General features: G+C 62.1%; 36 protein-coding genes. 13 read left to right on the top strand and 23 right to left on the bottom strand.

Annotated elements, in window-relative coordinates; genetic code table 11:
* Positions 1–1,639, bottom strand: a 1,639-nt coding sequence (locus VJR29_03665) for a BadF/BadG/BcrA/BcrD ATPase family protein (protein HKY62494.1), incomplete at its 3' end; no start/stop codon positions are given.
* Positions 1,640–1,897: 258 nt separating this feature from the next.
* Between VJR29_03665 and VJR29_03660 the strand changes: the two genes are divergently transcribed.
* The gene (locus tag VJR29_03660; protein HKY62493.1) at positions 1,898–2,866 is read left to right on the top strand and encodes an alpha/beta hydrolase; all 969 of its coding nucleotides are present in this window, start codon (positions 1,898–1,900) and stop codon (positions 2,864–2,866) included.
* 110 nt (positions 2,867–2,976) lie between these two features.
* Here the strand turns inward: VJR29_03660 and VJR29_03655 are convergent, their stop codons facing one another.
* Positions 2,977–4,926, bottom strand: a complete 1,950-nt coding sequence (locus VJR29_03655) for a thioredoxin-like domain-containing protein (GenBank protein HKY62492.1) — start codon at positions 4,924–4,926, stop codon at positions 2,977–2,979.
* A gap of 252 nt (positions 4,927–5,178) precedes the next feature.
* On the opposite strand from VJR29_03655, the gene VJR29_03650 reads away from it, so the two are divergent.
* Positions 5,179–6,423 carry a hypothetical protein gene (locus VJR29_03650; protein ID HKY62491.1) on the top strand — a complete coding sequence of 415 codons (1,245 nt, stop codon included), beginning with the start codon at positions 5,179–5,181 and terminating at the stop codon, positions 6,421–6,423.
* Here the strand turns inward: VJR29_03650 and VJR29_03645 are convergent.
* From VJR29_03645 to VJR29_03610, 8 genes are all read right to left on the bottom strand, one after another.
* Positions 6,420–6,923: an AMMECR1 domain-containing protein gene (locus tag VJR29_03645; protein ID HKY62490.1), complete on the bottom strand. Its 504-nt coding sequence runs from the start codon at positions 6,921–6,923 to the stop codon at positions 6,420–6,422. The two genes, VJR29_03650 and VJR29_03645, sit on opposite strands and share 4 nt — an antisense overlap.
* 167 nt (positions 6,924–7,090) lie before the next feature.
* Complete coding sequence (locus tag VJR29_03640) at positions 7,091–8,227, bottom strand: SpoIID/LytB domain-containing protein (GenBank protein ID HKY62489.1); 1,137 nt, start codon at positions 8,225–8,227, stop codon at positions 7,091–7,093.
* A 23-nt stretch (positions 8,228–8,250) separates the two neighbouring features.
* Positions 8,251–9,135: a penicillin-binding transpeptidase domain-containing protein gene (locus VJR29_03635; GenBank protein ID HKY62488.1), complete on the bottom strand. Its 885-nt coding sequence runs from the start codon at positions 9,133–9,135 to the stop codon at positions 8,251–8,253.
* Positions 9,132–10,178, bottom strand: a complete 1,047-nt coding sequence (locus VJR29_03630; protein HKY62487.1) for a hypothetical protein — start codon at positions 10,176–10,178, stop codon at positions 9,132–9,134. The genes VJR29_03635 and VJR29_03630 overlap by 4 nt, the downstream gene beginning before the upstream one ends.
* Positions 10,165–10,722, bottom strand: a complete 558-nt coding sequence (locus VJR29_03625; protein HKY62486.1) for a VanW family protein — start codon at positions 10,720–10,722, stop codon at positions 10,165–10,167. The genes VJR29_03630 and VJR29_03625 overlap by 14 nt, the downstream gene beginning before the upstream one ends.
* A gap of 196 nt (positions 10,723–10,918) precedes the next feature.
* Positions 10,919–15,604 (bottom strand): alpha-2-macroglobulin family protein, encoded by a 4,686-nt coding sequence (locus VJR29_03620; GenBank protein ID HKY62485.1) that lies wholly within the window; start codon positions 15,602–15,604, stop codon positions 10,919–10,921.
* Positions 15,605–15,714: 110 nt separating this feature from the next.
* Positions 15,715–16,155, bottom strand: coding sequence for a ferritin-like domain-containing protein (locus tag VJR29_03615; protein HKY62484.1), 441 nt, complete (start codon positions 16,153–16,155; stop codon positions 15,715–15,717).
* A 154-nt stretch (positions 16,156–16,309) separates the two neighbouring features.
* Entirely contained in the window at positions 16,310–18,064 is a 1,755-nt protein-coding gene (locus VJR29_03610; GenBank protein HKY62483.1) for a DUF4215 domain-containing protein, read from the bottom strand.
* A 328-nt stretch (positions 18,065–18,392) separates the two neighbouring features.
* Here VJR29_03610 and VJR29_03605 point away from each other — a divergent pair, with 328 nt between their 5' ends.
* Positions 18,393–19,238 carry a TIGR02147 family protein gene (locus VJR29_03605; GenBank protein ID HKY62482.1) on the top strand — a complete coding sequence of 282 codons (846 nt, stop codon included), beginning with the start codon at positions 18,393–18,395 and terminating at the stop codon, positions 19,236–19,238.
* Entirely contained in the window at positions 19,231–19,998 is a 768-nt protein-coding gene (locus VJR29_03600) for a hypothetical protein (GenBank protein ID HKY62481.1), read from the top strand. The genes VJR29_03605 and VJR29_03600 overlap by 8 nt, the downstream gene beginning before the upstream one ends.
* 226 nt (positions 19,999–20,224) lie before the next feature.
* On the opposite strand, the gene efp is transcribed toward VJR29_03600, so the two are convergent.
* Both efp and VJR29_03590 read right to left on the bottom strand, forming a co-directional pair.
* Complete coding sequence (efp, locus tag VJR29_03595) at positions 20,225–20,782, bottom strand: elongation factor P (GenBank protein HKY62480.1); 558 nt, start codon at positions 20,780–20,782, stop codon at positions 20,225–20,227.
* Between the two features lie 151 nt (positions 20,783–20,933).
* The gene (locus VJR29_03590) at positions 20,934–24,695 is read right to left on the bottom strand and encodes a choice-of-anchor D domain-containing protein (protein HKY62479.1); all 3,762 of its coding nucleotides are present in this window, start codon (positions 24,693–24,695) and stop codon (positions 20,934–20,936) included.
* A gap of 278 nt (positions 24,696–24,973) precedes the next feature.
* Between VJR29_03590 and VJR29_03585 the strand changes: the two genes are divergently transcribed.
* Positions 24,974–25,372, top strand: coding sequence for an arsenate reductase ArsC (locus tag VJR29_03585; protein HKY62478.1), 399 nt, complete (start codon positions 24,974–24,976; stop codon positions 25,370–25,372).
* Positions 25,373–25,503: 131 nt separating this feature from the next.
* On the opposite strand, the gene VJR29_03580 is transcribed toward VJR29_03585, so the two are convergent.
* The 6 genes from VJR29_03580 to VJR29_03555 form a co-directional block, all read right to left on the bottom strand.
* On the bottom strand, positions 25,504–27,399 hold the full coding sequence (locus VJR29_03580) for a hypothetical protein (protein ID HKY62477.1): 1,896 nt from the start codon (positions 27,397–27,399) through the stop codon (positions 25,504–25,506).
* The gene (locus VJR29_03575) at positions 27,396–27,752 is read right to left on the bottom strand and encodes a DUF1622 domain-containing protein (GenBank protein HKY62476.1); all 357 of its coding nucleotides are present in this window, start codon (positions 27,750–27,752) and stop codon (positions 27,396–27,398) included. Before VJR29_03575 ends, VJR29_03580 begins: the two co-directional genes overlap by 4 nt.
* Before the next feature lie 110 nt (positions 27,753–27,862).
* The gene (gene ccrA / locus VJR29_03570; GenBank protein HKY62475.1) at positions 27,863–29,131 is read right to left on the bottom strand and encodes a crotonyl-CoA carboxylase/reductase; all 1,269 of its coding nucleotides are present in this window, start codon (positions 29,129–29,131) and stop codon (positions 27,863–27,865) included.
* A gap of 20 nt (positions 29,132–29,151) precedes the next feature.
* Entirely contained in the window at positions 29,152–31,113 is a 1,962-nt protein-coding gene (locus VJR29_03565) for a protein meaA (protein ID HKY62474.1), read from the bottom strand.
* Positions 31,114–31,147: 34 nt separating this feature from the next.
* Positions 31,148–32,086, bottom strand: a complete 939-nt coding sequence (locus VJR29_03560; protein ID HKY62473.1) for a hypothetical protein — start codon at positions 32,084–32,086, stop codon at positions 31,148–31,150.
* Positions 32,083–32,739, bottom strand: a complete 657-nt coding sequence (locus VJR29_03555) for a hypothetical protein (GenBank protein HKY62472.1) — start codon at positions 32,737–32,739, stop codon at positions 32,083–32,085. Before VJR29_03555 ends, VJR29_03560 begins: the two co-directional genes overlap by 4 nt.
* A gap of 160 nt (positions 32,740–32,899) precedes the next feature.
* On the opposite strand from VJR29_03555, the gene VJR29_03550 reads away from it, so the two are divergent.
* Complete coding sequence (locus VJR29_03550; GenBank protein HKY62471.1) at positions 32,900–33,415, top strand: hypothetical protein; 516 nt, start codon at positions 32,900–32,902, stop codon at positions 33,413–33,415.
* Here the strand turns inward: VJR29_03550 and cfa are convergent.
* Both cfa and VJR29_03540 read right to left on the bottom strand, forming a co-directional pair.
* On the bottom strand, positions 33,412–34,563 hold the full coding sequence (gene cfa, locus VJR29_03545) for a cyclopropane fatty acyl phospholipid synthase (protein HKY62470.1): 1,152 nt from the start codon (positions 34,561–34,563) through the stop codon (positions 33,412–33,414). The genes VJR29_03550 and cfa overlap by 4 nt on opposite strands.
* Before the next feature lie 62 nt (positions 34,564–34,625).
* Positions 34,626–36,557: a hypothetical protein gene (locus VJR29_03540; GenBank protein ID HKY62469.1), complete on the bottom strand. Its 1,932-nt coding sequence runs from the start codon at positions 36,555–36,557 to the stop codon at positions 34,626–34,628.
* Between the two features lie 143 nt (positions 36,558–36,700).
* Between VJR29_03540 and VJR29_03535 the strand changes: the two genes are divergently transcribed.
* Entirely contained in the window at positions 36,701–39,367 is a 2,667-nt protein-coding gene (locus VJR29_03535; protein HKY62468.1) for a phosphoribosyltransferase family protein, read from the top strand.
* 147 nt (positions 39,368–39,514) lie between these two features.
* On the opposite strand, the gene VJR29_03530 is transcribed toward VJR29_03535, so the two are convergent.
* Complete coding sequence (locus VJR29_03530) at positions 39,515–40,675, bottom strand: MaoC family dehydratase (GenBank protein ID HKY62467.1); 1,161 nt, start codon at positions 40,673–40,675, stop codon at positions 39,515–39,517.
* A 184-nt stretch (positions 40,676–40,859) separates the two neighbouring features.
* On the opposite strand from VJR29_03530, the gene VJR29_03525 reads away from it, so the two are divergent.
* The 3 genes from VJR29_03525 (at position 40,860) to VJR29_03515 (ending at position 43,755) form a co-directional block, all read left to right on the top strand.
* The gene (locus VJR29_03525) at positions 40,860–41,513 is read left to right on the top strand and encodes a response regulator transcription factor (GenBank protein HKY62466.1); all 654 of its coding nucleotides are present in this window, start codon (positions 40,860–40,862) and stop codon (positions 41,511–41,513) included.
* Between the two features lie 273 nt (positions 41,514–41,786).
* Positions 41,787–42,440 (top strand): hypothetical protein, encoded by a 654-nt coding sequence (locus tag VJR29_03520; protein ID HKY62465.1) that lies wholly within the window; start codon positions 41,787–41,789, stop codon positions 42,438–42,440.
* A gap of 1 nt (position 42,441) precedes the next feature.
* Entirely contained in the window at positions 42,442–43,755 is a 1,314-nt protein-coding gene (locus tag VJR29_03515) for a phenylacetate--CoA ligase (GenBank protein ID HKY62464.1), read from the top strand.
* 203 nt (positions 43,756–43,958) lie between these two features.
* On the opposite strand, the gene VJR29_03510 is transcribed toward VJR29_03515, so the two are convergent.
* Positions 43,959–45,608 (bottom strand): acyl-CoA dehydrogenase family protein, encoded by a 1,650-nt coding sequence (locus VJR29_03510; protein ID HKY62463.1) that lies wholly within the window; start codon positions 45,606–45,608, stop codon positions 43,959–43,961.
* 96 nt (positions 45,609–45,704) lie between these two features.
* Here VJR29_03510 and VJR29_03505 point away from each other — a divergent pair, with 96 nt between their 5' ends.
* The 3 genes from VJR29_03505 (at position 45,705) to VJR29_03495 (ending at position 49,361) form a co-directional block, all read left to right on the top strand.
* Complete coding sequence (locus tag VJR29_03505; protein ID HKY62462.1) at positions 45,705–46,601, top strand: hypothetical protein; 897 nt, start codon at positions 45,705–45,707, stop codon at positions 46,599–46,601.
* Between the two features lie 80 nt (positions 46,602–46,681).
* Positions 46,682–48,874, top strand: coding sequence for a choice-of-anchor D domain-containing protein (locus VJR29_03500; GenBank protein HKY62461.1), 2,193 nt, complete (start codon positions 46,682–46,684; stop codon positions 48,872–48,874).
* Between the two features lie 13 nt (positions 48,875–48,887).
* Positions 48,888–49,361: a hypothetical protein gene (locus tag VJR29_03495; GenBank protein HKY62460.1), complete on the top strand. Its 474-nt coding sequence runs from the start codon at positions 48,888–48,890 to the stop codon at positions 49,359–49,361.
* Here the strand turns inward: VJR29_03495 and VJR29_03490 are convergent.
* A partial coding sequence (locus tag VJR29_03490) for a hypothetical protein (GenBank protein HKY62459.1) occupies positions 49,358–52,376 on the bottom strand: 3,019 nt, incomplete at its 5' end. The two genes, VJR29_03495 and VJR29_03490, sit on opposite strands and share 4 nt — an antisense overlap.

Raw genomic sequence — 52,376 nt, 5'->3', positions numbered from 1 at the left:
GCAAAACTTGAGCGAGGCCCGCGAGCAACTCTTCCTTGGCGTAGCCTTCCTTCTGGAAGTTGACCCGGTCGCTGTCGAGGAAGACCGCGCAGCCGTAGCTGAACTTCGGCGCCAAGCTGGCGTTGAAGGCGGTCTCGGCGTAGTCCTGGACCTTGATGCCGAACTGGTCGGCCATGGCCTGGAGCAGCATGCCGTTGCCGGCGCTGCATTGGTTGGAGAGGCGGAAGTTCTTGATGTCGCCGTTCTGCATGAACAGGACCTTGATGTCCTGGCCGCCGATGTCGCAAATCACGTCGACGTCGCCGAAGAAGTGAACGGCGCTCATCATGTGAGCCACGGTCTCGACGATGTTGACGTCGGCTTTGACCGTCTCTTGCAAGACGTCGGCGGCGTAGCCGGTGGCGCCGAAGCCCAGGACTTCGAGAGTGGCGCCCTGCTCGGCGACGGCGTCCTGCATCTGCTTCAGAATTTCTTTGGTGTCTTGGATCGGGTTGCCCTTGGAGAGCTGGTAGGCCTTCAGCAAAATCTCGCCCTGTTCGTCGACCAAGACCGCCTTCGAGGAAGTCGAGCCGCCGTCAAGGCCGATGAAACCTTTGACCACTTGGCCTTTCTCGAAGCTGGTCGGTGTGAACTTCGGAATTTTGTATTCGCTCTTGAAGGCCTCGAGCTCCTCGATCGAAGTGACCAAAGGCCGGCCGGCCTTCTCGCCCAGTTGGGCCTTGCGGCCGGAAGTGATGAAGACCTTCAATTCGTCGAGGCCCTTGTAGCGGCCGATGTGAGCCTCTTCGTAGGTGCCGTAGAGCACCGCGCCGTAGGCCGCGTAGTACTGCGAGTTCTGCGGGACGAAGATGAGCTGATCGATCGGCACGTCCTTCGGATAAGGATAATTGCGCTCGTTCCAGGTCTCGGGAATGCGCAGGCGCCAGCACTCTTGAAGGAAAGGCAAGTAAGTGTTGGGTCCGCCGAGCAGAAGAACCTTGTGGCGCAGCGTATTGCCGCGAGTCAGGACCGAGAGGTTCTGCATGACGATGGCGTCGGCCAGCGAGCAGAGGATCTCGTTGGAAGGGATGCCCGACTTGACCAGGTTGACGATGTCGGTCTCGGCGAAGACGCCGCACTTGGCGGCGACGTGGTGAAGCTTGGAGCCGTCGAAGCCGAGATTGCCGAGCAGCTTGGGCTCGACGCCGACCTTGATGACGCATTTGTCGATGGTGGCGCCGGTGCCGGAGGCGCACTTGTCGTTCATCGAGGTGATGGCCTGCTTTTGGCCGGTCTCCTCGTTCTCCTTATAGATGATGATCTTGGCGTCCTGGCCGCCGAGCTCGACGACCGAACCGACATCCGGATGCAATTTTTCCACCGCCAAGGTGACGGCATTGACCTCTTGGACGAACTTGCCGCCCAGCGACTCGCAGAGCGGGCCGGCGCCGGAGCCGGTCAAAAAGAGCCGAATGTCTTCCTTGGCGACGTCTTGAAACTCGTGGCCGATGCGGACCAGGAACTCCATGACCTTCTCGGCCTGGCGGGTTTCGTGCCGCTGATAGTCGCTCCAGAGGATTTGCAAACTTTGAGGGTCGACGACGCAGGCCTTGACCGTGGTGCTGCCGACGTCCATTCCGATGATGAGTTCACGAGGCATTCAGGACTCCTTCTAAGGACCCTTAAACTAGACTCACGTGTCATTTTTGTCGGCGTTTTATTGGGATTGAGCCGACGATCGTTTTTTTCTTGCCTTAAACCCGGAGAAAACAGGTCCCGACACTAGACTAAAGTGTCATTTTGATAAGGACGGAATTTGATCTATATGGAGGGGGAAGTCAAAGAGAATTTGCCCAGAGCCGAAATCAAAAACCCAAAGGAGCTTCCCCCCTTTGAAAAAGGGGGGTTAGGAATCGTTATGAAATTTGCTCGTCTCATCTTTGTCGCCGCTGTTCTGCTTTCTTCCTGCTTTTTTGCAGGGGCCCAGGGCCAAAGCCTGGCCTGGCCGGCGAAAACCCTATACCGATCCCAAGAGGTCGAAGGCCGCAAAATCTTCTATCGAGAGGCCGGCGATCCCCAGAATCCGACGATCTTGCTCTTGCACGGCTTCCCCTCCTCCTCCCACACCTACCGCGAGCTGATTCCGCTCCTGTCGGGAAAATACCATGTGATCGCCCCGGACTATTTGGGCTCGGGTTACAGCGAGCACCCCGATCCCGATCGGATCACTTATACCTTCGATCTGCTGGCCCTTCACGTCGATGGCCTGCTGAGCAAGCTCGGAATCGAGAGCTATGTGGTTTACATGCAGGATTTCGGCGCCCCGGTCGGCTATCGGCTGATGATGAAGCGTCCGAAAAAAGTGCGGGGCCTGATCGTGCAGAACGCCAACGCCTATATGGATGGCCTGACCGAGGCCCGCCAAAACTTCTTCAAGAAAGCCAACCAAGACCGCTCGCCCGAGTCGGTGGCGGCTCTGCACACCTTCGTCGGCCGCGAGTCCGTCATTCATAAGCAGTACCTGCGCGACGTCGCAGGCCGCGAGGAGATCATGAGCCCCGACGCCTGGACCTTCGACCTCGCCTTCCTCGACAGCGAGAAAGATCGAAAGATCCAGGTCCAGCTCTTCCAAGACTATTACAACAACTTATTGGCCTATCCCCGATGGCAGGAGTTTTTGCGCAAGCAGCAGCCGCCGGCCCTCATCGTCTGGGGCAAGAACGATCCGGCCTTCATCGCCGCCGGCGCCGAAGCCTATCGGCGCGACCTGCCGAAGGCCCAGATTCATCTGCTCGACGCCGGCCACTTCGCGGTCGAGGAGAAGGCGGTGGAGATCGCTCAGCTCATCCTACGATTCATGCAATCTCTGGAATCTTCCCCCCTTTGAAAAAGGGGGGACAGAGGGGGGATTTAAAGCGTTGGTCTACGCGACAAGGCTTGATGTCTTGCCCAATCCGTCAAATCCCCCCTGCCCCCCTTTTTCAAAGGGGGGAAGATTCAGGGATCTAGCTTCCATAGGATGAGATTCGCTCCGCCGTCCTTGACCTGAACCCTCGCCTCGGCTCCACCCAGGTAGCAGAGCGCCTCGGCGCCCTCGCGGCAATAATAGAGCAGACCCTGGAGCAGGTACTTTCCGCCGGCCTCCAAGGCCGGCAGAGTGACCCGCTTGGCCGCCAATTCCTCCTTGCCGAAGCTCGCGAGGGCCCGAGGCTCGCCGTCGACCGCGAAAAGCTGGAGCCGGCTCGGCGCTTGAGCGTTCAGCTTCCAGCCCTGGGGCAGCTCCAGCTTCCATTCGATCTTGCCGCCCGGCGCCAGCGTCAGGTCCTGACTGATCTTGCGGTTGGGCAAATTTTCGGCCGGCCGTGAAGTCGCCGAGGCCGCGGCCGGCACTTCCTTGGACTTGAGCTCCAAAGTCGAGACCTGGCCGCTCAAGGGATCGAGCGCTCGAATCCGGTGATTGTTGGTGTCGGCGACGTAGAGCTTTTCACCGATCCGAAGGATGGCGTTGGGCTCGTTGAAGCGGGCGGCGGCGAAGGGGCCGTCGGCCTCGCCGCGCCGGCCGTCGCCGGCCAAGGTGGAAAGCCGGGCGGCCTTCATGTCGTAGAGCCGAATCGAGTGGTTGTAAGTGTCGGCGATGTAGACCCGGCCCTCCTCGGCCCAGAGCCCGATCGGGTGCTGCAGCCGCGCCGTCTTCGCGTCGCCGTCCTTGAAGCCGAAGTCGAAAAGGCCGGTGCCGATCAAGGTCTTCACGGCTTGATCGAAGAGCAGGCGCAGCGAGCTGGTCTCGGAGTCGACGAAATAGAGCCGGCGCTCGACCGCGCTGAGCCCGCTCGGCTGGGACAGCGAGTTCTCGGGATAGGGGCCGTCGTCGATCGATTCCCGGCCGTTGCCGGCGAGGACGCTCAAGGCGCCGCGGGCGAGATCCAAGCTCCAAAGTTGGTGAGTGCCGGCCATGGCGATCGCGAGGCTGCCGGCATCGGGAAAGAAGGCCAAGTCCCAGGGGCTGGAGAGCGGCGTCGTCAGGGCCGGGGCGTTTTGGAGCTCGCGGAGGAAGCCTTGGACGCCGGTGCCGGCGATTGTTTTCACCTCGCGCTGGGCCAGATCGACGACCCTAATCAAGTGATTCTCGGTGTCGGCCACATAGAGCTTCCCGGGGCCGTAGAGCAAGCCTTGAGGCCGATGGAAGCGGGCGGTCGCGAAGTCGCCGTCCTGTTTGCCGGCCTCGCCCTTCTTGCCGACCGTCTCGACGACGGTGCCATCGAGCTTGATCGCCACCAGCCGGTGATGGTTGGAGTCGCTGATCCAGAGCAAGCCGCGTTCGACGTCGAAGGCCAGCTTGCCCGGGAAGCTCAGCTCCGAGGGAGCCATCTTGGCTTTCTCCGGCGAAAGCGGCAAGGGATCTTGACGAAGCTTGCCGGCGAATTCCTGGCGGAGGCGCTCGACGTCGGCTCGGACCTCGTCATAATTTCCTTCGCCCGAATAAGTCCGGTCGACCTCGCCGTCGGGCTTGATCAAGATCCAAGTCGGCCAGGCATTGACGCCGAAGGCGTTCCAAACCTTGAAATCGGCGTCGTTGACGACCGGATGGCTCAGCTCATAGCGCAGCACCGCCGCCCGGATATTGTCGGAGTCCTTCTCGTTGTCGAATTTGGCGGAGTGGACGCCGATCACCGCCAAGTCTTTGCCAAACTCCTTCTCCAAACGATGAAGGTCGGGCATGACGTGGATGCAGTTGATGCAGGCATAAGTCCAAAAATCGACGAGCAGGATCCGGCCGGCCAGATCTTCCGCCTTCAGTGGCCGCGCGGTGTTGAGCCAATCGCTCGGCGAGGCCAGGACCCGATGGCTCTCCGCGATAGGGAAGCTGGCCTTCGCCGCCGGCGCCTTGGGAGCGGGCCGGCAGGCAATGGCCAGTAAAAGAAGACCAAAGGTCAGGATTCGCTTCATCGAGCTCGCCTCCGGAGAGTGGAACACCCCAAGTACCGCCTTCATATATATAAATAGTAAAATTCAGACATATATATACGAGAAAACCTTCCATCCCGCCTAATCGCTTCAGCCAAAAAACGATAGTCCAATCGGGCCTTTCCACGCCTAAACGGCAAAAAACGCTATCCCGGCCCTTCCATTGCAGTACAATTTAGCTGGCCGCCCTCATCAGCGGCCCTGCCTCTTCTCAGGAGGCTAAAGGAGGAATCGATGACGGACCCCAAGCATGTCTCGCGCAACCGCGAGTATTACACCGATCAATACGGCAACGCCCGCCCGGTCAGCCGGGAATCCTCCCTCAACACCTCCTACGAGGACAGCGTCGACATCGGCGACGAATTCGGCTCCGATATTTCCACCAATCCCAACGTGCCCGACGAGTACCAAGAGTTTTTCGCCGATCTGCCGCCGGAGCAAGCCCCCAATGACGGCCAGCTGATGAATGGTGTCAACGAGCAAGTCGATGGCAGCATCCCTCCGGGCGCCGGACCCATCCAGTGGGGACCTTCGCAAATCAAGGAGGAGATCCAGGACCTGCTCAAGGACAACAAGGATCTCCTCGAAGCCGCCGAAGCCTATGGCCCCTTCAACGATCAGCTCGAGGAGCTGGTGCGCCAAATCGGCCGCGACGGCGCGGATCCCGAGGCCCTGACGGATCAAATGCTGGAGCTGAAGGACAACATCACCGCCGCGCTCGACGAGATCGGATCCAGCAACAACGAAAGATACGACGCCGCCATTCGCGACGTCGAATCGATGATCGACCGGGTCGAGGATTCCGATCTGACCGACGAGCAGCGGACCGAATGGACCGAAAGGCTGGAAGAGAAGGTCGACTCGCTCAAAGACGCCAAGCGGAAGAACGAATTTTTCGGCGAAGAGGCGACCGACGAGATGCAGGAGCTCCAAGAGGACCTCGCCCGCGCCATGGGGACCAGCACCCTGATCGACGAGTTCGAGAGCCTGCCTTCCAAAATCCCCAACAAGGGCGGCGCGCCTCAATACACCATGAAGGTGGTCCGGGCGGTCCGCGACGCCATGAACAGCGGCAACTGGTCGGAGGTCAACGCCCTGATGGACGAGATGGACCAAGTCACCCAAGCCGGCGGCATGGCCGGCGCCATTGGCTCCCAGATTGCCAACGACATCATCCAGCAGTTCGTCGGAGCGATCTATTTCGGCGTGGCCGGCGAGGACGAAAACAAGCTCGATCAATTTCTCTCGCTCATTCCGTCCGATATACGCCAACGAATGGCCAACATCGTCACCGCTAACGAGGATGAGCTCAATCATCAGGGCGGTTGCGGCACCGACGCCGAGCGCCGGGAGCATTATTTCTACGGCACCCCCCAAGTCACCGCCGACCGGCTCCTCGACAACGACATCGAGCGGGCCGGCGAGCGCATCGGCCGCAGCAGCAGCGCGCCGGAGCCGACCAGCTCCGGCGGCGATTAATCCACCGCCAGCACCTCCACCGGCAAGCGAAACACTTGGTAAGGCTCGCCCTTTCGGACCCCGGCCTTGGCCTTGGCGAAGGCGAGCAAATAGCGCAGGGTCCGGGCCTCGCCGGGCAAAACCACCGCCTCTCTCGCCCCCGATTTCAACAAGATCGCGTCATGAACCGGCGAGAGCGCGTCGAAGCGCGGGACCGGCTGGGGGGTCCCGGCGGTGGTCAAATAGATTTCCATTCCCGGCAATTCCGATTTTTCGACTCGGCGATGACGCGGATCCTGGGTCATCGCGGCCTTGAGATTGGCCGCGATCTCCTCGCGGAGGCTGGATTTGCGCGGCTTGAGGCTGCCCATGCAGCCCCGGATCTCCTCGTCTTTCTTCAAGGTGACGAAGACGCCCAAGGGCTGATCGAAGAGCGGCTCGGCGTTTGCCGGCCAGGCCGCGCTCTCGCCCCAGGCCCGCCGCATCGCCACCTCGACGATCGCCGCCAACTGCTCTTTCAAAACCGGATCGGAGCGAATCCGCCGAAAGCGGCGCAGGCCCTCCTCCTCAGCGGAGGGAGCGGGGCTAAAGCCCCTTGCTACGGCATCTCTTGTAGCAAGGGGCTTTAGCCCCGCCGCAGCCGCCACAACGAAAATAACGCCACTCAATAGAATCAAAACCCTTCGCTTCATTGACTTTGCTTCTCAATCCTCGTTCCCGGGAAATAGCTTTGCAAGATGGCCGGATACTTCATGCCGGCCTCGGCCCTTCCCTTGGCGCCCCACTGGCAGAGGCCGACGCCGTGACCCAAGCCGCGCCCCTGGAAACGGGCGACCTTGTCTTTCACTTCGACTTCGAACCAATTGCTCTTCAGCTCGTTCCAGCCCAAGGTCTTGCCGATCCAGGAAAGAAAATCCATCGCCGAAATCTCTCGGCGCTGGCCGCCGGCCGTCAGCTCCAGGCTGAAGACCCGACCCTGAGGCTCGCGACCGAAGGGCAGGATCGAGCTCACCTCGCCGCGAAAGGACGGCGAGCCGCCGGCCTCGAGCAGGACCGCGATTTGCTCGAGCGGGATTTCGGCCTGCCAATGGAAGTGCGGCGAGGCCGCGCAGTAATCAGCATCGGAAACGCCCTGTAAATAAGCCAGTGGTCGACCGCCGAAGACCCGCTGATTGGGGCTGGTGTGCCCGCCGCAAGTCGAATGGAAAAGCGCCGTTGCCGGTCGGCCCTGATAGGCCAGGATCTTGCCTCGGGTGCTCCGCACCGCTTCCGCCCGCTTCGAGGAGGGCAGCGGAACCCCGGCGTAGACTTGGCAATGGGTCAGATCGCAGAGATCGAAGCCTTCGGCGCCGTGGCGGCCCCGCTCGGCGACGGCATAGGTCCGAGCCAGGACCGCTTGAGCTTTCTGGGCTTCGAGCGGAAATTCCTCCGGCAGCTCGGCGGCGAGCACCGCGTCGACGTAGTCCTCCAATTCCGGCCGCTCCAGCAGGAAAAGCCGGCCGGAACGCACCCGAACCTCGAGCTCGCCGCCGAAGCGGCGAGGGCCTTTTTCAGCGACGTCGAGCATCTTGACTTCGAGCCCGGCCGGCCCGGGCCGCAAGCTTAGGCGCTCGAATTCGCCCTTGCCTTCCAAGGATAGGCCCGAGCCCGCCACCGAGATCTTGGCCGGGCTCAAGGCTCCGAGCTCGAAGTCTCGGCCTTGCTTGGAGCCGCGCAGCCGCAGTCCCTCTCCCCTCACCTCGATGGACTCGATCCGGTATTTGGAAAGCACTTGGACTTTCAGGGTCGAAGCCGCGGCCGGAAGCGGGCCAAAAAGGATCGTCAAAAGGAGCCAAACCGAGCAGCCTCTCACCGCAGCACCTCGAAGCTATCGGCCAAGCGGTAGATCCTTTCGGCCAAATCGGCGGCCTCGGCGAAGCCGTGAGCCTCTTGCAGAAAAACCAGCAAGAGCCAGCGCGGCTGCTCCACCGGATAGGCCCCGAGAAACCAGCCATTGGTGGCGTAGGATTTCGCCAAGGCATCGCCGGTCCCGGTCTTGCCGAGGATCTCGAGCCGGACCTCGGAGACTTGGCGGGCGGTTCCCTGGCTGACCGCCCGGCGCAGGCCCTGGCGCAATGCGCTCAAGCTCGGCCGGCCGAGGCGCTGGCTGAAGCCCAGCCAAAAATTCCAGGCTTCTTCCGGCGTCACCGTGAAGCTGGGCTCATCGCCGATGGCCAGGAGAGCCGGGTCGAGCCCGCCGGGCCGCTCGGGCAAGGCCGCCGCCGAAGCGAAGCCGGCTTGGATCAGGGCCGCGCGCAGCGCCGGATAGCCCAGGCTCAGGCCCAATCGCTCGAAGTAAAGATTGCAGGAAATGCCCAAGGCCCGGGCCAGATCGAGGTCGCCGTGGCCGCGGTGAGTCCAGCAGTGGCGCTTCTTCCCGCCGATCCTGTCCTGGCCGCCGCAGAAATACTTCGGGTTGAGGCTTTGCTCGGCCGCGCTTTCAGCGACGACCAGCTTGAGCCAGGAGCCGGGAAGAAAGGGGCGTTGAAGGAGTTCGGGGTTGCCGAAGACCCAGCGTTCGCCGCCTTGGCGGTCCAGCCAAAGGACCAGGCCTTCGCGGCGCCGGAGCGTTCGAGTGATTTGCCGCCCCATCTCTTGGCGGAACAGCGGTAGATTGGCCGCGACGTCTTGGCCCGGGCTCTCGAGCGGCCAAAGCCCGATCAGGAAAAGCAGGAGAAGGCCGCGCCGGATCACGGAGCGTCTTCGCGCGGCGCCGGCAAGGTCGCCCGCGGGGTCAGGAAGGCCAGGATCAGGAAGAGGACGATGGTGAGGACGCCGAGAATCTCCAAGCGAGCCACCCGGCTCAAGTCCGAGAGCTTGGCGAAAAGCGGCAGGCCGAAAACGCCGGCCCCCAGGTTGAGGTAGGCCAGGATCCCCATCGCATAGGTGTCGACGAAGAGCAGGCCGAAAAGAAAGGAAGCCGTCACCAGCCCCAGCAGATAGGCCGAGAAAGGCCGGACGTGGATGAAGACGCCCAAGGCCAAGGGGAAGATGACGCCCAAGAGCACCAAGATCAGGGCCGGATGCAGCCAGCGCTCGCGGGCCGCCACCCAGAGCAGGGCCGGCAGGAAGATGCCGGCAAAGAGGCCGATGTAGGTGTAGGGATGAGTGACGACGACGCCGAGGGTCGCGTAGTTGCTCTGCAGCAAATAATATTGGATCGCGGCCCGGCCGGCGGCAAGCAAAGCAACGAAGAAGATCGCCCGGCGCCACAGCTCGCCGGCCACCTCATCGCGGGCCTCGAGCCAGCGGTTCCCTGGAATGGCCGAGTTGAGCAGGCCGAAACTGTAAACCAAACCACCCCACACTCCGCCCAGCCTCAAAGCCACGACCAGGCCCAGGGCCAGGAAAGCGGCGGCCAAGACCGCGCTGATCCCGGTGGGATAACGGCAGAGCAAAAGGGCGAAGACGATCCAAGACACGGCGGCGCCGACCGGGTAGGACAGCGCGGCCTGCCAGGAAAGCTGGAAATAATAATGGGCCAGGGCATAGGCCAAGAGGCCGTGGACGGCGGCGAAGACCAGGGCGACCACCAGCCGCGTTCCGGCCGAGGCGCTTTCCGACAGCAGCGAAAAGCCGAAGCCCACCGCCAAACCCACGCCGGCCAAGAGGAAGGTCAGCAGCCAAGCCGAATGCAAGGTCGTGATCGTCTTGGTGAAGTAAAGGGCTCCGGCCAAGTTGACGAGGTAGGCGAAGGCCAAGGCCCCGAGGGAAATTTTGCGGTTAGAGAGGCTCATGCGGTTTCTCCTTCCCCCAGATCTCGACCCGAAGTTGATCATGGCCGATCCGGGAGACGATCTTCACCGGATAGGGATGGGGGTTGCGTAACTTTAAATCGGCATAACCGTAGACCACGGTGGCGTCGTCACCTGAAGGCACCGAGGACACCGGGCCGGTGTGAGGCATCCGCTCGAGGATCTCGAGGCCGGCGGTACGGGCGGCGTTGAACAGGGTCGAAGCCACTTGGCAGACGCCGCCGCCGCTGGTGGGGATGGCCCGGCCTTCCGAATAGCCGCGCTCGCTCATAAAACCTCGCTCAGGCGTGTAAGGACCGGCGGCGGCATTGAGCGAAAAAGTTTCGCCGCTCTTCAGGACGGTTTCGGAAAACGACAGGCTGGCCTTCTCGATGTTGCGGCGCTGGGCAAAGCTCCGCGGGCTCAGATCGGTGACGAAGGCCGCCATCCGGACCTGATAGGGCCGGGCGGCGTAGAGCGCCCCGACCACGGCGAGAGTCATCGCGGAAAGACCAAGCAAAATTGTTAGCTGTCGCGAGTTTTTCATTTTTCTATTCCCTCCCCTTTGTAAGGGGGCCAAGGAGGCAAACCGGCGACCTAAGTCGCCGGGCAAACTCCGCGGCAGTAATAGACCTTTCCAAACTTGTTGTTAGGGAGGGGTAGAGAGTCCGCGTTATGCAAAACACATTGCATGACACAAGCTCTCTACCTCCCCCTGCCCCCTCCTTACAAAGGAGGGGGAATTACTCCACTTCCAAAACGTTCTCCGCGCCCGCGCCCCTCACCTCCGGCCGATACATCTCCGAAGCCTCGGTGGGCATGACGTGGAAGGTTCCGGCCAGCTCCGGCCGCAGGGCGTAGTTGTAAACATGGACGCCCTTGCCGAGATAGTTGGCGAAGAAGGCGATCTTCTCGTCGCGCTTCTCCGAATCGGCATAATACTGGACATTGGGATCGAACTGAATGCCCTCCACCACCTCGAAGCCCGAGGGGAAAGGGTCCTCGATCACCACATAGGCCAACTCCTCATTGGACTCGACGGTCAGGCGGACGCCGACGATTTGCCCCTTTTTAATTTTGCCCTTCAAGGCCTCGGCCTTGAAGCTCCGCTTGCCGGCGCTGTCCTCGGTGACGTCGCCCAAGGTGACGTATTCGCGCTTCACCTGGATTCCCTTGGCGACCGGCGCCAGGTTTTCCTGCTGGCTGAAAGTCGTGAGGTCGGTCTGGTAATAGAGCGGAGTCGGCAGCAAGTTGCCGATCTCGAGGTCGTTGTTGCCGGTCTTGAGCTTGGGCTGTTGGACATTGCGGACGAAGTGAGCCGCGGCCACCGCGATCTTTTCCAAAAGCTCGCCGTTCAAGGTCAAGGTGCCGTTGACGCCCGACTTCACCCCGGGCAAGCCCTTGGCGTAATCGGCCAGCGCGTAGAGCACGGTCGCGGTGGCTCGGGTGTGGCGCCAGAGGCCGCCGCGGCGCTGACTCAGCAGCCAACGGGCCATTCCGTCCTTGATCGTGGGATCGATGGCCGGTGCGGTGAGCAGGGCTTGGAGGGCCCAGGCGGTGGTTTCGACGTCGTCGTAATAGCGAACGGCGTTGGCCGGCGCCGGAACATGGCACATCCCGCCCTGACAGCTGACCGCCCGCTCCAGATCCTTCCGCCAGTAATCGGCCCGATCGGCCTTGCCCTGAGCTTGGAGGGCCAAGATCAGGAAAGACTCCGACATCCGGTCGTTGAAGCCGGTCGAGCGAGGCTGAGGCGGCGTGTTCTCGACCCCGGCCAGCGAGGCGACATAGTGGATGAAGTATTGGGTCGCCTCGGCGCCCAGCATATAGCTGTTGGCCGGCGTGGTGCCGGACTTGAGCAGGTTCTTCAGCGCCTCCTTGCCGTTCTCGATCACCGAGTCCTCGACGGTGGCGCCGAGCTGCTTGGCCCGGATCAACCCATACATGGCGTAGGCCGTCATGTAGGGATCGGTGCTGTCCTGCTTCCACCAGCCCCAGCCGCCGTCGGAGTGCTGGAAGCTGACGATGCGCTTGAGGCCCTTGGCGATGACCTTGGGCAGCTTCTTGTCGATCATCGGATCGCTGAGCCCCAGGGTTTCATAAAGCTTCGAGACCGTGATCGCCGGCAGGAGCCGGCTCATGGTCTGTTCGACGCAGCCATAGGGATAATCGACCAGATAAGAGAGGGAGCCGAGCAGCTGGGCGACGAAGCTGGTGTCGAGGGTCACCTTCAGCTTGGCCCGCTGGGGATCGTTCTGCGGCGTCACCATCAGCGGCACATGGGCCGAGACGGCAGCCTCGATCTCGCCTTGGGCGTATTGATGGTCGGCGATGCCGTGAGGCAGGATCGGAATCTTGAGCTCGATGCCGTCGCTGAGGGCTGCGTTCTTGGCCAGGAGCTGAAGCTTGGCCGAGCCGGCCAGCTTGGGCAGGACCGTGAAGTCGAAGGACTGGACACCCTTGGGCTCGATGGTGAGGCTGCGGTTCTCGCCGTCCTTGGGCGAGGCGAAGTCGAGGCCCTCGGCGCCGAGCGAGACCTGCAGGGTCTGAGGCTGATCGGTGTAGTTGTGGACGATGGCCTTCAAGGTGACCCGGTCGCGCCCGGTGAAGAAGCGCGGCGTCGCCAGGCGGACGATCAAATCCTTGGAGCTGATCACCTTGTTGATTTGCTGGCCGACCGCGGTGGCCGGAGTGTGGGCCAGGACCGTCGCCCGCCAAGTCGTGAGGTTATCCGGCAAAGTGAAGCTAGTGCTGGCTTGGCCGTCGGCGCTGGTCTGGAGCATCGGCGACCAGTAGGCGGTGTCCTTGAAATTGCGGCGGAGCTGGTTCTGGTCCTCCTTCTCGATGCCACCGGAATAGTAGCCCGAGAAGGAATAGTTGCCGGTCACTCGGTTGGGCCGAGGCCCCCAGAAGAATTGCTTGATGTTGGTGGCGTCGGCCTTGAGGGCGTAGAGGCTCTCATCGACCACGCCCAGCGAAAGCTCGGCCGGAGCCGGCTGGCCGTCGGCCCCCTTGGTCGTGATCGTGTAGCTGATCTGCCCGGCCGGCCGATAGGTCGCGGCGTCGGGCTTGATATCCACCGTCAAGAAGTGTTCCTTGGGCGAGATCTGGAACTCGACCTGGCCTTCGTAATATTCCTTGTTGCCGATCAAGGCGGCGCCGACGAAGACGTTGGGAATCCATTCCTTCTGCAGCGGCAGATCGAGCTGCTTGGAGAAGCCGTCGAGGGTGACGACTTGATGCTGGAGGATCCGCGGCCCTTCGACCGTGACCAGCAGCTTGGCGTTCTTGACCGGCCCGACCAGGAAGAGCTTGGCGGTCTCGCCGGCCTCGTACTTCTTGCGGTCGACGACCAGCTTGAGCTGCTTCTGGTAGCTGAAGTCCTCGGAATCCTCGGCGCTGCCGCTGACCCAGACGTAGTCCTGATAGCTGATGTGGCGGCCGCCTTTATCCTTGCCGCTGATCGTCACCAGGTAATAGCCGCCGCGTTTGAATTGGAGCTGAAGCGGCGACTCGCCGTTGGCGCCGGTCTTGGCCTCCAAGTCGCTCTCATGCTTGTACTCGTAATTCTGGGCGACCCGGTCCCAGACCTCGCGCTCGATCTTGACCTCGAAGCGCTGCTCGGTCACCGGCTTTCCGTCATAATCCTTGGCGACTATCGTCAGCGGATAGGGCTTGCCGGGGAAGGCCAGGAACTGGTCGGTCTCGGTCCGGAAGAAGAAATCGCCGGCGGTGACGGTCGCGCCGTTCTCGGTGGTGACGGTGCGGTTGGTGATGTCGGTGGCGGTGAGCCGGAGGATGTAGCGCTGGTCGCTGGTCGAGCTCTCGGTCGGCACCTCGATGGCGACGTGGCCTTGGCGGTCGGTCCGGGCCTTGCCCTCGCTGACGTAATCGCCGTAGCCGCCATAGCTCTCATCCTCGCCCAGCCATTCCGGCAGCTCCTCGCCCGGCGAGAAATAATAATAGCTGCTGCGGTAGACGGTGTAGCTGATCTCGGCCTCGACCGGGGCTCCGAAGTAATATTGGGTCGAAACCAGGAATTTGACTTTCTCGCCGGCGAAGTAGCGCGGCTTGTCGGGCCGGATCTCGACCTTGAACTCGGGCTTGCGGTACTCGTCGACCTCGAAATCCTGGCTGAACTCCTCACCGCCGACCACCGCCTTGATCCGGTAATAACCGAGGTCGGCCTCCTCCGGCAGGTCGACTTCGTCCCAGAAGGAGCCGGCCGCGCTGCTTTGCTTTTCCTCGCTCCAGAGGGTGTTGCCCTTGGGGTCCTCGACGCTGAGCGAGACGTTGCCGGCGGCCGGAACTTGATAAGCGCCGTCGCGGTCCATCAGGCGGGCGATGCCCTTGAAATAAACCTTCTGGCCGGGCCGGTAGAGCGGCCGCTCGGTGTAAAGGAAGGTCTGGTAATGACTGCCGGCGGGCAAGGCCGCGGCCCCCTCTTCCTCGCCCTCCCCGCCTTCGTCGATCGATTCCTCGCCGTAGTCGATGGCCGGCGCCGGGGCATAGGCCCAGGAATCGGCTTGGTGGGTGGCCAGCATCAGCGAGTCGGTGGCCGCCAGATCGGCGCTGGGCAAGACCGCCACGCCGTCGGCATTGGTTTCGGCCTGGCGGACCGCGCCCTGGGGCGGGAAGAGCATGACCGAAGCCCCGCTTACCGGCTGGCCTTGGCGCAAGGTCGTCACGTAGACCAGGACCTGAGTGGAGTCGCGCTTGGTGATGAAAGCCAAGTCGGTCTTGTTGACCAGGATATTCCGGGCGAAGAATTGGCTGCGGTCGAGACTGGAGGCCTCGCCGTGGATCACGAAGGCCCCGGTCCCTTCGAGCTCGACCTTGAATCGGCGGTCGAACTCCGGAACCTCGTCGTCGGGAACCGTCTCTTGCCAAGTTTTCACCGGCTCGCCCAAGTCCTGCGGCGCGTCGGTGGAGCTGGTCAAATCCTCGATCTTTTTGCCGGCGGCGAAGTACCGGCTCAAATCGACCTTGTAGGCCTTGAACTGGATGTCGCGGACCTTGGCGCCGTTGGCGCTGATGTAGATCTTCTCCTCGGGCGTCTTGGTCTCGTTCCAGACGTTGAGGTCGAGCCGCGGCGCCAGCTCGGCCAAGGTGATTTGGCCCAAATCGAGCCTCTCGCCCTCGAAGATCTTTTGCTCCTGGAGATATTTCGATTGGTAGCCCTTGCGCGAGACGCTGGCGTAGTAAGTGCCGACCGGCAGCAGCTCGAGCTTGAAATATCCTTCGGCGTCGCTCACCGCCTTTCGAGCCACCGGATATTCGTCGAGGGTGACGGTGGCGCCGGCCAAGGGGCCGCCGCCTTCGGCGAAAATCCGGCCGGTCACGGTCCCGGTCGGCCGTTCCAGCAATAAGATGAGGCCCGCGAAAACGGCGAGCCCGGCGAGGAATAAGAGCCCGGAAAGTCTTTTCATAGCAAATCTTGATTGTAGGGGCAGCCCTTGCGGCTGCCCGATCTACGGGCGGTTCACTGACAACCCGGGCACCCGCAAGGAGTGACCCCGGGCACCCGCAAGGGGTGCCCCTACTTGTTCTTGCGGATCATCTTGGCGACTTCTTCGAGGTGCTCGGTTTCCTGGCGGACGAACTCGCGAGCCATTTCGTCCAAGGCGATATCATCGGCCGAAAGCTTGACCAGCTCGACGTAGTCTTGGAGGGCATCTTTCTCGAAGTCGTAGCTCTCTTTCAGGATGTCGTCGATGAGATGGGACTTGGTTTCGGGCACCGCGGCGCTCTCCAGCGAAGGGTGACCGCCCAGGGCCGTGATCTTCTCGCCGATCACGACGGCGTGCAGCATGTTCTCGTTGGCCTTGTCCCGAAACCACTTTTGGATCGGGATCCGGTTATGGCCCATGATCATGAAGGAATAATGCAGATAGCGGTGGATGCCGGCCATCTCCTTGCGAAATATTTTATTGAGGCAATCGAGGATTTTTTTGTCGGCGACGGGTTCGAGGTTGCTCATGATTGCTCCGGTTTGTTTAAAGAAAACAACGCCCGGTATGATGACCGGCACCGGCCGGTTAAGCAACCATTTTATGCTCGAAGCCCTCCAATGTAAGTAGGGCGGGGGTTAGAGTCCCCCCGCCCCCGTTCCTAGCGGACCTTGGAACGAAAACTTACCTCGATCTCGAGCGGCGCAGGGCCGCCCAAAGACCGAAGACCCCGAAAATCCATGCCGAACCGAAGCCCGGAGTCGCGGCGGTGGCCAAAGAGCAGCCGCCGCCGTCGACCTCGCCATCGCCGCCCCCGTCGTCTTCGACGCAAACGCTGGGCTCGCCGCTGCAGGTGAAGCCGCTCTCGACGCCGCAGAGGTTATCGCAGCCGTCGCCATCGACGGTGCCGCCGTCGTCGCACTCTTCACCGCTATCGACTTGGCCATTGCCGCAATCGACTCCGCCGCCCGAAGGAACACAGACGCTGGGCTGACCCGAGCAGTTGAAGCCGGGCTCGACTTGACAAGAGCCGCTGCAGCCATCGCCGGCATCGGTGTCGCCGTCGTCGCAGATCTCGCCGCTTTCAACGCTCCCATTGCCGCAAACCGCCGGGGTGGCGGTCGGAGTGGCCGTGGGCGTTGCCGTTGGAGTCGCCGTCGGGGTCGCCGTGGGCGTCGCGGTCGGGGTGGCGGTGGGCGTTGCCGTCGGAGTCGCGGTGGGTGTTGCGGTCGGGGTCGCCGTCGGAGTGGGCCCCGGCTCGACCTCGCAGTCGGAGCTGCAGCCGTCGCCGTCGCTGGTGTTGCCGTCGTCGCAAGCCTCGCCCAGGCCGACGTTGCCGTCGCCGCAGTTGCAAACCTCGCCGGCCTCCGGAATCCCGTTGGCGCAATCGACCGCTCCATCCTCGTTGACGCAGCTATTGGAGCAGCCGTCGCCGTCGGTGGTGTTGCCGTCGTCGCAGGACTCGGGCGCCTCCAGCTCGCCGTCGCCGCAAACGATTCCGGCGCCGGCCGCGGCGGTGTTCTTCTGGCAGTTGTTCTTGCAAAGATCGTTGGCGTTGCCGTTGCCGTCGTCGCACTCTTCGCCGGTTTCGAGGATTCCGTTGCCGCAGGTGGCACCATCGTCGTCGGCCTCGACTTGGCAGGAGGCGCTGCAGCCGTCGTCATCGCTGGTGTTGCCGTCGTCGCAACCCTCGCCGGCGTCGAGGAAGCCATTGCCGCAGCCTTCGATGATGCAGGCCGAGGAGCAGCCGTCGCCGTTGGTGGTGTTGCCGCCGTCGCATTGCTCGCCGGCATCGACGTCGCCGTCGCCGCAGGTGGCCGGGATCAAGCAGGGATTGAGACAGTTGTTGCCGCAGAAATCGGTGCCGCAGTCGGCGGCGTTGGCGTTGCCGTCATCGCATTGCTCGCCGGGGTCGATCTGCGAATTACCGCAGACATCGCCGTTGCCGAGATCGACTGCCAAATTACAGCCGGTGTTGCAGGAAGCCTGGTTGGGATCGGCGGCCGCGCTGGCGTCGCAAACCTCGCCGGCATCCAAGATCCCGTTGCCGCAGAGAGCTTCGACCGCGCAGGCATTGCTGCAACCGTTGCCGCCGGCGGTCCCGCCGTCATCGCAGCTTTCGAGAGCCCCGGCGATCTGGCCATTGAAGAGCGCCAAGTCGGGAATCAAATTCCCGGCATCGGTATCGCTGTGAACCTCGTGGACCACCCCGTCGCCGCAGGTTGCCACCTGGCAATTGGATCGGCAGTCGTCGTTGTCGTTGGCATTGAGATCCTCGCAATGCTCGCTGGGGCTGTCGCCCGAGCCGGCCGGACTATCGTCGATGCCGTTGTTGCAAAAGGGATCGAAGTCATCGGCCCGGGCTTGGGAAATCCCAAGACCCAATGCCAAAACGAAGAACAAGGCGGTCCACCGACCGCGAAAGTGGCGAGATTTCATGAGGGACTCCTTACCTAGGGCCCGTCGAGGCGCCCGGCCTTGGACATTAAAATGCACGGAACGATGGCTATATCTTCAGGTTCAACCAAGGCCCGCAAGGGCTAAGCGCTGTTTTCTGTCGCCCTTGATTTTTTTTCCAAGCTCGGAATCGGCCGAAGGGGACGGGGACGTTTTTAAGTTATTGATTTAACTAATATATTTACGAAGGTTCGCCGAGGGCCGGCGGCCGAAGGCATGTTTTCTGGAGAAAACGAAAAATGCGCCGGCTCCAGGAATTCCAAGCGGCTTGCCAGCCCCGAAAAGTTCTGACATAGGACTGTTCATCTCGATGGTTTCCATTTTCGATTTCACGGACTACCGGCGCTTTTTAAAGAAAAAGTTTGAGGAGGCCAAGGCGCGCAACGCCCTCTTCTCTTACCGGGCCTTCAATCGCCTGGCCGGGATCCAATCCTCCGGCTTCCTGAAGCTGGTCATGGACGGAAAACGAAACTTGGCCGAGGAAGGCATCGAGAAGATCGCCCGCGGCTTCAAGCTCAACGAGTCCGAAAAAAAATATTTCCATTCGCTGGTCCGTTTCAACCAAGCCCGAAACAACGAAGACAAGAACCGACATTATCTCGAGCTCTCGCAGCACCGGCGCTTCGCCTCGGCCAAGCCGCTGCGCTGGGCCCAATATCGTCTCTTCGCCCATTGGTATTACGTCGCGATCCTCGAGTTGGTCCGGTTGCCCGGAAACGGCGGCAAGGATTTGCGCTCGATCCAGAAAAACCTCAACCCGCCGATCGACCTCAAGCAGGTCAAGCAAGCGGTTCAAGAGCTCAAGGCCTTGGGCCTGCTCGACGAGGAAAAGGACGGCAGCTTGGTCCGGCGCGAGGCCATGCTCTCCACTCCCGACGAGGTCCAATCGGTCTCGATCGCCCTCTTCCACCAGCAGATGTCGCAGTTGGCCGCGCGGGCGGTCATGAAAGAAGCGGCCGCCGACCGCGAATTCTCGGCATTGACCATCGCCACATCCAAGAAGACCTTCCAGAAGGCGAAGCAGGAGATCCAGCGCTTCCGCAAGCGGCTCCATTCCCTGTTGGAGGAGGACCGGGAAAATCCGGCCGAATTCGTGGCGCATCTCAATTTTCAAATGTTTAAGGTCAGCAAATCGAACGGGGGCTCTCATGAATAACAGAATGTCGCGCTGGACGCCGCTGTGGCTATTGCTGGCGATCCTCAGCGCCTGCGGCTCGGTTCCCAACAAGGGGATCGAAGTCGGAAATCCGGATCTCAAAGGCAAGGTCCTGACCCTGACCCCCAAGGAGCGCCCCGAGACTTTCCTCTTGGATTTCGCCGAAGACGGCAGCGTTGCCGCGACCCGCATCCTGGAAAACGAATTCGAAACGGTGCCGGCGACCCTCGAAACCGCCGAAGCCTTCGCGCAGGTCACCGCGACTTTCGGCGACGGAACCGACCTCGATGCCCAGCTCTTCTTCGACGACAGCGGCCAGCTGAGCGAGGCGACTCTGGCGCTCGACGGCCAGCCGGTGGAACTGGAATCGTCGGTCCTGAACCCCAAGGCGCTGCGGCAGCCGGACTTCAAGCTGGCGGCGTTGGGAGTGGCCGAGCGGCTCTGCGCCCGCCTCACCGAGTGCGGCGCCGAGGCCGACGCCGGCTCTTGCACCGAGACGATCTTGGACGTTCCGGGGCTGGCACCTTCGCTCGGCGGATCCGGCGGTCAATCGCTGCGGGAGATGCAGGTTGAGCTCGATTCCGGCGAGCTCGAGGCCGTCGAAACCAGCCTGGAAAGTTGTTTTTGGGAAATCTCGCAGATGCCCTGCGCTCAAGCCCAAAAGGCCCGGCCGCCTTCCAATCCCCAGATCGACCTGGAGGTGCGGCAGATGATTCCGCGGCCGAGCTGCTCTTCGGGATTTCGGGCTACGTCATCGTAAGCAAAGCAGCGTCATCCTGAGCGGGGGCCCCAGTCGAACGCCGTCAGGTTCGAGTGAGACTGGGGGGAAGGGTCTGCGACTGGCCAAGAAACTTTTGGATACGGAATACCTTCGTATCTTTTGATGGTAGTCCGAGAAGACGAAGCGGCTTAGACCTTTCAAAGAACCTTGGGAGGTCGCAGATCCTTCGCTTCGCTCAGGATGACAAGGTCGCTCGGCGACCTTGTCATTTCGCCCGCTCGAGGTAGTCGTGGGTCTCGGTGTCGATCCGAACCTTCTCGCCCGGGCTGATGAATTGCGGGACCTTGATGGTGAGGCCGGTGACGATCTTGGCCGGCTTGTAGCTCGAGGTCGCGGTTTGGCCCTTCAAGGCCGGCTCGGTCTCGATGATCTCGAACTCCATGATCTTGGGTAGCTGCACGCCGATCGGCTTCTCCTCGTAAAATTGAACGTCGATGACGGTGTCGGGCAGCAGGAAGTTCACCGCGTCGCCCAAGTCCTTGGCGTTGAGCTGGACCTGCTCATAGTTCTCGGTGTTCATGAAGTGGTAGCCGTCGCCTTCCTGATAAAGAAACTGCATCTTCTGGGCCTGGAGGGTGATCTTTTCGATCCGATCCGAGGTGGCGAAGCGCTGCTCGACCTGATTGCCGTTCTTGATGTTGCGCATCTTGATCTGCATGAAGGCCCGGAGGTTGCCGGGCGTGCGGTGAATCGACTCCATCACGTAATAAGGCTGGCCTTCCCATTCGACGATCATTCCAGGGCGGACTTGGTTGGCGTTCATCGGGTAACTCCTTAAATTCTATGGCAAATTCAATTATGGGCCAGGCCCATGACGGCGGGCAAGCCTATATTGGGCTTGAGGCTTCAAATCAATCCATAAAAAAAGGCGGGAGAATTTCTTCTCCCGCCTTGGGAATCAGGAAATCAGCGGACTAGCGAGTTCGGCGCCGCAGGACGCCGATCCCCAGGACCGGCAAGAGCCAGATCCAGGCCGCGCCCATCGGAGTGACGCCGGCGCCGAGGGAGCAACCGCCGCCGCCGACCTCGTCATTGATGGCGCTTCCCAAGAGGACCAGGAAGTCGGTGGTCTCGGGATCGGAGTCCACCGAAACCACGGCGCTGAAGCTGCCGGAAGCGCCACCGCTCTGGAAGGTTGCGGTGACGGTGCAGCTGGCTCCCGGCGCCAAGGTTTGGCCGTCGCAGTCGTTCACCTGGGTGAACTGGGAGTCGCCTTCCAAGGTCAGAGCGGCAATCTGGACCGAGCCATCGCCGATGTTGGTGATGGTCGTGCTCTGGCTGTCGGAAGAGCTGGTCTCCAAATCAAAGTCCAAAACATTGGTCTTGATCTGGAGCTTGCCGACTCCCGGCGGAACCGGGACGATGCCGGTGCCGGTCAGGTTGAAGGTGAAGCTCGGCGTTCCCGAGTCGTTCGGGATCAGCACGGTGTCGGAGAAGGATCCACCGGCCGTCGGGGTGAAAACCGCGTCAAAAGAGCAGTCTTCGCCCGGCGCCAGGATCTGGCCCGAGCATTCGTCATTGCTGAGGCTGAACTGGGTGGTGTCTTCGCCGACGCGGGTCAGCGTGCCGATCGTCAGATCGGCATCGCCCTCGTTCGTCAGGATGATCGTGTTGGGACCGCCCTGGCTGCCGACGTTGACGTTGCCGAAGGCTCCGCTGCCGGCGGTGCCGATCGAGGATTGGACGCCGTCGCAGAGGAGCTGGAGCTCATTGGGGCTCGAGGGCGCATCGCTGACGATCTCAACCGTGCCGATGAGGGCTCCGGTCGAGCTCGGATTGCAGACCGCCTGGATGATGCAGGTGCCGCCGGGAGGCAGGCCCGCGCCGTTGCAGGTGGTGCTGGTCACGGTGAAATCGGCGCCACCCGAGGTGACCGTCACACTGGTGACGCTGAGGTTGGTGATGCCGGTGTTGACGATCTGGCTGACATGGACCTGACTGGTCTGGCCGACGATCACCTCGCCGAAATCCTGGCTCGGCGGCATGACCGCCACTCCGGGCCCGACGATGCCTTCGCAATCCAGGCCAACCGAGAGCGGGCTGTTGGGATCGTCACTGCTCAGATCCAAGGAATCGGACAGCGGGCCGGTGGTGGTCGGGCTGCAGGCCACTTGGACCAAGCAGCTGCCGCCGGGCGCCACGACCGCACCGTCGCAGGTGTTGCTGGTGATCTCGAAGTCGGTGCCGCCGGTCAAGGCCGCGGTGGTGACGGTCAAGTCGGTGCTGCCGCTATTGGTGAATTGGACGATCTGGCCGGTGCTGGTGTTGCCCACGCCGACGTCGCCGAAATCGATGCTCGTCGGATTGGCCACGGCCACCGGCCCAACCACGCCATTGCAATCCAAGTCGACGGTGGCCGGGCTGTTCGGGTCGTTGCTGGCGATGCTCAAGGTGTCGCCGAGGGCCGCATCGTCGGTCGGGGTGCAGGTCACCTCGATGATGCAGCTACTGCCGGGCGCCAAGGGCAGGCTGTCGCAGGTATTGCTGCTGATGGCGAAATCGGTGCCGGTGGTCAAGCTCGCTCCCGACACGATCAAATCGGTGGTGCCGAGGTTGATGACTTCGACCGCCTGGGGAACGCTGGTATGACCCACGCCGACATCGCCGAAATCCAGCGCGTCGGGATTGACCACCAGGACCGGGTCCAGGACGCCGTTGCAGTCGAGGTCCACCGTATCGGGGCTCGAATCGGCGTCGCTGGTGATCTCCAGCGAATCGGTTAGGGCCGCGGCGGTCTGGGGGATGCAAACCAGCTGAACCAAGCAGCTGCCGCCGGGCGCGATCGCCGCCCCGTCGCAGGTATTGCCGATGATCTGGAAGTCGGTGCCGGTGACCAGGGCCGCGGTGGTGACGTTCAAGGGCGCCGTTCCGCTGTTGGTCACTTGGACAAGCTGGGCCAGGCTGGTCACGCCCACGCCGACGTCGCCGAAGTCAAGGGCGGCCGGGTTCAGGCTCACGGCTTGGCCGATGACGCCTTCGCAGTCCAAGGTCACCGAGTCGGGGCTCGAATCGGCATCGGTGTCGAAGTCCAAGGAATCGGGCAAGGAGCCGGTGGTCGTCGGAGTGCAGACCACTTCGACCAAGCAGCTGCCGCCCGGCGCCACGGTGCCGCTGCTGCAGGTGTCGGTCACGATGCCGTAATCGGTGCCGGTGGCCAGGGCCACGCTGTTCACGGTCAGGTTGGTGGTTCCGCTATTGGTGAGTTGGACCAACTGGGAGGGGCTGGTGACGCCCACGCCGACGTCGCCGAAGTCGATGGCGGTCGGGCTCAGGCTCACGGCTTGGCCGATGACGCCGTTGCAATCCAGGGTCACCGAGTCAGGGCTGGAGGCCGCGTCACTGTCGATGTCCAAGGAATCGTTCAGCGGGCCGGTGAGCGTCGGGGCGCAGACCACCTCGACCAAGCAGCTGCCGCCGGGCGTCACGGTCGCCCCGTCGCAGGTGTTGTTGACGATGGCGAAATCGGTGCCGGTGGCCAGCGCGGCGGCGGTCACGCTCAAATCGGTGGTGCCGCCATTGGTCACTTGGACCAGCTGAGTCTCGCTGGTGGCTCCCACCGCAACGTCGAGGAAATCGATGGCGGTGGTGCTCAAGCTCACGGCCGGGCCGGCCAAACCGTTGCCGGCGAGATCGACCAAGAGATTGGGATTGACCGGATCGTTGCTCGGGATGACGGCGTCGGCGCTGAAGGCGGCCACGGCATCGGGCGCGAAAGTCACGTCGAAGTCGCAAGAGCCCGAGGGAGCCACGGTGGTGTTGCTGCAGCCGTCGGCCGAAGCATCGATGGCGAAGTTCGCCGCGTTGAGACCGGCCACGCTGATCTGACCGATGGTCAAGGAAGCATCGGCCGAGGTGTTGGTGACGGTGATGGTCTGAGTGTCGGTGGCTCCGACGACCGTGTCGGCGAAGGTCGGGGCCGGGGCCGAAATTCCGGGGACGAGGCCGGTGGCCGAAAGCAGAGCCTGGAAGTTGGGCGCCGCCGGATCGCTGCTCGGAACGTTGACGTTGGCCGCGAAGGCGCCGGCTTCATTGGGCCGGAAGACGATCTCGAAAGTGCAGTTTCCGGCGGGGGCAACGGTGGTGTTGGAGCAATTGTCGTTCAGCACGGCGAAATTGGTGAAGTCCTCGCCGACGATGCTGATCGCGCCGATATCGAGGTCGATCGTGCCGTTATTGGTCACGGTGGCGGTGACGGCCGCGCTTTCCTCGCCGACCGGAGTGTCGGGGATCGGATCCACCACGACGTCGATGTCGGAGGACACGCCGGTGCCGCTCAAATCGATGACATGGGGGCTGCCGCCGGCATTGCTGGTGATCGTGACGGTGGCCGCGTGAGCCGCGACCGTCGTCGGATGGTAAACGACCCCGATGCGGCAAAAGCTCGCCGGCTGATTGGTAACCGGGTTCTGCAGCGTCACGCCGGTGCATTCATCCTGAAGCGAAAAGTTGGCTGTATCGTCAAGAACCACCGAGGCAATGGTCGGGGCAGTGCCTATAAGGTTGGTTCGATGGATCGATGCGGTGCCGGTGGCCGAGGCGCTGCCGACATTGACGGTGCCGAAAGCGATGGCATCATCGTCGGGATTAATCGCAATGGTCTGCGCCGAAACCGGTTGGGCGGCGAAGAGCAGAACCGTACACAGGGTGAAAAACAACAACGAAGTGAAGCGTTTCATCGATCATCCTCCGGGAGCGTGGCGGGTGCATCCGACGGCTCACGATTCAAAATTGAATTTTAAGCGGATTGAGAACAAGAAGGTTCAGGAACAGAAGCCGATAGAAGGACTCAGTGGCCGTTCCGCTCGGCTCCCAAGATCATTCCCCCCTACATGTCCCTAATACCGGGGGGCATGAAACAGAAACTGTGGATAAATAGCAAATGTATTTTTTAATGGATGTTATTTTGTACCGTACATAAGAAGTATTTTTCCAAAATTTTGTGCGAGGTTCCGCCATGAAAAGAAAAATTCTCTTCGTCTGCGTGGGGAACGCCTGCCGGAGTCAGATGGCTGAAGGCTTGGCGAGAAGCCTCGGCGGAGATCGAGTCCTGGCCTACAGCGCCGGGTCGCGTCCCGCCGGCTTCGTGGCTCGTGGCGCGATTGAGGCCATGGCCGAGATCGGCATCGACATCGCGGGCCAAGACTCCAAGTCGGTCGAGGAATTCCGGGGCCAGGATTTCGACGCGGTGGTGACGATGGGCTGCGGCGACGCCTGCCCTTGGGTGCCGGCCAAGCGGCGCTTGGATTGGCAAATTCCCGATCCGATCGGGCAGTCGCCGGAGTTTTTTCGCAAGGTCCGCGACCAGATCGAAGCCGAGGTCCGCGCCCTCCTCGAAACTCTCACCTCCCTTTGAAAAAGGGGGGCTGGGGGGGATTTGAAAGCCGTTGCAAACCAAAATAAGTTCGATTTCTAGGCCTTTCCTTCCAAACACCGCTTGAAATCCCCCCTTAATCCCCCTTTTTCAAAGGGGGAAAATCAGCGGGGCTAAAGCCCCTTGCTACTGCCTTTTTTCAGCAAGGCCTCCAAAGACGGGCTCCGCTGGCCATTCAGCCAAATCTTCCCCTCTTCGACCTTGAGATCGAGGCTCAGGGTATCGGCCTTCGAATCCACCACGACATAGGCGCCGGCCAAGCCCAGGGCCAGCGAGGCGCCCGACTTGATCCGGTCGAGGAAGGCTTGGAGCTTGGAGAGCCGTTCGATTTTCAAATGCAGGTCGACCTGGGCCGAGCTCAAGAGCTGCCCGGGGTTAACCGGCTTCTCCCGATGCAAGGCACCCAACAAGGCCAAGGCCGAGATCCAGGAGTCGAGCCGGGTCTTGGCCATGAAGCCGCCGTTGAAGGCGAAGGCTTCGGCGCCCAAGTCGATTTTCCATTTCCAATCGATCCCCGCCTCCTTGTCGGCGAAGGGCGCAAGAAAATCGCCGCTCGGGCCGCTCTCGGGCTGGGCCCGGGCCGCGGCCACCAGCTCGCGATAGGGCAGCGGAAAGCCCAGCTCGAAATCAAGCTTGCCGTTCTTGACGCCGGGCGGAAACCCGGAATCGGCCTGGGAATCGAATTCGCCGCTCAGCCGATAGTCCCAGCGATCGGCCTTGCCCTCGAAGCTCAAGGCCAAATTCCGCTGCTCGGTCCGGTAACCCGGAGCGAGGTAGGAAATCCTCTCCAAGCCGAGCTTGACCTCCATCGTATCCGGCAGATGGGCGATGTAGGGCAGGTAAATCCGGGCGGCCAGGGACTCGGCCAGGGCCCCGGGCCCGCGCAGGGCGTAGAGCTCGGAGTAGTAGCGAATGGCCAAGTTGAGCCAGGTCTCGTAAGTCATGCCGCGATAGCTCAAGGCCTCCTCGAAGTCGGCGCGCCCGAGCTCGAAGCGGCGCTGGCTCCCACCGAAAGCGAAGCCCTGAGCTTGGCCGTTCAGCTTCCAGCCGTAGCCGTCGGAGCCTGGCAGATAGCGGACCGCGAAATCCACCGGCTCGAGCTTGGCGCTCCATTTCTCTCCTTCCTTGAAATCGAAGCCGGCCCAGCGGAAGTCGAGCCGGTCGATCCGGGGGCGCAGCTGCGAGAAAGTCGAAGGCAGCGCCGGGATCTTGCCCGCCGGCGTATCGGGCAAGGCCCGCCACATCTCGCGCCAGCGCAACCTCGTCGCCTCGTCCCAGCGGGCTGCGATTCCCTCGGCCGCGAAGGTCGCCTGCCCGAGATCGCCCCGAATGCCCCGGCCTTCGGCCGCCAAGCCCTTGCCGTGAAAATGAGCTCGCCATTTCCAATCGCCGCCCTCCGGCGTCAGGACGTAACCGAGGTCGGTGGTGCCGACCTGAATCCGCTCGCGCTCGCCGGCGGCCGGCCGCTTTTCCCAAGTCAGAGCGTGAAAGCGGAAATTGAGCTGGGTCGGAATCTTACTCTCGCCGGGCCGCAGTTGAAGCCAGGGCTCCTCCAGGCTCACGAATTCCACGGCCTCGGTCTTCCGGCTCGGGAAGCGGAGGCTCTCGGCGCTGACGCTCAGGATTCGATCGGGCCAGGCCAACTCGAAGGCCAGGCGCTCGAACTCGATCTCATCGCCGCCGGCGTTGCCGGCGTCGAGGACCAGGCGAAGGCCGGCCTGATCCCAGAGGCCGGTCTTCAAGCGTCCCTTGCCGAGCTGCCAGGGCAGGGTCGCGCCCCATTCGCCGGCATCGAGGATGACTTGGGGAATCTCGACGTAGGGTTGAAGCCGGAAGAGGCCCTTCACCCCGCCGCTCGGCGCCGACAGGACGAGCTTGAGGCCGAGCGCCCGGTATTCGCCGCCGCCGGCGATCGCCTTCAAGCGCTGGGCGGCTTGATAGTAACGGAAGCCCAAGAAGGCGGCGGCCGCGAGGACCAGGACCGCGAGCAGGATCGCGACTTTCTTCACTCGGCGCCCCTCGCCGTCTGCCAGGGCCATCGTCCGTCGGTTTCCACCGCCACCGACCAGCTCAAAAAGGTTCGGATCAGCACCAAGAGGCCCAAGGCCAGAATCTCTTGCAAGGTCGGGCGAACGGTGACGGTTCGGATGATGTCGGCGGCCACCAGGAATTCCAAGCCGAGCTGAAGGGCCCGCCCGATCTGGATCCGGTAAGCTTTGAAAACACCGCCCTCGCCCTTGGCCAGGCGAAAGAGCGCGTAGATTCCGCCCAGCACGATGCCGAGGAGGATAGCCGCCACGCCGATCACTTCGATGACGACAACCGAGTAATTCACAATGGAGCCGACGACTTCTTTTTCCATGAGGATGCCGAATTTTCTCTTTCCGCCGAGACCTTGCCAAGCAATTCCTGAAACAAAAAAGCCGCCGCGGCGAGGCCGCGACGGCTTTGAAAGGCTATCCAACGGCGGCTTTAGGCCTTCTTGCTCTCCTCGAGGTTCTTCAGGCCCTCTTTCTTGGCGTTGACCAAGATGGCCATGTTGCCGTGGGGATGCTTGTTCTCGCGCATCAGCTGGTGGGCCTCGCCGGTCTGGCCGAAGGTCCAGGTGCGGGAGAGGCAGGGATCGACCTTGCCTTCGAGCACCAAGTCGTTGAGGCCCTTGGCCTCCTTGTCGTTGGCGAAGTGCGAGCCCTGGAAGCGCTTCTGCCGCATCCAATGGTAGCGGAGGTCGAGGGTGGCGTTGTAACCGGTGGTGCCGGCGCAGATCACGACCATGCCGCCGGTGTCGCAGACGAAGCCCGAGGTCGGCACCGTCGACTCGCCGGGATGCTCGAAGACGATCCGCGGGCTCTTCTTTTCGCCCAAGACGTCCCAGATCGCCTTGCCGAAGGAGCGGGCTCCGGCCAGCCAGGCGTTGTACTTCTCGGTGTCCTCCCAGTGCGGCAGCATGCCCCAGTGGTTGAACTTGCGGCGGTCGATGACGCCGACCGCGCCCAAGTTCTTGCAGTATTCGACCTTGTCGTCGCCCGAGACCACCGCGATCGGCTTGGCGCCGAAGGCCTTGCAAATCTGGATGGCCATCGAGCCGAGTCCGCCGGCGCCGCCCCAGATCAGGACGACGTCGTCCTTCTTCACTTCATGCTCCTGCCAGCGGGTCAGCATCCGATAGGCGGTGGCGCCGACCAGCATGTAAGCCGCCGCGCCCTCCCAGCTCAGGTGCTTGGGCTTGGGCAGGCATTGATGATCTTGGACCTTGGTGAATTGGGCGAAGCTGCCGTAATTGGTCTCGTAGCCCCAGATCCGGAAGCTGGGGCCGTACATCGGGTCCTGGCCGGCCTTGACCAGCGGATCTTCCTGGCTCCATTGGCCGCAGTGGATGACGACCTCGTCGCCGACCTTGACGTTCTTCACCGCCGAGCCGACCTTATAGACGATGCCGGAGGCGTCGCTGCCCCCGATGTGGAAACCGCTGCTGTCCGGGAAGTAAGGGTCCTTGGGCCGGGCCTTGGTCACGTCGATCGGGATGCCGAGGGCCGCCCAGACGTTATTATAGTTGATGCCCGCGGCCATGACGTAAACCAGGACTTCGTCGGGCCGCAGCTCCGGCACGTCGACGGTCTCTTCCTTGAACGCGACCTTGGGCTCGCCGAAGGCGGTGGGACGGATCACCTGAGCGATCATCTTCTTCGGCACCTCGCCGACCGGCGGAATCTCGCCGAGCTGGTATAGTTCTTTGGTCATGGGGTCTCCTTCTTTGTCTCTTAAGCACGGGACATCGCGATTTCCGCGATCTCTTCCATGATGGTGTTCAATTCGAAATCCTTGGGCGTGTAGACGCGGGCGACACCTTGGTCAAGCAGGGCTTTTTGGTCGGAGTCGGGGATGATGCCGCCGGCGACGACCGGGACCTTGAGGCCCTTCGCCTTCATCAGGCGCAGAGTCTCGGGGATCAGCGCCAGATGCGAGCCCGAGAGGATGCTCAGGCCGATGACGTGGACACCCTCTTGCAAGGCGGCCTCGACGATCTGCTCCGGCGTCAGGCGAATTCCCTGGTAGATGACTTCCATCCCGACGTCGCGGGCCCGGACCGCGATCTGCTCGGCGCCGTTGCTGTGGCCGTCCAAGCCGGGCTTGCCGACCAGGATCCGCAGCTTCTCGCCCGATTTTTTCTGGAAAGCCTCGACCTTGGCCTTGGCCCTTTCGATCCCCTCATTGGTGCCGGCCAAGCGGACGCCGGCGACGCCGGTCGGGGCGCGGTATTCGCCGAAGACCTCGCGCATGGCTTGGGCCCATTCGCCGGTGGTGACGCCGGCATGGGCGGCCCTGATCGAGGGCGGCATGATGTTGTCGCCCTTCTCAGTGGCGACCTTCAACTCCTGGAGGGCCTGCCGGACCTTGGCTTCGTCGCGGCCGGCGCGGAACTTTTTCAGGCGCTCGATCTGTTGGCGCTCGGCCGACTCGTCGACCTTGAGGATGCCCTCGTCGCGGCCGCCGGTCAGCGGACTCTCGGCCGTCTCTTGGAAGCAATTGACGCCGATGACCTTGATCGAGCCCTCCTCGATGGCCCGGACCCGGGCGGCGTTGGACTCGACCAATTTCTGCTTCATGTATTCGACCGCGTTGACCGCCCCGCCCATCTGCTGGACCACTTCGATCTCTTTCTTGGCCGAGTCGATCAACTCTTGGACCTTGGCCTCGATCACCGGCGAGCCGTTGAAGATGTCGCCGTACTCGAGCAGGTCGGTCTCCATCGCGATGACCTGCTGGATGCGGAGCGACCACTGCTGGTCCCAAGGCCGCGGCAGGCCCAAGGCCTCGTTCCAGGCCGGGAGCTGAACGGCCCGGGCCCGGGCGTCCTTGCTCAAGACCACCGCCAGCATCTCCAAGACGATGCGCTGGATGTTGTTCTCGGGCTGGCGCTCGGTGAGGCCCAGCGAGTTGACTTGGACACCATAGCGATGACGCAGCATCTTTTCGTCTTTGACGCCGTAGCGGCTTTTGCCGAGCTCTTCCCACATCCGGCCCATCGCCCGCATCTTGCACATCTCCTCGATGAAGCGGACGCCGGCATTGACGAAGAAGGAAAGCCGGCCGAAGACCTGATCGAAGTCCGCCTCCGGCACCTGGCCGGTGGCTTTGACCGCGTCGAGATAAGCCATGGCGTTGCACATCGAATAGGCCAGCTCCTGCATCGGCGTCGCGCCGGCCTCCTGCAGGTGATAGCTGCAGATATTGGTCGGGTTCCACTTCGGGATGTTCTTCACCGTGTAGGCGATCATGTCGGTGATCAGCCGGATCGAGGGCTTGGGCGGAAAGATGTAGGTGCCGCGCGAAAGGTACTCTTTCAGGATGTCGTTCTGGGTGGTTCCCTGCAAAACCTTGGAGTCGACCCCGCGCTTCTCGGCCAGCGCGACGTAGAGGGCCAAGAGCCAAGCCGCGGTGGCGTTGATCGTCATCGAGGTGTTCATCTTCTCGATCGGGATCTGGTCGAAGAGGGTCTCCATGTCCTGGAGATGGGAGATCGGAACGCCGACCTTGCCGACCTCGCCCCGGGCCATGACCGAATCGCTGTCATAGCCGGTTTGAGTCGGAAGATCGAAAGCCACCGAAAGGCCGGTCTGGCCCTTGGAAAGGTTGAGCCGGTAGAGCTCGTTGGAGGCCTTGGCCGAGCTGTGGCCCGAATAAGTCCGCATCACCCAAGGCTGGTCGCGCTTTGCCGCCATATGCCCTTGCGACTATTCGGTTTTCCGGGGTCGGTCAAGTGGGGTTTCGGCGCAATAGGTAATCGATCAAGCCGGCGCGGGCCGGGTCGAAAACATCGGGATCCTCGCCCCAATAGGCTCGCCAAAGGGCCCGCGCTTCGCCGGCGGCGACCTGGGCGAGCAGCGAGTCCAAGCTCTCGCCGGCGAAGGGATCCTCGCCCTGCTCCGTGAAAACTTTCCCCCCAAAGACCCGGTCGCGGAGGTAGCACCAGGCCGCTCTTCCCACCAGCCGCATGTCCTCGGGAGTCTCAGGATGAAGGATGAATTGGGCCATGGCATCGGCGGCTTGATAATAGGCGGCGCCGGCGGAGGCGAATGCCTCGCTTTCGCTGTCGTAGGGATGTCCGTAGTAGTCCGGTCGCGACGGCGAGTAATTGGAGTCGTCGAAAAGCTCGTAGCTGCGGTCGGCCAAGCTCAGCCGGTAGATCGACCGCCAAGCCGCGTCCCGATCCAATCCGTCGGAATGAAAAAGACCGTGCATCATCTCATGGCTCAAGGTGGCGCGAGCCGATTCAGCTCGGCGCGAAGGCTCCACGTGCCACTCCGGCCGCAGCCCGACTTGGTGGGAGCTCGAATAGTAGTGGCCACATTGCTTCTGGTTCCAGGTGAACTCGACGATCGGCCGCTTCAGATAGGCGTTTATGCCCCGGATCCAATTGGCCAGCTCCGGAACCTCCTCTTCCCGAAAAAGCCCATCCGGCATCCGCAGCACGAAGACGTAGTAATCGGAGGGATGAAAGGAGCCGAAGACTTCCTTCCAAGGCGGCCGTCGAGCGACCAAGGCCAGCTCCTGGGGCCCGCGCAGCTTCCGGCTATCAAGGTCGGCCTGGAGCGGACTTGGCCCCGGGGCCTGGGGCCGAACCCGCTCGGCCCGCTGGACCCGCTCCTCGCTTCCGATCCAACGTTCGACGAATCCCTGGAGAACCGTTCTCATAAACGAAGGCTGAGCGATAAGCCCATCATTTGGGGTGAAAAAGCAGGCGAGACTTGGGCCCGGACCGTGCTCCTACGGCCGCGGGGCCCCAAGCCTTGCCCATGAAGCATCAGGCCGCGGTGACGGGCGATTTTCGCGGCCGAGATGAAAATCAACATTCCGACCAAGCCGGCGCCGGCGCCGATGGCCGAGCCGACGAGTAGCTTGCGCTCTTGACGGAGGCTGGCCTTGGTCTCGCCGCGCAGCTCGTCGATGGTCGATTGAACGTCTTGGTTTTCGGCGGAGGCCCGCGCCTCGATGCGATGGAGCATGCCGAGCAGCCCCGGAACCGCGGCGGCGGCGGATCGAGCGTCCCGGCTGAGCTCACCCGACTCCTCGAAGAGAGTCTCGCTGCCTTGAGAAGCCGAACGAAGCAATTGATCGGAGGCTACCGCCTTGCCGTAGCGCAGACCTGACCAAAGCGTCAGCCCTCCGCCGGCCAGGAAGGTGCCGGTGCTCAGCGCGCTCATGACCACGAAGGCGGTGTAAGCGTCGGCATTGCGCTTGGCCCGGTTGAGCGGCGGCTTGGCCGGCGCGGCCTCGACGGGGCCTTCCGGCTTGGAGACTGGTTTTGTAGCCTTCACCTTCATGCCAAGAACATTGGCAAAGCCCATGCCAGGGGCATTTCTTCCAAAGAAGCCTCAAAAAAGCCCTTTTCGAGGCGGGAAGTCCCCGAACGGGAAAAAACGTGAAGCGAAAAAGAGGCAAATCGCGGATTGCGCGGGCTTTTCGGGCATGCTTATAATGATGCCGAAGGGCTCTAGAGGAGTGACTATGGGAAAAAACTCAAGCGCGGCGATGGTTATCCTCGCCTGCCTGGCATTGGCTTCAACCCTTCAAGCCGCGTCTTCCACCACGACCAACGATTCCGATGACGAGCTGGTGATCAACTCCAATGTGAGCGGAGTCATCACCGGGCCGGCCTGCCAACCGCCGAGTGGAGGCATGACTGTTTGCCGTTGGGACAACATCCAAGTCGAATACGTTCAGTCTCGCCTCATCCGGTGGAACGCCACCTACACGCAGAACCTGATCATCAAGGGCAAGTACAAGGAAATCAATTTGAACTTCCAGGTCGCCAACGCCGCGGCGGCCAATGCGGTGGCCAGCTGCGAAAGGATGGCTTCTTCTTCCTTGGCCGGCCTGGGCCTTCTCTCTTTTTATGCCAATGTCTACACCTCGGCCGGCGCCGAGCTTGAAGCCGGTTTCAAGAGCAGCAAGATCACCGTCCATGTCGATTCGAGCCCTCAGACCTACCTGGAACTGGGCTGCTTCCTGACCGGCAACTAGCCGATACGGCGAGCGGGAGCCTTGGCGACTCCCTTGGAAAGCAGGATCTGCCACACCTGCAGCTCGCGGGCTCGGAAAGCCGCGGCGCAGGTGAGCAAGTAATACTTCCACATTCGATGGAAGCGCTTGGAGTATCGTCCGCTCAATTCGCTCCAGCCATTTTCGAAATTCTCCCACCAAGCCATCAAGGTCCGGTCGTAGTCCGGCCCGAAATTGTGCCAGTCCTCCATGATGAACCGGCCTTCGGCGGCGGCTCCGATCTGGGCGATCGAGGGCAGCATCGCATTGGGAAAGACGTAGCGCTGGACCCAAGGATCGATGCGAGTGGTCGAGCGGTTCCCGCCGATGGTGTGGAGGAGGAAGAGCCCGTCGTCCCGCAAGCGGTCGGCGGCGACCGTCATGAAACGGCTGTAATTCTTGTAGCCGACATGCTCAAACATGCCGATCGAGACGATGCGGTCGAACTTTTCGGGCGGCAAATCGCGGTAATCCTGAAGCCGGATCTCGACGCGCTTAGCGGCGACGTGGCGTTTGGCATAGTGGAATTGATTCTTGGAGACGGTGATGCCGACCACCTCGACCCGGTGCTTCTCGGCGGCGTACTGGGCCAAGCTGCCCCATCCGCAGCCGATGTCGAGCAGCCGCATCCCCGGCTTCAAGTCGAGCTTCCGGCAGCTCAGCTCCAGCTTGGCGACCTGGGCTTGGTCGAGGTTGGCGGCGCCTTTCCAATAGCCGCAGGAGTATACTCGGCGCCGGTCGAGCATCTTGGCGTAAACGTCCTCGCCGATGTCGTAATGCCGGCGGGCATTGGAGGAGGAACGGCTCCGGCTTTGCCAATTCAAGACCCGCGACTTGACGACGTCGAGGATAAAGGGCCATGGCAAGATTTCCTCTTCGATCTTGGCCCGAAGCAGCCGGTGAAAAAGCTCGTCCAAGCGCTCGCACTCCCACCACCCGTCCACATAGGATTCACCCAAGCCCAGGTTTCCCTCGGCCAGGGCTCGATCGAAGAATTTCTCGTTGGAGACTTGGATATCCCAGGGACGGCGGCCGCCGATCCGCACTCCGGCCTTGGCGAAAAGCTGCTGCACTTTTTCGGCGGCCGAGAAGAGGCGAAGCGGCAGCCGGGGCAGGGCCAGGACTTTCATAAAGCCTCCAGGATCGGACGGCCTTGATTATAGCCTTTGCCGCCGCGAGACGGCCGATTATTTTAGCGAGCCCGCGGATTGAGGCTGCAACCGCCTCCGCCGACGGTCCCCTCGCAAACCGGGCTGAAGACGCAATCGGAATCGCCGCAATCGATCTCGCCGTCGCCGTCGTTGTCGGCGCCGTCGTCGCATTGCTCGGAATCGCCGCCGCCGTCGCCACCACCGGTGGGAGCCGCCGAAACCACCGCGAAAGCGGTGGCTTGGTCATTGACGGGCACCGGATCGGTGACCCCGCCGCTGACGGCGGCGGTCAGCGCGATCACGCCTTCGTTGGCCGAGCTCAGGGTCACGACCAGCGGTGCGGCCGCGGCATTGGCGCCGAGGTCGCCCAACTCGCAGCTCAAGGCGGCATCGCCGGTGCAGCCCGGAGCCGAAACCAGGGTCGCTCCGGCCGGCAGGCTGAAGCTGACCTTCACCTTGGGGGCCGGAACCGGGCCGAGGTTGGCCGCGCTCAGCGTGAAGACCAGCGGATCGCCGGGCTGGGCCGAAGGCGGCGAAACCGTGACCTGAATCGAGAGATCGGCGCTGTCGCCCAAATAGCGGATCAAGACAAAATTGGTATTCCCGCCCGAGACGGCGCCGAAGCCGCCGAGGACGATTTTTCCGTCGGACTGGATCCCGATTTCCTCGGCGCCCCGGCTGAAATCGACGAGCTGATCGACGGTGCCGTCGAAGCCGAAGCCCGGATCGGGGCTTCCGTCCTCCAGATAACGGTTGAGGAAAAAGAAGTCGGAGCTGAATCCATCCTCGAAGCCGCCGGCGACCAGAATCTTGCCGTCGGATTGGATTTGAAGTCCGGTGGCCTGGTCTTGGTTGCCGGCGTTGGATCGGTCGTCCTTGATGAAGCCGTCGCCGGCGACGAAACCGGGCGCTCCGCAATTGCTGCCTTCGTCGAGCTCGCCGTTCGCGCAATAACGAATGACGACGAAATCGGAGGAGTCGAAACCCGAGCCCGAATCGAAGGCGAAACCGGCGCCGAGAATCTTGCCGTCTTCCTGAACCGCCACTTGATTCAGGGTATCGGTGTCGGTGCCGAGATCGGTGGTGACGATGCCGCCGCTGCCGAAACCGCCGGCTCCGCAGTTTGCGCCGTCGTCGAAGCTACCATCGGCGCAGACTCGGACCAGGCCGATATCTCCGACGCCGAAGCCGTCGCCGCGGCCTCCGACCAGGATTTTGCCGTCAGGCTGGAGGGCGACGCCAAAGCCCTCGTCGCTCTCGCCGGTGACGTCGAGGAAGGCGACGCCGCCGCTGCCGAAACCGCCGGCCCCGCAATTGGCGCCGTCATCGACTTGGCCGTCGGCGCAGAGCCGGACCGCCAGGAAGTCGAAGCTCGATGGCCCGGAGCTGGAGCCGGCGGCCACGATCTTGCCGTCGGGCTGGATCAAAACGTCGCTCAAGCCCTCGTCGGTGTTGTTGCCCGGCGTGTCGAGCGAAACCTGTCCGCCGCTGCCGAAGCCGCCGGCTCCGCAATTCACCCCATCGTCGAGGCTGCCGTCGGGGCAGAAGCGCAGAAAAAAGGAGTCGTTGCCCGCCATCGGGACGCCCAACTCGCCGACCACCACGACCTTGTCGTCGGGCTGGATCGCCAAGGCGTTGGCGAAAGTGACGTCGGGAAGATCGACCAACGCGACGCCGTTTTCGCCATAACTGGAATCGAGGCTGCCGTCGGAATTGTAACGGGCGACTACGACCCGGCCGTCGAAGCCGCCGATGTTCCCGGTCATCACGATTTTGCCGGCAAAGGCCGAGGATTCGGGATAGATGGCCAAGTCCCGGGCCGATTCGCTTTCGGGGCCGATGCCCAGAGCGTTGCCGAGATCGGTGCTGGCAATTCCGCCCAAGCCGAAATCGAAGTCGAGATTGCCCGGAAAAGATTGGGCCGGCCCAGCCGGAAGCAGCAGGGCCAAAACCAAGAAAGTAAAGTATCGCATATCCCCCCCGTTAGGGCCGCCTTGGACGGCCGCTCAAATTATAGGGGAATTTCAGGCGCTTCCGCCAACCCTTTATGGAAACTCGCCACAACTCCGGCCCGGCTCCGCCGATAAGCTCGCGGTTCAAGGAGAGGGCAAGGGGCATGAAATTCCCGGAAAAGTTGAACAAAATCGGGCCGACCGAGACGGTCCGCCGCGAGCTGCGCGCTTTGGACCGCGAAAGCGACCCCGAGCTGCGCTTGAGCGGCCTGCTCTCCCTCGGCCGCCGCCTGCTCGGCCGCAACGAAACGCCGGCGGCGCTGCGAATCTTTCAAATCGTCAAGAGCGAAAGCGCGGAAACCTTCCCCGAGCTGGCCGGCCAAGCCGAGCGCGAAATCGCCGCGATCGAGGGCCGTGGAGCTTTCGGCCAGCGGGCTGAATTCCTGAGCCGGCAATTCTTCCGCGAAGCCAGCTCGCCCGCGGGTCTCATCGCCATGGCCGGCTCTCAAGCCGTCTTTGGGCTGACCCGCGCGGCCCTGCTCTCCCGGCTCGCCTCGCGGAGTTTCGGCGCCCGGGCCTTGGCCTCGACCGGAGCCTTTGCCCTGGAAGCGCCGAGCTTCGTGGCTTTCACACGAGCTGCCAGGGCCGCCGGCGGCGAAAAGCAGGACTGGAGCCGGCAAGCTCTCGGCGAGGAAACCGCCGCCAGCTTCCTCACTTTGGGCGCCTTGAAGCTCGGCGCTTGGGCCGGCGGAAGCCGGCCGGGTCTGACCACCGCTTCAACTTTGGGCGGAATTCTGCTGGGCCACCGGCTGGAAGAATGGGCCGGCCTCCGGCCGCCGGCCGATGGAGCCATGGCCCTGACCGAAGGATTGACCACCCTCCTCCATTTCAAGGTCGCCGGACGCTTGCTCGGCTCGGCCTTGGGGCCGCGTTGGGCGGCCTTCCAACAGGAGCTGCATTGGCGCGGCGAGGGCCGGAGCGGACCGGGCTGGGAGCTTGCTCCAGCCTGGCGAAGCTTGGCGCCGGCAGGCGGACCCGCGGCATTCCCGGCCCCGCCAATCCTAAGGATGCAAGGCTTGGGGAGCCCAGAGACGATCCTCCGGGGAAAACTGCTCCAGGAGGCTCCGAAGCCGGTTCAAAAACGCATCGAGGAAATCAAAGCCGGATTGGAATTTTCGGAACAGGCCGTGCTTTGGCAGCTGGTCCAGGAGATGGCCGGCCGGGGCCGGCAAGCTTTATCGGACGCCGAGAAAAAGTTTTTGCTCACCCTGGCCCACCGCCAGCTCGATGAATATTCGAAGCCGCCCCATGAGTATTACCAAGCCTATCAAATCTTCACGCTGCTACAGGATTTTCCGGGACTTCGCCGCCTGGCCGACGTGGTCGAGGAGGGAAATGCTCACAGGCGCCTGGCGCTTTGGATGTTGGAAGATTACAACCGGGCTTTTGGCAGCTCCGATCGAGATGCCGATTTCTTCCAGGGCCTGCACCGGGCGGTCTTCCAACAAGTCGGCGAATTTGCCGCCAAGCACGGCTATCCCAAGCCGAACACCTTCATGCTGGACCGCACGGCCGCCAATTTGAAGCAGCTGGCTGCCTCTTACGACTTGGTGCTGGCCATCGCCAAAGGCGGCCTATCCTCCGGCGGCGTCGCCGAATTTTTGGATATTCCGGTCAAGGTCGTCGACATCCATGCCCACAACCGAAAAAAACCGACCTCGAAATTCGTCGGCGAGGTTCGAACCGAGGAGATCGCGGGCAAGCGAATTCTTTTCGTCGACAAGGACATCGTCAGCGGCGCGTCGATCGAAGAGGCCCTGCGTTTGATCTCCCCTTACCGGCCCGCGGCGGTCGGAGCTTACTTCAACCATGAGCCTGCCAGGATCGTCAGCCAGTCGACGCTCCAAGAGCTGCGGAATCGCGGCATTGCCCTTCACTTCCCGAACGAGATCGAAGCGCCCTCCTCGACCTTGGCGATCTTCCACCACGCCCACGAGAAGCTGAACACGCCATTGGGAAGGCTCCGCCGGGCCAGCCGGGAGCTGCAGGAGCTGTTGGGAGAAGAGGCTCGACCCTATTTGGAAAGGGAGGAAAGAGCCTTCTTCGCCCTGAATCCCTTGGTGCCGGGGGTCCTAAGAATCCGCGCGTCGATGATGATGCGCCTCGAAGGCGTGGTGCAAAGCTACCGGGACGCGTTGAAATTCGATCCGGGCCACGCTCAAAACTACGCATTCGACATTCTTCGAAGCAATCCGGTCTTTCCGGTCGGCTCGGTCGACGAGTTGGCCCGGGCCCGCTACTACGGAAAAGGCATCGAAGCCGCGGAGGATTACGGCCTGGCGAACGTTCACGGCCCTCACTCCTACGTGGCCGCCTTCAACGCCGCCCAAAAGACGGTCAAGCGAGGCCATGAGCTGGCCTTGATCGTCGGTCCGGAGGGCTTCGCCTACGCGCCGATCTTCCACGATCTGGGCTTGGAAACTTTGGCGGTGAACATTGGCGAGGCCAATCCGGCCGGAAAGCGCCCGGTCGAGGCTTTGGACGATTTATCGCGCTTGCGCGGGAAGAAGGTCCTGGTCGTCGAGGATGACGTCCACTCGGGCGAGCCGCTGCGGAGCCTGCTCGCCGAAATCAAGCCCTACCGGCCATCCGCCTTGAACCTCTACCTCGGCTTGCCGGCTTTCCGGCAAAATCTGGAAAACGTCCCGCCCGGATTCAGAAAGGTCTACATCACCGAGGAATACCGGAAAGAGGACGAAGCCGCCTTCCTCAAGCATTTGAAGAAACGCGAGTCGCTCTTCAAGGACGAAGGGCCCGGCCTCGATCTTTAAGATCTTACCCCCCTTTGAAAAAGGGGCAGGGGGGATTTGAAAACCGTTGCCAAGCAACGAGGGTTCGATTTCCAGGCTTTTTTCTCCCAGCAATCGCTTTAAATCCCCCTTGATCCCCCTTTTTCAAAGGGGGAAAATCATCGATCTTCAGCGTCGACTCTTGATCAGGAGCCGGCGCTCGATCTCGAAGATCTTCTCGGGGATCTTCTCCTTGCCCAGATCCTTCTTGTTGTTCTCTTTGATGAAGAGGTCGGCGCCGAACTTTTCCAGGGCCTCTTTGGGCCGGATGTTCTTGACGCCGATCAGTTGGAAGGTGACGACCCCGCCCTGGACGCCTTGGGGGCCCTCTTCTTTGGCCAAGACCCGCGAGATCGCGTAGACCGTGTCGCCGCTCACCGCCGGTTGGGTGTGATAGCCCTCGGTGTAGCCGAGATCGATCAGCGAATTCTCGGTCGTGTCGCGGCTGGCCAAGCCGGCGAGCCAAGCAAAGACCAAGCCGCCGTAGACGATGGGCTCGCCGCTCATCGCGCCGCTGCGGGCGGTCGAGTAGAGCCGGTCATAGTGGAGCGGGTGAGTATTCATCACGCGGTAGGTCCAGGGGAAATGCTCGTCGGTGATGGTCCGGCCGTTGGCATGGACGATGATGTCGCCGACGGTGAAGTTCTCGAAATAGCTGCCGACCCCGGTGAGGTTGGTCGGATAGGCGCCGGCAGCGGCCGGGATCTCGACGCTCGGCTCGGCCTGCTCCGGGAAAGGCTGGCCGGCGACGGTGGTCGGCTCGCTTTCCTTGCCGGCGGCGGCGACCATGATCTTGCGGTCGTACTGCAGGACCAGCTCGTTCTTTTGGTTGAGCGCGATGGTGCGGATGGTGACGATGCCGGGCTTGCCTTCCTTGGCCTTGACGTCGAGCACCTTGGTCAAGGAGCGGAGGGTATCGCCGGGATAGACCGGCTTGACGAAGCAAACATTATAATAGCCGAGGTTGGCGATGGCCTTCTCGGAGTCGTTCTGGACGCCGAGCGAAAGCGCGACGTTCATCACCATCAAGGGCGAAACGACCAAGTCGCGAAAGCCGTGGGCCTTGGCGAACTCGGCGTTGGTGTAGAGCGGGTTGGTCTCCATGAAGGTGGTGGCGAACTCGACCGCGAAGGCCGGATAAATCGTCACGCCCCGGGGATGGCAGAACACCGCCCCCGGCTTGAAGTCTTCCAAAACCCGGCCGTATTGGGGATATTTCACCTTCTCCAAATTGGCGGCTTGGCCGGGAGCGCTTTCTTTGAACTGGGGATACGGAATGTTGAGCGACATGGAAGATCCTTTCTACGGATGAGACTCCGGTCGCTAGCAGAGCGAAAAAGTCGATGTAAAGGCTAAAAAAGAGCCGGCACCCAAGCGCCACCCACGTTGACAAGGCCCGGAATTAATGCGAGAAAAACCCCGGGTTAATAAATTCAGGATATAGCGGGGACAAAGGCTCGGCCCCCAAACAAACATGGAAACGGGTAAAGCCACCGTGCTGCTGGTGGATTCGCAGCCGATTGTCCGCCATGGGGTCGCCGCCCTCATCAACGGCAGCAAGCATTTTAAAATTGCCGGCGAGGCCGGAAACTCGGCTCAAGCCTTGGAATCGGCCGCACGGCTTCAGCCGCGGATCGTCCTCATCGAGCTGCTGCTCGACGACGTCATCACCGTCGACCTCATCCCCAAAATATTGGAGAAGAGCCCCCGCTCCGGGATTTTAATATTTTCCAACCGGAATGACGCCATGTTCGCCCATCGGGCCATGCGAGCCGGAGCCAACGGCTATCTCCTCAAGCAAGAAGCCCCCGCCCAGATCCTAACCGCACTTCGCCGGGTGCTGGAGGGCAAGACCTACCTCAGCCCCCAAATCCTCAAGCGCATGCTCTATTATTATGGCGAGGACAAAAAAGCCGGCAGCGATGACCAATTTTGCAAGCTGAGCGATCGCGAGCTTCAGATCTTCCGGCTCATCGGCTCCGGACTGAACATCCGGCAAATCGCGGAAAAGCTTTCCTTGGAGAGAAAAACCATCGACACCTATTGCTCCCGGATCAAGAAGAAGCTCGACATCGAAACCTTGAGCGAGCTCACCCGAGAGGCCATCCGCTGGAGCCCGGAGCTTTAGAAGTAGGGATTTGCCGGACAAGTCGCCGGCCCGAGCCGAGCCGATTTTTCCGGAAGGCCTCGCCAGCCCGCAAACGACCGAAAAAAATCCGAGCCGCGGATAGAGATTTCGCTCGCGGCAATTAGTGCCGGGAAACGTGCGCCAATCCTGGCTTTCCCGTCGCATTGTCGCGCAAATTTTTCCGCCGCGCCGGCCGTGCCGGCACCGGGCCGGCTTGACAGCGAGCGTCCCTTCTTCCAAATTTTGCCGAGCATCGGGGTTAGAAGGAAGGGTATGGAATTCTCAGCGGCGAACGATTGCCTCAAAGCCATTCGTCACATCGATCACGTCACCTATGTCAGCGCTTTCGAATCGGAGGAGCGATTTCTGCAGCAATGGAGGATTTTCGGCTTCGACGAGCTGGTCCGCCTCCAAACGCTGAAGTATCCGGCCTCGCACATCGCGCTGGTCAGCGGCAAAACCGCCGAGTACCCCTGGGAGACCATGACCGGGCTGTCGGTCAGCGAAGATCCGGCCTCGCCGATCAACGAATTCGTCCGCCGCTACGGCGAAGGGGTCCAGCACGTCGCCTACAACATCAATCCCGAGGCCGACATGGAGGCCTTGCACGGCGAGCTGAAATCGCAGGGCTGGAACTTCATGACCCCGGTCCTCACCTACAAGGACGGCACCGGAGCCCGGCTGCGCCAGATGTTCGTCGCGCCCCAAGCCCCTTACGGCCCCTTCCTTGAGCTGGTCCAGCGCCTCTTGGGCCCCGAAGGGACCGCCTACAATGGCTTCGACGTCCAGAATATCGACGATCTTTACCAGTATTACGCCGATTACAGCCGTTGGTTGGAAAGCCGGGGCCATTGCGGAGAAAAGACGGTTTGGCGAAAGCCCTCTCGGGGAATTCCCCCGCCTTCCTTCAGCTACAAGGGGAACTAGCATGGAGAATTTTTCCAAGGATTCCTACGTCGGGGATCCGGAGCGGGAGTGCCTGCCGCGCGCTCGCCTCCGCCAACTCCAGGAAGAGCGATTGGCAGAGCTGCTCCACCGGGTCGCTCATCGCGTGCCCTTCTACAAGGCCCGGTTGTGGACGGCGGGATTCGAGCCCGAAAAATTTCGGGGCTTGGCCGACCTGCCGGCGATTCCCTTCACGACCAAGGAGGACCTTCGCGAGCATTATCCCTACGGCCTATTGGCACTGCCGCGCGACCAAGTGGCCCGGGTTCACGCTTCTTCCGGCACCACCGGACGTCCGACCTTGACGGCCTACAGCCGCAAGGACCTCGAGCTATGGAGCGAGCTGATGGCTCGGGTCCTGGCGGCGGCCGGAGTCCGTGCCGGCACCGTGGTCCAAATCGCCTACGGCTACGGCATGTTCACCGGCGGCTCGGGTTTTCAATACGGCGCCGAGCGCCTCGGCGCGACGGTCATCCCGGCCTCCAACGGCCATGCCGAAAAACAGCTTCTTTGGATGCGCGAGCTCGGAACCGAGGTCTTGCTCTGCACTCCCAGCTTCGCCGCAACCCTTCTCCAAGAAATCGCCGGCGATCTCGGACATCGCCCCCTCTCCCTGAAAGCCGGGATCTTCGGCGGCGAATTTTGGAGCGAGGCCTTGCGGGCCAGGCTGGAGCAAGGCCTCGGCGTCCGCGCCTTCGACACCTACGGGTTGAGCGAAGTGATCGGGCCGGGCGTCGCCCAGGAATGCCCTGAGGGCGGCGGCATGCACGTTTTCGAGGATCACTTCCTTCCCGAAATCGTGGACCCGGTCAGCGGCGAGCCGCTTCCGCCCGGCTCCTATGGCGAGCTGGTGCTGACTTCCCTGACCAAGGAAGCGATGCCGGTCCTGCGCTACCGGACCCGCGACCGCACCCGCCTGATCGAGGAGCCCTGCGCCTGCGGCCGCAGCTCCCGCCGGATCGAGCGGATTTGGGGCCGAGCCGACGACCAACTGAGGATCGGCGACGGCCAAGTCTTCCTTTCCCAGATCGAGCAAGTCCTCCTCGAAACCGAAGGGGTCCAGCCTAATTATCAAGTCGTGGCGACCTCCGATTTGGCGGCCCAGGAATCGCCCTGGGTGCTCAAGGCTCAATTGGTCGAGGAGGTGTTGCGCAGCCGGGCCCGCACCGAGGCCGTCGAGGCCAAGGTGACCGAGGAGCTGCAACAGCGCTTCGGCTTGAAGATGCGAGTGACCGGCGTCCGGGCTTCCCACCTGCCCTGCAGCGAGGGCAAGGCCAAGCGGTTGATCTACGAGTGAGGGGTCATCCTGAGGAGCGGGGGCCCCAGTCGAACGCCGCCAGGTTCGAGTGAGACTGGGGGGACGAAGGATCTGCGACTGGCCAAGTAAATTTGGGCTACTGAGTGCCTTCGCATCTCTGATGGTAGTCCGAAAACACGAAGGGGCTTAGAGCTCTCAAAAAACCTTGGCAGGTCGCAGATCCTTCGCTTCGCTCAGGATGACTATAAATATTGCTTCAGCAAAGCCGGCGCGATGACCCGAAGGGCCAGGACTTCCTCGGCGCCCTCGAAGATCGAGAAGACCCGGGCGTCGACGTAGTAGCGGCTGACCGCGTACTCCTCGGCGTAACCGTAGCCGCCGTGGATCTGGAGAGCCTCGCGGGCGATCCACTCGCTGATCTTGGAGGCGTAGAACTTGACCAGCGAAGCTTCCATCTGGCCCTTGTGCTCGTCCATCAATTGGCAAGCGTGGTAGGTCGCCTGGCGGGCGGCCTGGATCAGCGCCGCCATCCGGACCAGCTTCCATTGGGTCATGCCGTATTCGAAGATCGGCTTGCCGAAGACCTTGCGCTCGTCGGAATAGCGCAGCGCCGCCTCGAAGGCCGCCTGCATCACGCCCAGCGCCCGGGCCGCGGTCTGCAAGCGCCCGCCGGCAAAGCCTTCCATCTGCAGATAGAAGCCCTTGCCAAGGCCGGCCTCGCCGCCGATCAGGTTTTCGTAAGGCACCCAATAATTCTCGAAGGCGACCTCATAGGAGTGCATGCCACGGTAACCGATGGTCGGGATGGCCTTGCCCTCGATGTGGCCGCCGTGCTCGGGCTGGTCGTACTTGAACTCGTGGCCGTCGAAGCGGGGCTTCTCGGCGATCAGGATCGACATGCCGCGATGCTTCTTCGACATGTCGGGATCGGTGCGGCAAAGCACCATCAAGGAGTCGGCGTAACCGGCGAAGGTGCACCAGGTCTTGACGCCGTTGATGACCCAACCCTTCTGGCCGCTGGATTCCTTGGGTTTGGCCGTGACCTTCATCCCGGCGACATCGCTGCCGAAATCGGGCTCGGTGACGGCGACGCCGGCCATCCGCTCGCCGCTGGCCAAGAGCGGCAGCCATTTGTTCTTCTGCTCCTCGGTGCCGCCCTTCAAGATGGCCTTGGAGAGAATCTCGGGCCGGGTGATGAGGCTGCCGGCCAAGCCGAGCGAGCCGCGGGACAGTTCCTCGGTGACCACGCACATGCCGGTGTTGTCGGGCTTGGCGTCGTCCTGGAAGCCGCCGAATTGCTGGGGGATCGAGAGACCGAAGCAGCCCAGCTCCTTCAAGCCGTCGATGATTTCCTGCGGAATGAGATGGTCGTGGCGGTGGACCTTCTCGGCCAGCGGCATGACCTTGTCCTCGGCGAACTTCTTGAAGGTCTCGCGGAACATCTGGTGGTTCTCGTCGAGGCCGTAAGTTCCGCCGCCGTTGGCCTTCTTGATCAGCTGGGCGATGCGGGCGACGTTCTCGGTGGCCAGGACCTTCTCGACTTCCTTGGTGAGCTCGGGCTTCCAGATCGTCTCGGTGAGCTTCTTTTCGTCGACGCCCCATTCGTGGAAGCGGAAGCTGACCTTTTCCGAAAAATGGGCGACGGTCTCGGCGGTGAAATACTCGGCCAGCGATTTTTCCAACTCGCCGTCGCTCTTGGCGGCATAGGCCAGGATCTGCTCGGCGGCATAGACCTCGGAAGCGACCCAGGCCAGGTCGTAGGCGGTGGTTTGGAAAGTGTCGAGCTTGGCGGTGGAGATCTCTTTGCCTTCGGAGGCCTTTTGGGCCAGGTGGCGGGTGACGTGCTCGAGCAGGTTTTTCGCGGCGGAAAGCGCGTTTTGAGTGTTCATCATGCGGGGCTTCTAGCCGCTTCCCTTTCGCCCTGTCAACTGGTAGCAGGGGGCACCCATCGGCAGGCTCGGCCCTTGGCCTTATATAAGGAGATCCCCATGCGCCGCCTTCTTTCCGCCGGCTTTCTCGCCCTCGCCCTTTCGCTATCCAGCCCGCTTTTCGCCCAAAACACCCCCGAAGCCGCCTATGCCCAATGGGTCGAGGTTTCGAAGGCCGGCGACGTCGACGGCCTGCTGGCCCTCTCCACCGCCGAGAAGGTCAAGGAATACCACCGGGACGTGAAGACGCCCGAGCAGAAGGCCGAAGTTCAAAAGCTGATGAAAGCCTTGGCGCCCAAGTCCTACACGGTCAAGAGCAGCGAAATCTCCAAGGACGGAAAAAAGGCCACCCTCAAGATCGACGCCATCGCGCTGGATTTCTTCTCGATGGGCGACCCCAAGGCCAAGCCGGGACCCGAGAAGATGAAGGTCACCTTGGTCAAGGAAGGCGGCCAGTGGAAGGTCGACCAACAGAGCTCGGGCAGCTTCGCCGAGGAGGAAGAGGCGCCGGGAACTCCCCTGGCCTACGGCAAGAGCGTCGCTTTGCCCGACGGCAGCTTCAAAGTGCTCAAGGGCAAAACCAGCTTCGCGGGCGCCAAGGTCAACGGCAAGCCCTATGCGGTCGACGTGATTTTCAACTTTCCCGAGACCGGATCGACGCTCTTCATGTTCTTCCACGACAGCCCCAATCTCGCCGACAACTACGTCAAGGTCGGCGACGAGAAGGTCGCGCCCATCGCCTTCGCCGAGGACTTCCCGCCGGTTTTCTCCGACGACAAGGGCGGCCGCGAGGTGACGGTGATGGAAAAGAGCTACTCCTACTCCAAGAACCGGAACTTCAAGGGCACCGGCGGCTACTCGATGCTCTTCGACTTGCCGAAGGACGCCAAGGAAGCGCCGGTCCTCCACCTGAAATTCAAGTACGACGACAAGGACCACGTCTATGAGGTCCGCTGAAGGGGCCAAAAAATAGGTTAGACGCGGTCCTGAAAGCACCTTAAAGTTCCCAGGCCTTCAAATCGCCCCAGGAGGTCCCTATGTCCCGTCCCGTCTTCCTGCTTCTAGTCCCGGCTTTCCTGACCCCGATCGCGGCCTCAGCCGCGGTTTTCGCGCCGACCACCGCGGCCGAGCTGCAAACCGCCCTGACCACCGCGGCCGCCAGCGCCGAGGACGACGTCATCAATCTTCAGGCCGGCACCACCTATTTTACCAGCGACAACGGGAATGCGACCTTCACCTATAACTCGAGCAACAACGGGTCCCTCACCATCGCCGGCGCCGGCCCCGGCTCCTCGATCTTGGACGGCAACGTGGCCCGCCAAGTTCTGGAGCTCATCAGCAGCGGAACCACGGCCTCCTTCCAAATCTCGGGACTGACCATTCGTAACGGCCGATTCGGCGATGTCGCCGGCCTCGAAGTCCAAGGCGTCGAAGGCGATCAAAGCCTGACCGACTGCGTGATCGTCAACAACCTCGAGGGCGGTGCGGCCGGCGGCGCCTCGATGATCGCTTCCGGCGCTTCCGATCAGACCGTCGCCGGCTGTAGTATCCAAGACAATACCGGCGGCAATGTCGGCGGCATTCAGCTGGCCACCAACGGAAACATCCAATTCAACGAGAACCTCGTCATCGGCAACTCCATCTCCAGCGGCTTCGGGCTCATGGGCGGCGCCATCATGACCTCTCACGGCGTTACCACCTCGATCGAAGCTAAGAGCAACGAGGTCCGCAACAACGCCGGCGACGTCGTGAACGGCATCTACCTGTCAGCTTCGGCCGGCGCCAGCATGCTCCTCGAGGGCAACACCATCGCCGATAACCAGAACCTCGATGCGACCAATACCGGCGGCGCCCAGATTCAGAGCATCGGCAACAGCGACATCACCGTCCGGTCCAACGTCATCACCGGCAATTCTTCCGACTTGGCCAATGGCTGCCAAATCTTCAACGGCGGCGAAGGCGACATTCTGCTCGAAGAAAACACCATTTCGAACAACGTCAATTCCGCCGGATTCGTCGGCGGTATTCTCATCACCAATGTCGGTAGTGGCAACGGCGCGACGACGCTTCAAAACAACACGATCTCCGGCAATTCGGGAAGTTTCGCCACCGGCATCCAAATCCAAAACAGTGAAAATGGAATCCTGACCTTAGAGAGCAACATCCTCGCCAACAACGTCAACGATCAGGCCGACAACGGTGGCGCTCAGATTCAGCAAAACGGCAGCGGAGAGCTTCGGATCGTCAACAATTTGGTATTTGGGAACTCGGCCGCTGCCCAAGGCGGCGGATTTTCCATCGTCAGCGCCGCCGAAACCCTGACCCTCGTCAACAATACCATCGTCGGCAACTCGGTCGTGGCTAATGACGGCGTCGGCGGCGGGGGCGTCCTCCTCACGCCGGTCGCGGGGATGGTCGCGGCGAACATCTACAACAACATCCTTTTCGGCAATTCGGCGGCGCCAGCCAATACCGGCAACGACTTGCTCGTCGACTTCGTCTTTCCAGGCATTCAGCTCTTCAACAACGATTTCAGCCAGGCTTGCTTTGGACCGCCGCCGGCCAATTGCGACCCGACCTCGGTCGCCGGCCTGAGCCTGGGTAAGAACATCGGCGCCGACCCGCTCTTCGTCAACCCCGAAGCCGGAAACTTCCAGCTGGGGCCGGACTCACCGGCCCTCGACACCGGTGATACCGAGGCTCCCGGCCTGCCCGACCTCGACCTGGCCGGCAATCCTCGGGTCTTCAATGGGCAAGTCGATATGGGGGCTTTTGAAGCTCAACCCCTGCTGACGGCCGATCCGGCCACTCTCGACTTCGGCTTCGTCAGCATCGGCGAGGAGGAAAGCCAGGGGCTGAGCCTCAGCAATACCGGCGCGATGGCTGTAGCCATCAGCGGCTTTCAGCTCTCCGATTCGGCCAATTATGAGCTCGACCTGAGTGCCGGAGAGAATCCCTGCGGAAGCTCGAGCTTCAGCCTGAACCCCGGCGAAAGCTGCAGCTTGGCCGTGGCCTTTGGCCCCGGCGCCGAAGGCGAGCTCAATGCCAACCTTCAGGTTGAGACCGACTCCGCGATCCCCACCGTCGTTCAATTGATCGGCAGCGGCCAAGGTGGCGGTGGCAGCGGTGGCTGCGCGCTGGGCGGCGGAGCCGCCCTCGGCCGCGGTCTTTGGTTCGCGCTTTTGATTCCTATTTCGGCGGTGGCCCTTTTCTTCCGCCGGCGACGTTAATCGAGGAGAGATAATGCGAAAAATTCCCGGTCTGTTGTTGGCAATGACAATCGGTCTCGGCGGCTGCTTCGGCGGCGGCGGAGGCGGCGATCCCGAAAATCCGATGACCGAGATCAGCGGCGTGGTGCCTTCCTGCTCGGTCGACACCGCGACGGCGGTCGACCAAGCCGGCCGGGACTTCGCGGTGCCGCTGCGCTCCGACTGCTCCTTCCTGGTCAACGTCACGCCCGGCCAGACTTACACCATGTCCTTTGAAAAGGATTCGGCTTTGGTGGCTCGGCTCGTCGCCAACGACGATCCGGCCAATCCTCAGTTCGTCTTCCTGATCGACGACTCCGCTCGGCCGCTCGACTTGGGCTTCATCCAGATCGACGGCGACCTGGCCTTTCCGGCCAATGACATCGGAGCTTCCAGCGACTTCGATCATGACGGGATTCCCAACTCCGACGATCCCGATGCCGACGGCGACGGGAACCCCGGGCCCTAGCGCCATTCGCCGCGGAGGAAGGGATTGAGGAAGTTCATCCAAGCCGGACCCAGCGGCATGGCCCCCTCGAAGCGCTCGATTCCCCCCTGCTCCAAAATGATCCGGACGACATGGTCCTTTTCGTAGTGGTCCATTTCGTGGGTCAGGATGCCTAAAGGCGAGGGCGGGTGCCAAATCCGGTAAAAGGAATCCTCTTCGGTTCCCTGCTCATAGGCTTTGTATATCCGGTAGAGGGCGGCGTCCTCGGTATTGGATTGATCTTGAAGCGGCCCGCCCAGCTCTTCGGGGGTATAGAGATCGGACTCGAAGATGAATTGAGCCAAGCCTTTCAGCAGATTTTCGCGCCCCTGAATGGGGAGGCCCAATTGGGCGCAAATCGCGTCGATCGCCCGGCCGCCGATCCAAGAGAAGACGTAGGTCCGGGTCTGAGGCTGGCCCGGCTCGAAGAAATTGACGATCTGGGCGGCACGAAATTTGGAATCCTCTTTCAAGCTCGCCTCATGAACCGCCAAATAGGGCAAGGATTGGCTGTTCCCTTTCTGGAATCGGACAGCCTTTTCGGCCTGGGGAGTCGCTTTGTTCAGAACGAAGGCTCGGTCCGCGTGGTGGGTGATGCTCCAATCATTTTCGGTGGCGGGAATGAAGCGCGCCTCATCTTTGGATCGCAAATGGCGTCGGGGAAATTTTCTGGCGGCCGCCTTTTCTTGAAACAAATCCTTGAAAACCCCTAAGGCGCCTTGCACCCAGGCGGCGCTCAAATTGTCGCTCAGGTAAACGTCATCGGCCGGATCCCGGCTCAAGGCCAACTTGAGCGGAACCCGGGGGCTGCCTACTTCCGGATCGACCTTGAAGCTGTCGAGGAGCGTGGCGGTGTTGATTTGATCGACTTGGATCGCTTGGCCCTCCAGCGGCTCGGCCGGGCCGGGCCGATCAAGCAGCGATTTCCTCGAGTGGACGAGGCGGACCATGCCGAGGACGCCGGCGGCCGCGGCAAGGCCGGTGACGAGGAGGCCGGCCGCGGTGGGCTGGCCGTGGAGGAGCATGTCGAGGCCGAGCAAAGCGGGAGCCGCGGCGGCGTGGAGCCGGCCGTCGCTCTTGGCTTTGGTTGAGGGGCCTGAAGTTTCAACCTCAGCCTCGGCTTCCTCATCGGCTTGTAACTCCGCTTCGATGACCTCCTGTCCCGGCTTTTCCTGCTTCGCTTCGACGCGCCATCGATCTTGCGGATTGGGGATGAGCGGCAGATCGCGGACTCTATTGATCATCCGATTATTGAGACTTTTATCGAGACGATGAAGACCGAAAAGCAAAGCTCCCATGGTCGCCAAGCCGGGCCAACCGCCGGTCGCTATTCCCACCAAACAGCCGCTCAAACCGAGCATAAGGGAGAGAGGAAGAGAATAATGCAAAACCTCTTCCACGAAAGAGGGCGAATTCAAATCGACGACCTCGCCCATTTCGTTCAGCCTGATTTCAACTCCGTCGGAAAAGAACCCGGGGCTATCTAGTTTTTTTATCAACTCTACCTGGGAATGGGAGGTCGCTTCCCACGGCTTCGGTCCGACGAAAGATTGCAAAGCCCCGCTCGGAAAAAATCGTATCGGCCGGGCCTTTTTGCAGACCACCCCTTGAATTTCCATATCGAAGGGCGCGATGGCGGTATCCAGAATCGGCATCGCTTGGCCGTGGATGCCGCTAAGTATGAAGCGCGTGCCCTTCGGCCACTCGATCCGATTCAAGCTTTGAGGTGCGGCCAAGACCCCACTCATCGTCCCCTGAAGACGGTTGAACTTGACCTCGGTCAAGGATCCTAAGAGGGCTTTCCATTTCGAAGATTCTCCGCTGGGCAAACGATACGGTGAATTGGCCGCCATGCCGAGGACGCCGGCGGCCGCGGCAAGGCCGGTGACCAGGAGGCCGGCCGCGGTGGGCTGGCCGTGGAGGAGCATGTCGAGGCCGAGCAAGGCCGGCGCCGCGGCGGCGTGGAGCTTGCCGCCCTCCGGGGTCCGCCGCGACTTTTTCTCCTTGGCCTCTTCCTCGGCTTGGGCTTCTTCTTCAGCTTGGGCCACTTCTTCAGCTTGGGTCTCTTCTTCGGCGCGAGATTCAAGCTCCGGGCTTTCCGAAGCCTTTTTGGCCTGGACATGGACTCTCCCCTGAGTTGAGATCCTCGTCGGCTCCAGCGAGGCGGCGGCTTCCTTCCTTACTCTGCCCTTTCGCTGGACCATCGCCTGGTACGAAAGCAATAACGCCGTGCTTAGGACCCAAGTGAGAGGCCCTTCATCGAACATCTTGGTGACAACAAAGGTCGTGGCCATCACAGTCAAGGATTGATTCCGGTTTCGCCAGGAATAACGGGCAATCTCCGAAATGAGTGCGAAGACCGGCGAAAACCAGGATTTCCGGTCAATCTTCCCCCTCTCGTCCAGGGTCGTCGCCGAGTTCTTTTTAATGCCCTCTCGTCGGATGAAGTACCGCATTTTCCCGTTCGGATAAAAGCTGATCGGGAAATCCTTCGCCACCGCGTAGCCCTGGAGGACTCGATCCTGCCGAAGCACCAAGCTATCGAGATAACCGGCTTCATCGAAATAAAGTCGATCCCCGGAGCCCAAGTGCATCCCCGCGATTTCGGTGGGGCCCATCAGGGTGATTGCCAGTAAGCGGCCGGAAGCGGTGAAAGAAAGCAGGGTCTCGGCCGGCAGCTCGGCTTGCCCGATTTGCTGGGCCGACTTGAGGGTGAGCGTTTTGGGGATGCCGCTCTCGTGGAAATTCACGACTTCGACGTTGCCGGCCTGGAGGCCATTTCCTTGGCGATAGACACTGGCCTCTGGATTCCAATTCAAGCGGAAGTAGAAGGGACCGGGATTGGAGAGTGAGTCTTGATCGAAATTCTCGGAATCGGGCTTGGGGCGAAACCAGTTGAAGATGCCGGCCAGCGCCACGCTTCCCAGGGCGAGGCCCAGAGCTGAGAGGCCTCCGTCACCCGAGAGCGATCCATCGAGGAGCCAATTGGCGCCGAGG

This window comes from bacterium (genome assembly GCA_035281585.1).
Classification (GTDB): Bacteria; UBA10199; UBA10199; order DSSB01; family DSSB01; genus DATEDP01.
The sequence above is the reverse complement of the archived record's forward strand: the minus strand, read 5'-3'. Positions and strand labels throughout refer to the sequence as shown.

Coding starts and splice junctions, on each gene's coding strand:
- VJR29_03660 (HKY62493.1), top strand. CDS start 1,898: ATGAAATTTGCTCGTCTCATCTTTGTCGCCGCTGTTCTGCTTTCTTCC.
- VJR29_03655 (HKY62492.1), bottom strand. CDS start 4,926: ATGAAGCGAATCCTGACCTTTGGTCTTCTTTTACTGGCCATTGCCTGC.
- VJR29_03650 (HKY62491.1), top strand. CDS start 5,179: ATGACGGACCCCAAGCATGTCTCGCGCAACCGCGAGTATTACACCGAT.
- VJR29_03630 (HKY62487.1), bottom strand. CDS start 10,178: ATGAGCCTCTCTAACCGCAAAATTTCCCTCGGGGCCTTGGCCTTCGCC.
- VJR29_03625 (HKY62486.1), bottom strand. CDS start 10,722: ATGAAAAACTCGCGACAGCTAACAATTTTGCTTGGTCTTTCCGCGATG.
- VJR29_03620 (HKY62485.1), bottom strand. CDS start 15,604: ATGAAAAGACTTTCCGGGCTCTTATTCCTCGCCGGGCTCGCCGTTTTC.
- VJR29_03615 (HKY62484.1), bottom strand. CDS start 16,155: ATGAGCAACCTCGAACCCGTCGCCGACAAAAAAATCCTCGATTGCCTC.
- VJR29_03610 (HKY62483.1), bottom strand. CDS start 18,064: ATGAAATCTCGCCACTTTCGCGGTCGGTGGACCGCCTTGTTCTTCGTT.
- VJR29_03605 (HKY62482.1), top strand. CDS start 18,393: ATGGTTTCCATTTTCGATTTCACGGACTACCGGCGCTTTTTAAAGAAA.
- VJR29_03600 (HKY62481.1), top strand. CDS start 19,231: ATGAATAACAGAATGTCGCGCTGGACGCCGCTGTGGCTATTGCTGGCG.
- efp (HKY62480.1), bottom strand. CDS start 20,782: ATGAACGCCAACCAAGTCCGCCCTGGAATGATCGTCGAATGGGAAGGC.
- VJR29_03590 (HKY62479.1), bottom strand. CDS start 24,695: ATGAAACGCTTCACTTCGTTGTTGTTTTTCACCCTGTGTACGGTTCTG.
- VJR29_03585 (HKY62478.1), top strand. CDS start 24,974: ATGAAAAGAAAAATTCTCTTCGTCTGCGTGGGGAACGCCTGCCGGAGT.
- VJR29_03575 (HKY62476.1), bottom strand. CDS start 27,752: ATGGAAAAAGAAGTCGTCGGCTCCATTGTGAATTACTCGGTTGTCGTC.
- ccrA (HKY62475.1), bottom strand. CDS start 29,131: ATGACCAAAGAACTATACCAGCTCGGCGAGATTCCGCCGGTCGGCGAG.
- VJR29_03565 (HKY62474.1), bottom strand. CDS start 31,113: ATGGCGGCAAAGCGCGACCAGCCTTGGGTGATGCGGACTTATTCGGGC.
- VJR29_03560 (HKY62473.1), bottom strand. CDS start 32,086: ATGAGAACGGTTCTCCAGGGATTCGTCGAACGTTGGATCGGAAGCGAG.
- VJR29_03555 (HKY62472.1), bottom strand. CDS start 32,739: ATGGGCTTTGCCAATGTTCTTGGCATGAAGGTGAAGGCTACAAAACCA.
- VJR29_03550 (HKY62471.1), top strand. CDS start 32,900: ATGGGAAAAAACTCAAGCGCGGCGATGGTTATCCTCGCCTGCCTGGCA.
- cfa (HKY62470.1), bottom strand. CDS start 34,563: ATGAAAGTCCTGGCCCTGCCCCGGCTGCCGCTTCGCCTCTTCTCGGCC.
- VJR29_03540 (HKY62469.1), bottom strand. CDS start 36,557: ATGCGATACTTTACTTTCTTGGTTTTGGCCCTGCTGCTTCCGGCTGGG.
- VJR29_03535 (HKY62468.1), top strand. CDS start 36,701: ATGAAATTCCCGGAAAAGTTGAACAAAATCGGGCCGACCGAGACGGTC.
- VJR29_03530 (HKY62467.1), bottom strand. CDS start 40,675: ATGTCGCTCAACATTCCGTATCCCCAGTTCAAAGAAAGCGCTCCCGGC.
- VJR29_03525 (HKY62466.1), top strand. CDS start 40,860: ATGGAAACGGGTAAAGCCACCGTGCTGCTGGTGGATTCGCAGCCGATT.
- VJR29_03520 (HKY62465.1), top strand. CDS start 41,787: ATGGAATTCTCAGCGGCGAACGATTGCCTCAAAGCCATTCGTCACATC.
- VJR29_03515 (HKY62464.1), top strand. CDS start 42,442: ATGGAGAATTTTTCCAAGGATTCCTACGTCGGGGATCCGGAGCGGGAG.
- VJR29_03510 (HKY62463.1), bottom strand. CDS start 45,608: ATGATGAACACTCAAAACGCGCTTTCCGCCGCGAAAAACCTGCTCGAG.
- VJR29_03505 (HKY62462.1), top strand. CDS start 45,705: ATGCGCCGCCTTCTTTCCGCCGGCTTTCTCGCCCTCGCCCTTTCGCTA.
- VJR29_03500 (HKY62461.1), top strand. CDS start 46,682: ATGTCCCGTCCCGTCTTCCTGCTTCTAGTCCCGGCTTTCCTGACCCCG.
- VJR29_03495 (HKY62460.1), top strand. CDS start 48,888: ATGCGAAAAATTCCCGGTCTGTTGTTGGCAATGACAATCGGTCTCGGC.